Raw genomic sequence first — 41,353 nt, forward strand, 5'->3', positions numbered from 1 at the left:
ATCCCCCGCCGCCAAGGCGCTGGCCGAACGCCGTGCCGCCAAGGGCCTGCCCGTCCTCCCCATTCTGGGAGGCAAGAAGGCCGACGCCGAAGCAGAGGCCGCCGCCGCGGCAGCAATCATCGAGGCCAAGGGCCAGCGCAACCAGCCCCAGCGTAAGAACAGGAAGAAGAAGTAATGTCAGCCGAGAGCACCGAACACGCCCTTTCCGACGAGGTCACCGAAGATCGCGACGAGTCCGTGAGTGATGCCAGTTCCACGAAGGGCTCGGCTGCCAGCCGCCTCGAGGAAGAAGGCGATGTTGCCGCCGACTACCTGGAAGAACTCCTGGACATCGCCGACATCGATGGTGACATTGACATCGAAGTCCGCAACGGACGCACTTACATCTCCATCGTGGCCGAAGAAGAATCGGACAGCCTGGACAGCCTCGTCGGCGAAGACGGCGAGGTGTTGGAGGCACTCCAGGAACTGACCCGGCTTTCCGTCCTCTCCGCAACGGAGAACCGGTCACGGCTGGTGCTGGACATCAACGGCTACCGCCAAGAGCGTGCTGGACACCTCCAGAAAATTGCCGAGGATGCAGCTGCTTCGGTCAAGGAGACCGGCAAGGCAGTGGCCCTGGAACCGATGAGCGCCTACGAACGCAAAATCGTCCACGACGCCGTTGCTGACCTTGGTCTGGTCAGTGAGTCCGAAGGTGAAGGCGCCGGCCGCCACATCGTTGTATCCGCAGACTAGAGAATTGCTGAACGGCTAATCATGGTTGACATCACGGCAGCTGAACTGCTGGCGGCGGAGAAGATCTTCGGTGACCGCCTCGACCTCGCCAAGCGCTATGTTGAGCACCTGGCCACCTCCGGGACCGAACGCGGCCTCATCGGCCCGCGTGAGATTCCCCGGTTGTGGAGCAGGCATGTACTGAACTGTGCGGTCATTGAAAGCGAAATTGCCCACGGAAGCCACGTTGCCGACGTCGGAAGCGGCGCGGGCCTTCCCGGGCTGTGCCTTGCCATCGCGCGCCCCGACTTGGAACTTACCTTGATTGAGCCTCTCGAACGCAGGGTGATCTGGCTCCAGGAGGTAGTGGATGACCTGGGTCTCAGCAACGTGACCGTCATGCGGTCCCGTGCGGAGCTCGCCGTGGGGCATGTGAACGCCGACGTGGTCACGGCCCGCGCTGTGTCAGCGCTGAGTAACCTGGCAGGACTCACCATCCCCTTGCTCGGCGGCAAGGGCGAAGTTGTGGCGATTAAGGGCCGCAGCGCAGGCGAGGAAATTGAAAAAGCTGCCAAGGTCATCAGGAAACTCGGCGGCGTGCAGACGTCCGTCGTCACCGTGGGTGAGCATCTCCTGGAAGAGCCCACCACCGTGGTCCGCATCGTTGTAAATAAGTCCCAAAAGATTGCCTAGCGCCGGGCCCCGGTAACCTTGGTCTACAGGGCGAAGCGGTTAGGCTAGACAACGGCAGCAAAAAGCTGAACGAGAGTGAGTGTGTCCCAGTGACCAGTAGCGAAGCCTCCACACAACGGATCCCCCCGTTTGTGTCTTTGGGGTCAGCACGATCAGTTGCTGGGCCGGGACTTGCACCGGGCCGGGGCGGAATACATCCGAATCCGGTTGCAGATCTGGTGACCATGTCGGCTGTTTCACGTGAAACAGCCGTTTCGGGTAGAACAAACGTTTTCGACTCCATGGACGATTCCAGTCCGATTGCGCGCGAACTTGCGCATGAGACGAAGCGCAGGGAGCGCCTCCTGGGCCGCGAACTGCCCAAGCCCGAGAAGACCCGGATCTTCACCGTGTCGAACCAAAAGGGTGGGGTTGGCAAGACCACCACCACCGTGAACATTGCGGCGGCCCTGGCTGCGGCAGGGCTGAACGTCCTGGTCATCGACATCGATCCGCAGGGCAATGCCTCGACCGCGCTCGGCGTTGAACACCATGCCGACGTGGACAGCATCTATGACGTCCTGATCAACGATTTCCCCCTGGCGGATGTCGTGGCGCCGTGCCCGGATATCAACAACCTGATCTGTGCACCTGCCACCATCCACCTTGCAGGCGCGGAGATTGAGCTTGTCTCCCTGGTGGCCCGCGAGCAGCGCCTCCGCCGGGCGATTGATGTATATTCCAAGGCCCGGGCGAAGAACGGCGAAGAACGCCTGGACTACATCTTCATTGACTGCCCGCCCAGCCTCGGATTGCTCACGGTAAACGCCTTCTGCGCTGCCGGTGAGGTACTGATCCCCATTCAGTGCGAGTACTACGCCCTTGAAGGCCTGAGCCAGCTGCTTAAGAACATCGAAATGATCCAGAAGCACCTGAATGCTGACCTGGAAGTCTCCACCATTCTCCTGACCATGTACGACGGCCGGACCAACCTGGCTGCCCAAGTGGCTGCCGAAGTTCGCCAGCATTTCCCTGACCAGGTACTTGGTGCAGTGGTGCCACGCTCGGTCCGGATTTCGGAAGCGCCAAGCTACCAGCAGACCGTGATGACTTACGATCCTTCCTCCAGTGGAGCCCTGTCTTACCTGGAAGCCGCAGCTGAAATTGCTGAGCGCTAGAATCTTCGAAAACTGCAACAACCGGAGCCGGACTTTGCCCAGCTCTACCACTGGAGGGATTTATCCATGAGCGAAAAGCGACGGGGCTTAGGCCGCGGTCTTGGCGCACTCATTCCAAGTTCCGCCTCTGGCAATGCTGCGGGCAACGGGGCTGCAGTGTCGCGTCCCGTGGATCTCTTCTTTCCGGAGGGCCGCAAGAAGGTCACCTCGGTTGAGGATGAGTCTGACCGGGCCGTGTCTGACAAGCCGTCCGAGGTAGCCGCGCCTGCTGCGGCGGCATCCACGACTGAGCCCTCCTCCGACACCAAGGCGCCGGCTGTTTCCAAGACCGCGCCGAAGACAACGGCGCAAACCTCAGCTAAGACCGAGGACAAGCCTGCAGCTTCGAAGACGCCGGCAAAGCCACGGGCTGCCGCCACGAAGACGTCATCCGCCTCTGAGAAAGTTGCGGCCGAGGAAACACCGGCGGCAGTTGCCGAGGATACGGCCCCGTTCGACAACGGTGTTGACCTTGTAGAAGTACCTGGTGCGCGGTTCGCCGAAATTCCTGTAATGGACATCCACCCGAACCGCAAGCAGCCGCGTTCAGTCTTCGATGAAGACGACATGGCCGAGCTGATCCACTCTGTTCGTGAAATAGGCGTCCTCCAGCCAATTGTGGTTCGGACATCAACCGAATCCGGTGGTGAACCCTACGAGCTCGTCATGGGTGAGCGCAGGTGGAGGGCGGTCCAGGCTGCTGGACTGGAAACCATCCCCGCGATCGTTCGCGACACCACTGATGACGACCTCCTCCGCGACGCTTTGCTGGAAAACCTGCACCGCAGCCAGCTGAATCCGCTGGAAGAGGCGGCGGCCTACCAGCAGCTCCTCGAAGATTTCGGCACCACCCACGAGCAGCTCGCGGACCGCATTGGCCGATCGCGGCCCCAAGTGTCCAATACGTTGCGACTCCTCAAGTTGCCGCCGCTTGTACAGCGACGTGTAGCGGCAAGTGTTTTGTCAGCGGGCCATGCGCGTGCGTTGCTGGCACTGCCCGACGCGGCAGCGATGGAACGCCTTGCTCAGAAGATCGTGGCCGAGGGCATGTCGGTGCGGGCCACTGAAGAAGCAGTCACGCTGTACCAGGATCCGACGAAACCGGCCAAGAACAACATCCCGCGTCCCGGGGCCCGCCATGAACGGCTGGATTACCTGGCTTCGTCGCTCTCCGACCGTCTGGATACAAACGTCAAGATCTCGCTGGGCGTTCGCAAAGGACGGGTCAGCATTGAGTTTGCCAGCGTTGAGGACCTGAACAGGATTATGGAAGTCTTGGCTCCCGGTCAGGATAACTAAAAAGATTCACAAAGAGGGGCCTGTTTCACGTGAAACAGGCCCCTCTTCTTTTTCTGTTTGTCTCCCCCACACGCCGCCCGCGGTGGATCGTAACGAGGGATCAGCAGCCGACCCATACATTGCTGTCCCTTGTGGATGACATACGATTCGGATGCAGTGCCGAAACCAGAAACTGTCGATGTAGACCATTCGTTGATCTGCTGTGTTGAAGGCAGGGTCCCTTCACTACAGCAGTGGGCCGCCCACTGATATTTCTTCGTTGGATGCCTTGGAATCGAGCCCTATGTGCGAGTTCTGTACTTTTTGGCTCTGCACTTTCGGGCCGTACCTACGGTGCTTTTGAAACTTGTTCTGGAGAAATGAGCGAAATGAGCGGACCTACGGCGCCAACCGCTCTGCCAACTCCGCAGCATAAAACGATGATCCGATCCTCGGTCGGCGTAGTAGAGCATCGCGGCAGGTATGATTCCTACAGCAGGAGCGGTTCGGGATACTCCACTTTGCTCCCGGTCTGACTTTCGTAGAGTGCTGGAAACTCAGTCGATGGCGCCAATCCCTCCGCACATTCGCTGTCACCGCCGGCGCGCGTCGAACACTCAGTAGTCAAGATGTCGTTTCACGTGAAACAATCCAGAGCGCCCCCAATAGCGGGACACGCTGTGGACTCCGCATTCGAGTTATTGTGTACTAAGTCCTGGCAGGAGACCGACTTTGGATGGCGGCGGTACGGTCCTCCACTGCCGTCTCATCCCCTGGTCTGCGTGAGAGGTTATTGGCGAAAGACTTTGACGACTGATCGTCCCAGTGGCCGTTTCACGTGAAACACGGCCAGATCCGTGATCGGCGGCGGAGCGCAGCACGGGTCCGTCAACCAGGTTGGTGTGAACTGAAGCGTGGCCAGGAAGTGACTTTGCAGTGGCGGACCGGGCATGCCTTCCGCGACTGGCTTAGTCTCAGCCGCTCTCGTACCAGAACCTCGCGAGATGAAATGCGCCGGCTGCCCTGACAAGTTGTTGGTTTTGGTTGGAAGGATATCCAAGCGTTCATTTACATGCGAATCGAGTGCCAAGAAGTGCGCCAGACCGCAATGAGAACAGGCTCCTTACGGCGTAGACGCACGGGTGTTTCACGTGAAACAAGGCAACCCCGTACGTCGGGGGCGTAAGTCCGGCACGATTCAGCAACGAGGGCAGACAGGCCAACTGGGCATGCCTTGCCGGAAGCCCGAACTCCCCTTCGCCTGTGTAACCACGGCTGCTGTCGGATCCCGCTCGTCATTGATGGCACGGGTGTCCCGAGCCTTCGTCAGCTTCGGTCCTAGGCGTTCATTGGTGCTGAAGCTTTGAGGCGGCTAAGAGGTTGCCAGACCGTTGAGAGGTCCTAGGCCTCCCTAGGGGTGGGGGGTCCATCACCGCCCGCTCCGAGTACCGCCCCGGCCACGCAGAGGCCGCTCTGGAGCCTAGGGAAGGTCCCAGGGGCTCCGCTCCTTGTTGGAGATCCGAAGCTCTGTCTGCCAGATCGGCAGGGAGCGCATCAACGGATGACCAGTGTTCCGAAGTCCCAATCCGGGCCGCGCTGAGGTCTGGACGCAGCTACGATCAGACCACCTTCACCTCAGGTCACCGCCACGTGCATTGCAGTGACAGTTAGCCCCTGTTCGACTGGTGTGTGGCGATGCGCGGACCCGATCTAGTCGATAGCCACGACCCACCACCTAAAGCGGAGTGCCGGTGAAGTGTGGCTGATTCCAGAAAGTCCGGTTCAAAACGCTAGGTCAAGACTCGAGCCGTTGTGAAGAACGAGGGTTCATACTTTGGCTATCGACGCAGATTCGGGTGAGGTGGTCACCCTGCCTGGACTCTGGCGCTCACCCTGCTGGGACGAGGGCCCCGTTACCTCCGTGAGGTCTGTTGAGCGCCAAGACCATGCATCATTAGTAATGGCTCTCCCGGCTCTCCCCCAGGCTGATCGTCGCCGACACACGTAGGTCTTTGGACGGTGCCTGGCAGGCCACGAGGCTTGCTCACGAGAGAGCCACCTCGCTCAAGAGAGAGCCACTCTGGGCCGGGATGAGGGAGCCAGATGCGGGTTCCATGGGGACGACGTAACCGGCGGTATGGTGCTCATCCAGACTGCCTATCGTATCGGACAGGAGGTACGTAGTGGTTTGGGCGAAGCCGGGCTGGTACGGCTGTCCCCCGGCAACGCCTGCTTGTTGGCCGTGTGAAGTCCTGTCCATCAGGTCCTTATGAGCGTTCCGCCACGTCGTCTGGTCCCACCTCAAGCCTTGACACGCACTGTTCAGCAGTCAGGAATGGCCAAGTGGACCGTGGTTCACCTCAATGACCAAGCGTGTCGAATGGTCGGGGACAAAGGCTACGGCGGACAGGTACACCCGGCCTTGCTTTGGATTTGGGCGAGGAATCGATACTCGTCTCGACCTGCTAACTACGAGTTCGGTGGCAGTAGATCTGATAGCGAGCCTGGTTCAGGCTACGTTCCAGCCTGTGTCGATGACAGCTCGGCCTGGCCACAACCTGTGTATTGCCCGGTGGATATCGCTGTGGATAACTTTGTGGACAACGGTCGCGCCTGGGCGCCTGATCGGTCCTAGATCCAACAGTCCACCGCCGCAGTCCGGAGCGCGATGGGATGTGTCCGTGAGCCTGCCGGTGCCGTGTTTCACGTGAAACACATCACGATAGTTACGGTGGAGGCGACATAGCTGAAGATTCCGCTTTTTCAGCTGATTTTCGGCCCTTAGGAACTGTTTTGTCGGCATCAAACTGTGCTGCTGGAACCCTTGGACGGTCTCGACACGATCCGCAACTACGATCCGGCCGACCGGGACCTCGCACCTGATTGGCCTGTGATCTATTTCTCAAAAAAGAGAGTGTGCATAAACCTGTGGATATCAGTGTGGATAACTTCTGGGGATAAGCGGGCTGGCTGTTGACAAACTAAGCCGTTGTCCCGACGAGGGATCTGTGTCGTTCCGTAATTTCAAGGAGAATTGCCGTAGTCCGCACTATCCCACGGTGGCTGTGGGACTGTGGCGCGCATACAGCTCGGGGGCGAACTCGTCGGCTGCTCCGAAGGTTTGCGATGGACTGAAGCCCGACATGGGGCCCAAGAGTGATGCAGAAGGGTGGTGGCCTGTGACAGCAAAGCCGCGTCCTACCAGGCGGTTGGTGTGGAATTAGGGTCCGGCTTTTTATCTGTCTTTGGGAATGTTTGCCACGACCTGCGCTGATTCGCCGCGTTGTTGGGGGCGGCGTGTGCAAGTGTCCCATGACATCTAGCATGGCGGCTGGCGCCATCCGTCGGGCCAGCACCCCGTTCTGGGTCATGAACGAGTGGTCAATCCCACCGAGGAGCGAACCTGCCAGGGTGCGACCTGTTCGTGGCGGCTACGCACAGCTGCATGTGGTTCCCCTTGGTGAATGGCGGCACTATGGATATGCAGTTGGTCGTCGCAGTCGGTGTTTTTCAATGTAGCTGGCTCATCTGCGGTTGTTGCTAACCCGCCCCTGGGCGAGTCTGTTATGTTTCACGTGAAACGTGTCGATGCTCCTGGTACTCCTTGACCATCAGTGGATGACGCTGATAGGTCTGTGGCTGGGTATGAAGACGAGGCTCGAATGTCCGGGGCTGTGCGGCGCTTCCCTATTGTCGTGCAGCGACTCTCTGCGGGGCTTTGGAGATACGCCCAGAGGACGCCGGCATCTCGGCATTCCGACAGTCGCGCACTCCTGAACTCGTCGAGAACGGAATTGCTTGGTACGCGCCCCAACGAGGCGGATAGTCGCTAGCCAACGCCACCTGCCGTGTGTGCGAGCTCATAGGTCGGATGCTAGTCTCCCAGGCCTCATCTCCGCCTTGCACGTTAGGATCTACGGTTGGACGCCTGCTGGTCGTCAGTGTTTCACGTGAAACAAACCAGCCAGAATCTCGTGCTCCCCCATGCTGAACCGCGGGGGTAGAACCAACCGCGCGCCGGCTAGCCGTTCCCGAGGCTGAGCATTGCGAACAGTCCCCCGAGCGATGGAAGGAGATCACGCAACGAACGTGCAGCTCGCCAGGCAGTTCTCCTTGGTTTGGGGAGTCGCATGTCCACCTCATTCGACCCGTGTAGGCTGCAGCTGAAGGCGGATGGATTTGGTCGTCATGTTAGTTGTCGCCATGCCTGGCTTCCGTACCGTGCTTTCGCCCTGAATGCCCGGTACGTCCGGCCGCCCTGGATGGATGCCGTGAGGTGGCATTGGCAGGGCTGCACTCAGCAATGATAGGTAATCGCTAGGTTGAAAACTGTCGATACCGGGTCAGAGTTGAGTCCGGGATGACGGAGTCAGGGAAAACCGTGCGACTCGGTGCAGGCGACCAGAGCCCAGGACTCCGAGTTCACTGTTGTTTCCGGACCGCGCGGGTTACATGTACTCGAGTGCAGTGCGGTGTGGTACGGGTCAGGTTGAGGGGGTGACGTATATTCAGCTGTATTCCCGTGCGAGGGCGGCACTCAGGTTGTTCCGACCCGTATTTTGCACGGAGAAAAGGGACCGGGGCTGCCGTGTTCGCGTTCGGGATCAGGCTCAGGATCGATTCGGACCACCTATTCCGCTCGCGTTCATGAACTCCAGGTAGATCTGCTCCTTCAGGCTGATTTTCATCAGCGATGTATTAGTAACCGCAGAGCCAAAGGCCACGCCGATTGTTCAGCTCCCGGTTCTGGCCATGCTGATCCTTGGTTTCACGTGAAGCATGAGCCAAGGCGCCGTGACAAGCGACCCTACGGCCGTTCTACGAGCAGGTGAGTACATGTTTCACGTGAAACGGAGTAGTGCTGAAGCACCCGGTTTCTCGAAGTCAGCTGTAAATTGTTCGACGGCGCGTACCAGTCCCCTGCCGGGAGTGGACAGTGTGTCTCGGTTCCTCCTGGGCCGTACGCTCTACACGGCGATGATTGAGCGACGTCCTTCCTAGAGAGAGATCGTGACGGAGCATTGTCGGCGGGCAGCTTGTAGCCAGTCCGCATGGGGTATTGGGAGGGTTCGCAGGCAATTAGCGATCAGTAACAGACGCTGGTTCCGTAGATCGAGCCAGCATGAGCTCGAACCAGTTTCCGGAGTCAGACGCTTAGTCCACCAGATTTCGCATCCGACAATATGCACTACAGACAGGCTGACTCGCCAGCAGCACCCTGATGGCGGCGTGCGGAGCCTCTGCTGAAAGAAATCGGTTGACGTGCAACACGGCTGGCACAGTAGGTGAAAGAATGCAGTTTAAGGCGCGGTAGCCTCTTGACGCGTGGGCGTACGTTCCCCATCAACTGCTATCTGCACTTGCTTCAGTTAAAGATGCCTTTGAACTGACGACGGCAAACTATGTTTCACGTGAAACACCGCGTCCCGTGGGAAGACCGCGGGGGCAGAATCAATTCTTGCACCAACGGACCTCACGTAATCACGCTTCCATAGGCCTGGTAGCACTCAGATGGCGTCCGGTAGCAGAGAGAGCTGGTACTGAACCAAAATCGGTCACTTCCGGCCGCACTGCGCCGGCGCGAACCGATCCTATGCAGCCAAATACTGCATTAATCGCTTAAAACACGGATGGCCACCGCTTGAAAGCGGTGGCCATCCGGCAGGCGGCTGAGCACAAGCCCAGTCCTCCAAAAACTACTAGGACAGGACGTCCGCGAATTCCTTTTCGAAGAACTGCTTGGGCTTGGCGCCGATCACCGTGTTCTTGACCTGGCCGTCCTGGAACAGGTAGACCGCGGGAATTGACGTGATGCCATACTCGGCAGCGATTGCCGGGTTGTCGTCCACGTTCACCTTGACGACGTTGACCTTCTCGCTGTATTCAACGGAGATCTCGTCGAGGATCGGACCGAGCTTGCGGCAGGGGCCGCACCACTCTGCCCAGAAGTCCACGATGACCGGCTTGTCCGCCGACAGGACGTCCGTGCCGAAACTTGCGTCAGTTACGTCTTTTGCGTTGCTCATAACCTTGTCTCTCTCTTCGAAGGGTGGGTACGCGGATTACGCGTGAAGATCTGCGAGGTAGTGCTCCACGTCGATGGCGGCTACACAGCCCGAACCGGAGGCCGTGATGGCCTGACGGTACGTGGGGTCCACGACGTCGCCGGCGGCGAACACACCAGCGATGGTTGTCTTGGAGCTGCGGCCCTCAACGGCGATGGTCCCGGCGGGAGTGATCTCCAGGACGTCCTTGACGAGTTCAGTGCGCGGGTCGTTGCCGATTGCCACGAAGACGCCGGTAACCGCGAGGTCCGTTACGGATCCGTCCACGAGGTTCTTGATTTTCAGGCCCGTCACCTTGTTCTCGCCGATCACATCGTCCACCGTGCTGTTCCACACGAAACTGATCTTTTCGTGGGCCAGTGCGCGGTCAGCCATGATCTTCGAGGCCTTGAGCGAATCGCGGCGGTGGACCACCGTAACTGACTTGGCAAACTTGGTCAGGAACAGCGCTTCCTCCATGGCGGAGTCTCCCCCACCGATGACCGCGATGTCCTGGTCCTTGAAAAAGAAACCGTCGCAGGTTGCACACCAGCTCACGCCGTGGCCGGAAAGGCGCTTCTCGTTGGGCAGTCCCAGCTCGCGGTAAGCGGATCCCGTAGAGAGAATGATGGCGCGTGCCTGGAAAGTTTCACCGGTAGCGATGGTGACGGTCTTGACGTCGCCCTCAAGCTGAAGTGCGGTGACATCCTCAAACTGGATTTCCGTACCGAAGCGTGCGGCCTGTTTCTCGAAGTTCTCCATAAGGTCCGGCCCCATGATGCCCTCGGGGAACCCCGGGTAGTTCTCGACGTCGGTGGTGTTCATCAGTTCTCCGCCGGCGGTGACTGAACCCGCCAGCAGCAAGGGCTTGAGGTTGGCACGCGCCGTGTAGACGGCTGCCGTGTAACCAGCCGGGCCCGAGCCGACGATGATGACATCACGTACTTCGGACGCGGTGTTTTCTGCGTTGCTCACTGAACGGTGAACCTCTTCCTATATCGATGGCCCTGCCCGTGGAGGCGGCCACATGGCACAACTGAATCGTGATGCTGAATATTCCGGGCGCCGGCAAACGAAGGGACCGTCCGCGGACAGTATTGGAGCCACCCCAACAACGACGCCTTACCAGATTACCGTCTGGAGACAGCAGAGCCGCGCCTGTTACCCCCCGGAGTGATTCCCCTAAGGTGACGGGCGCGGCTCGATCGCGGCCGCGATGGGCGAACTACTGGATCTTTATCTCTGCCAGCCGGATGCCGTAGCCGTAGCGTGTCTTCGGAGCGGCCAGCTTGGGCAGGGTCTTGATGGACACAATGACGTACTGGGCCTGGACCGGTGCTGCCAGGGGCATGGTCAGATCGGTGGAGGTGAAGCTGTTGCTCCCCACCTGCTTGGCGCCGTCCAGCGACGGGCGGTCGTTGGTGAAGACGCTGATGTTGCCGCCGGAAGCGCCGAGCTGGCTTAGCGTGATGGAGGAAATGGTGGCCTTGCTCTTCAGCTTGATGAACAGCGGAACACCCTCGGGGGCAAGCCCGCCCCATCCTTCCGTGGCGAACTCCATGTCAGACCAGTAGCTGGCTGCGTTGCCGTCAAACGCCTTGACCAGGTCGACGTCGTACGTAGCGGCAAAGTCGAAATCGCCCTGGCGGGTGATGCCTTCGATGGCCGGCGGTGCGGCAGGTGCAGCCGAGGACGCCGTAGGGCTGGCCGTACTGGAATCCGACGGGGCTGTGGTGGATCCGGTGGTTGCGGTGTTTGCCTGCGGATCGGAACGGAACAGGCTGCCAAGGTTTGTCACCGCGAAAACCAGGCCAACGATGAGCACCACCGCGAGCAGACCGCCCACCAGCCAGCGCATGGAGCGGGGCTCTCGCTCGGGCTCATCGTCGTCGTAGTAGTCACTGGGCGCATCCGCGGAGGCCGTGGACGTTGCTGCCTTGGCGGGCGCGGCAGAGCGGGCGGGAGCGGGGAAGTTTCCGGCGGAGCGGTCCGGTTGGCGTGGCGGCGCGGCAGCTTCGACGGGCTCGTCGTAGGCGGCGTCCTGATCGCCTGCCGCGTAGCCGTAGTCCTCTTCGTTCCACAGCGAGACCTTCGGTGAAGCCGAGGTGGCGCTGTCCACGGGACCGGTTGTCCCGGCTGCCGGAACGGCCGGCTTCTGGCCGCGCGGCTGGACGGGCTGGGGGGCCGTGGCTTGCTGGGACGCTGCGCCCGCAGCGGCTGCTCCTGCTGCAGCACCGCCGGCAGCAGCGATACCAGCGCCTGCAGCACCGGCAGAAGGGGGCGACGCCGGCCGGACGGGCGGACGGGGCGGAACCACCGGCTGGTTGGTCCGATAGGGGTCAACCTGGTTCGGGTGGCTATCCGAATAGCTGATGTAGCCGGCGTCGACGTTCTCTTCGTCGTCGTACGGTTCCGGCTCGTGTGACCGTGCCTGACCAAAGATTTCGCTGCCGAGCGTGTCCGTGAAGAACGGCTCCACATACGGCGGATTCGAGGCGACCACAAGGTCCAGCAGGTCGGCGGCCGACGTGTGGTTGGTGATCAGGTAGGTGGCGGCCTCGGTGACGCCCAGGTCAAGGACCTGGACTGTGCCCGGCCGCTCACCGGTGGCAACTTCACGGGCGCTCTGGGCAACCTGCTCGGTATTGTCCGGTCCGGCAACCAGAATGCTGACCGGCCGGTTGAGAACCTGGTCCACCCCGTCCAGCACCAGATCCTGGTCGTGTGAGGTCAATACGGTGGCAGTGACCTTGTACCGGCCGCCGAGTACTGATCCAACATCGATCGGGTGGGACACGTGTTCCTCCTAGACTGTCCGGGAATTGCCGGTGGGTGGATGATGCCACCGCCGTTCGAGCGCCTGCCGGCGGGCCGGCTGACGCTTGAGTGCAACAACCCTTGTTCACTTTCGATCCTAGCCGATGGGCCGTGGCGGCCGGTGGAGACAGGCAGCCAAACACCCTGGCGATATCACTTTTTCCGGGGCCGCCGCGGTTTGAAATGGGGGTTCTTCCCGGCTTGCCCCTGAAAGGTCCGCCGGCCCGGCAGCGGGATCTCATCGCGGAGCAGGCCGCCCCGTGCTGTGCCTGGCACGTCCTCGGCAGGAAGGTAGCCGCCCTCGGACCCGCCAACGGCATCCACAGGAAGCGCGGGATCCGCGGCGCGTTCCGGCGCAGCTTCCGGCACGGGACCGGCCCGGAAGGAGACGGCATCGAACTCGCCGGAAATCCGGGGAATGAGGCCGGTGTCCACCGAGACCGTGGCGCGTTCCGGCGTCGTACGTTCCGTTCCAGAGGCGGCTCCCCCGGAACCGGACGACTGCGGGGTCCCCGGGCCGGTGCCATCGGGACCGGCGGTACGGCCCAGCCGTCCCAGCAGCGGGCGGAGCAGGTCGCGAAGCTCAGATACGTGGAAGACCTTCAGCAGGAAGAGGTAGGCCACCAGCATCACCGGCCCCACAACCATGACCGTCACCAGGGCAGGGAGCCTGTCACTCCAGGCAAAGCCGTCCGGGCTGTAGCTGCCCATGAGCCACAGGGCGCCGGAACCGGCAACAGCCGAACCGAGGCCCGCGTACCCCATGCGGATGTAGGAGTTGGCGATCCGCGGGCCGTCCAGGTGGCCCAGGAGCCGGCGCAGGAAATAGGCGCTGATCACCACCGAGAGGATGTTGCCCACCATGTAGAGGATGGCAATGGCGTAAATGACCTGGCCCACCGGCAGGAACTGGATGGCGAAGGCGCCGGCGACGTAGACCACGGCCAAAAGGAGCTGGATGTAGAACGGCGTCCGCGCATCCTCGTTGGCATAGAACACCCGGGACATCATGAAATTGGCACTCATGAACGGTGTGCTCAGGGCGAGGATGGTCAGCGTTTGCGCCAGCATCACGCCGTCCTGCTTGTCGCCGCCGGAGAAGAACATGCCCAGCGGCCCGGCCAGCGCAAACAGGGCAAGGGCACCAAAGACCGTGGCGACGGCCATCGTGCGGAGCCCGTGGGAGAGGGCATCGCGGAGCTCGGCTTTGTTGCCGTCCTGGGAGGCGCGGGTCATCCGGTTAAAGAGGACGGTCGCCAGGGACAACGCAATGATGGAGTGCGGCAGCAGATACAGCTGGCTGGCCACTTCCAGCACGGCGTTTCCGGGCAGGAAATCGGCCGCAGGATCGCCAGCTTGCTCCAGGCGGAGGCGTTCCGCGCCCGGGATGGTCGCGATCCTCATGACGTACAGGAAGGCAAGCTGCCCGACGGCGGCGGTCAGCAGGGTCCAGACGCTCAGCTTTGCTGCCTGGCCGAGTCCCACTCCGCGCCACCCGAACCGGGGGCGGAGGCCGAGTTTGAGCCGGAACACCGGAATGAGCAGGATGGCCGTCTGGGCCACCACCCCGATGGTGGAGAAGCCGGCCACAAACAGCGTCTGCGAGGGGCCCCAGTTATCCAGTGTGTGCGGGTTGGCCTCGTTGGCGCCGTAGATCCAGATGAACGTTCCCAGGCCGCCGATGGCCACGAGGTTGTTCAGGATGGGCGCCCACATGGCCGGCCCAAAGGCTCCGTTGGCGTTCAGCACCTGCGTCAAAAGGGCGTAGAGGCCGTAGAAGAAGATCTGTGGCAGGCACCAGAACGCGAACGCGATGGCCAGCGCCTTTTGTGGCGGCGAGTATCCCTGGGTGGTCAGGTCGATGATCACGGGCGCCGCCAGGGTGACCAGGGCGGTCAGGCCCAGGAGCAGCAGGACGGCAAGGGTGAGGAGGCGGCTGATGTAGTCCGCTCCCCTGTCCGGCGCCTTGCTGGCCTTGATGATCTGCGGGACCAGCACAGCGTTGAACACACCGCCGGCCACCAGCAGGAAGATCAGGTTGGGCAGGTTGTTGGCGTTGATGAACGTGTCGTTGACTGTGGAGCTCAGCCCCAGGGCAGCCCCCAGCATCCACGTCTTGCCGAAGCCCAGGAAGCGTGAAACGAGCGTTCCGGCGGCCATGATGGCACTGGAGCGGGCTTCGCCGGGCTGGGCAGCGCTCGGCTCGGTTTCACCGGCGGCGCCGCGCGCTTTGTCGGAAGGGAAGTTGGTAGCTGACATCGACTTCATCGTCTCACCCGGGCGCCCTTAATGCCGCAACGCGGCAGGCACTGCAGGCCGTGAGGCGCGCTGCAGGGGCTGCTCAAAGATGTTCGGGCAGGACTTCCCGTGCGAGGTCGGCGATGCGCCGTTCATTGGGAAAGGAAAGCTTCCGTGCGAGCTCCTGGATGGGGACCCAGGCCACGTCCACGGCTTCCTGGTCTGGATCGTTCTCAATGGTGAGCTCGCCGCCGGTGGCACGCAGCAGGTAGTGGTGCACCGTCTTATGCACGCGGTGTCCGCTGACCGTAAACCAGTAGTCGATGCTGCCCAGCGGCGCCAGGATGTCGCCTTCGATGCCTGTTTCCTCGGCAATTTCGCGGACTGCGGCCTGTTCGTTGTTCTCTTTGCCCTCCGGGTGGCCCTTGGGAAGGCACCACTCCAGCCGTCCGCCCCTGTTAAGGCGGGCGATGATCGCAACCTTGAGGTCGCCGTCGGATGTGTCCACCACTACGCCGCCGGCGGAAATTTCCTCGACGGTGGGCAGCGAGGCCGGGGCCGAATGCTGGGCGGGCGCGACATGGGCACCGATTGCCGACGGCAACGGTGGGTTTGTCCTCCTGCCGGGAGCGCTCGGTACGGGATGGGCCATGAAGTCCACTCTAACGACTCTTGCCCGTTCCTGATGACCGGAACATGACATCAAGATGGACTGCGTATGACGCACTTTGCCAGTGCGCGGACGAATAGGCGTGATCTTCACCCGATTTTGGCCTGCCAACGCTCTGGTTTCTGCCAAGCTTAAGTAACTATGGCGCACGCACATCACAAGACTGATTCCCACACCGTCGATTTCCAGGTTGACCCGGTGGTCCTGGAGCTCGGCCAGCGCTTTGTCGACGCCGGCCATGAGCTGTCGCTGGTGGGCGGGCCGGTCCGTGACCTTTTCCTGGGACGGACGTCGCCGGACCTGGACTTCACCACTGATGCCACGCCGGACCAGACCGTGGCGCTCATTAAGAAGTGGGCGGACAACTTCTGGGAAATCGGCCGGGCGTTTGGAACCATCGGCATGCGCAAAGCCGGCTTCCAGATCGAGATCACCACGTACCGGGCCGAGGCCTATGATCCCGAGTCGCGAAAGCCCGTGGTGGCGTTCGGTTCCTCGCTGACCGATGACCTGCTGCGCCGGGACTTCACCATCAACGCCATGGCCCTGCGCCTGCCCTCGCTGGAACTTATCGACCCGTTCGGCGGCGTCCGTGACCTCCACGGCTCTGTCCTGGCGACCCCCGGCTCCCCGGAAGCCTCCTTCTCTGACGATCCGCTCCGGATGATGCGCGCCGCCCGTTTTGCGTCCCAACTGGGCATCTCGGTGCACGACGACGTCCGCGTGGCCATGAGCCAGATGGCCGAGCGGATCACCATCATCTCCGCCGAACGCGTACGCGATGAACTGGTCAAACTGATCTGCGGTGCCCACCCCCGGGTGGGCGTGGACCTGCTGGTGGAGACTGGCCTGGCGGAGTTCGTGCTGCCGGAAGTGTCCGCCCTGCGGCTTGAATCGGACGAGCACCACCGCCACAAAGACGTGTACCAGCATTCGCTGCAGGTACTTGAGCAGGCGGCTGAACTGGAAACCGGGGCCGACGGCGCCGTGCCGGCTCCGGACTTTGTGCTGCGGTTTGCGGCACTGATGCACGACGTCGGCAAGCCGGCTACGCGGCGCTTTGAACCGGGCGGTGCGGTCAGCTTCCGCCACCACGACATGGTGGGGTCCAAGCTCACGGCGAAGCGGATGAAGACCCTGCGGTTCGACAACGACACCATCAAGGCCGTGGCCCGCCTGGTGGAGCTGCACATGCGTTTCTACGGCTACGGGGACGCCGGCTGGAGCGACTCTGCCGTCCGGCGCTACGTGACAGACGCCGGACCCCTCCTGGAGAGGCTGCACCGGCTGACACGTTCGGACGTCACCACCCGCAACCAGCGCAAGGCAGAACGCCTCGCCTTCGCTTACGACGACCTGGAAGCCCGGATCGCCGCCCTGCGTGAGCAGGAATCCCTGGAAGCCGTGCGGCCGGACCTCGACGGCGCCCGGATCATGGCAATCCTTGGCCTCAAACCAGGACCAGTCGTTGGCCGCGCCTACAAGTTCCTCCTGGAGGAACGGATGGAGCACGGTCCGCTGCAGCCGGATGACGCTGAGGCCAGGCTGCTTGCCTGGTGGGCGGAGCAGCCTGAAGCAGCATCTCCCGTTCCGGAGGCCGACGAGCCTCCCGCCGCCGTCGAACTTTCCGCTACCGAGGAGCCCAAGTGACCATCTCTGCCATGACCCCCCGCCCCCAGCTCTGGATCCTGCGCCACGGCGAGACCGAGTGGTCCAAGAGCGGCCAGTACACGGGCCTCACCGACCTTCCCCTTACGGTGGAAGGCGAGCAGCAGGCCGTGGAGGCCCGCAAAGTGCTGGACCAGGTGGACTTCGACCTGGTACTGACCTCCCCCCTGCGCCGCGCCCGGCGCACCGCCGAACTGGCAGGATTCCCGGACGCCCAGCACGAGCCGCTCGCCGTGGAGTGGAACTACGGGGATTATGAGGGCATCAGCTCCGACCTGATCCGCAAGGACAACCCCGACTACCTGATCTGGACCCACGGCGTGCCCAACGGGGAAACCCTGGATGAGGTGGCTGCCCGTGCTGACAAGATCGTGGCGAGGGTCCTCGAATCGGGCCTGGACAACGTGCTGATTGTCGCCCATGGCCATTTTTCGCGGATCCTTACGGCCCGCTGGCTTGAACTGGCCCCCACAGAAGGACGCCACTTCATTCTCGGGACCGCTAAAGTCTGCACTTTGGGCTGGGATAAGAAGACTCCGGCAATTGTCCGCTGGGGCCTCTAAGGCCATTCATAAATTTCCTTGAAAAACTTTTACGAATTAAGTAGTCAGCGGCCGCATTTATAGTGTAATTTTATTTCTAACCCCAGAGCGGTTTGCCGGGGTTACGGCGCGCGTTGCCTGGCCAGTCGGCCTGGGCAGCGGCATAGCAGAAAAGGAGGTTGGGAGAAATGATTACTTTGACTAGCGGATGGAAGATGACCATCACTGCGGCCCCGGCCTCTGTTGCTTTTGCGCGCCATCTTTACGGAGCGTCCGACTCCTAAGCCTTCCTGCTCCTGACTCCGCCCGACGGCGGCATCAGTGGAGTTTGAGGTATTCCTCATGACCGTCCTTCGGGATGGTTCCTGTCGGCACACTGTCAAGGCGGAACCACGCGGTGACGCAGCATCCCCATAATTCGGAACCTGGCTTCTTGTTGGGGTCTGCAGCACTGCTGTTTCAGGGGCCTATTTTCGCATTCGCGAACCACTAATTAACACCGGGCATTCTTATGCCTATTCTGCGCCTTTATTGTCTCGACACTAATTGGCTCTATTTGCCATGCCCAATTTCATTCCTGCGAACGCAAGGAAACATTCAATGACCACTGCAGTGGCAAAACCGCAGTCCAGGCAGTCCACCGTGGCAGCCAGCCGGCATCGAAAGGAGGTGACCACCATGATCAAGAAGATCACGAAGGCTCTGTTCGCCCTGCGCCAGCCAGTCAGCTACGAACACCGCAAATTCAACGGGCAGCTCCTGGAACAGCAACGCGAGGACGTATTCGTCCTGTTGCACCAGCACGTGGGCGGACTGCGCTGACGGCGGGGGACCCTTCGGCCCGGGGCCTGCGCGGCGACGCGTGGGCCCCGGCGCTTACGGACAGGCGAATTCGACGATGTGCATCCGCTCATAGGCTTGGTTTTGCGTCTCCATGCAGCCAGCCGAAGTGAAGGCCGAAAGATCGTCGGGTGCGTCGACTGCGTCTCCGATAAACCATACGGTTCCCTTGCCGGACAGCTCCTCCGGCGTGACAGCTTCGTTTTCGCCCCAGAGTGTTCCTGATTCCGCGGGGCTCTTGGCAAGCGACAGGTCCTGGACATTTTTGAAGTCGTCAGGATAGGCAATGGTCATGTCCCGAAGGTAGTCATGCTCGAAGACCATGGCTGCCGGCGCTTTGGCGTTCGTTGCTACCTGAGCCCCTATCTTTCGCTCGGTATCCGGCGGTTCATTTACCAGGCTCTTGAGGGTGAGTTGTGGAACCAGGCTCACGACAACCACGACGGCGACGGCGGCATAGCGCAGCCATGCCCGCCGGGCAGGAATGCTGACGATTCCCAGGCCCACCAGCAGGGCGAAGGCGGGGGCGGTAAACGTGAGATACCGGGCCACGTATACCGGCTGGGCAACAACGCTCACCAATGCGAGGCCTGCGATGGGGAGGGCAACACCCACGAGGCACAGAACCACCAGGGTGCGTGTCTGAGGTAGCTTCCTGGCGGTCCAGAGACCCCAGACCACCAGGCCGACCTCAAGGATGCCCAGAAGCGCAACGAAAGCCAGGACCCATTGCGGCGGAAGGTTCCCCGTGGGGCGGTCTTCTCCATAGAAGAACTGCTTAACGGCTGCCGTGCTCAGCGTTTGCGCCAGGGACCTGTTTTCGATCCATGCCACCTGGGCCTTCTGGCCCAGGGCGAAGAGAAGGAAAGGCAGGACGCCGGCGCCGACGGTTGCGCAGGCAATGGCCGTCGCGATGGGCCGGCGACGAAGCAGGATGGCCGCGAAGGCGTGGGCCGCTACCGCCAGCACAAAGAACATAAACATCCAGACGCCAATGATCGCGCAGATGCCGTAGAGAACCCAGTCGAGGACCCGGTTGGATTTCCACGCACGCAGCAGCAGGAGGGTCAGGATGACGGCCAGCAGGGCCGTAAGTGCCGATTGCCGGGCTTCGGTCCCCGCCCACACCATGCGGGGCAGCACTGCCAGGACCAGCCCGGAGGTAAGGCCCAGGGCGTTGGACCCCAGTTTTCGTCCAATCACTACCGTCCCGGCGCACGCGAGGCCGACGGCCAGCGCTGATGGTGTCCGCATGGCGATCTCCGAGAAACCGAAGACAGACGTCCAGGCGTGCATCAGGAAGTAATACAGTCCGTGGACTGCGTCGACGGACTGCAGGAGAACCAGGAGTTCGGCAGGGGTCCTGTCGACGGCGGAGATCGTGGCGATCTCGTCATCCCAGAAAGAGGGAATCCACAAGCCAACAAAAGCGACGCAGAAAGCCAACAACCCGACGGCGAGTGGTCCCGTCCAGCGCTGGCTTACATCCGGCAGCCGCCGTTCCATCGGCCGCGCAACGCGGCGCCGCTGCTGTAGTTCCGGCGCGTCCGGCGGCTGATTCAACACAGTGTTCCCTCGAGGTCAGTCGTGTCGTGGAACAGGCCGACCCCAGGCCCGCTCCCCCATGAAGTTCTCGCAAAAGACCGCCGGAACTGTCCTCGGCGTACCGAATCGACGATACACGGGTGCATGGGGGACAACTACGGGTCCGCAACACCCCGGTAAGCTCGAAGGCATGCAGGAGACGAAGCCGCCGGCGCCCCCGCGCCGCGCCCGCCTGGTTGTTCCCAGCCGCAGCGACCTGTTGTTGAGGAACTTCACAGAACTGATTGGCGGGCCTATGGGCTCACGCTCCGCGCCCGGGCTGGTCTCCCCCGGCGTGTTTACCGTTGAGCGGGTGCTGATCATCCTCACGGTGCTGGCGGCCCTTGCAGGCATTCTGATCAAGGGCTACTGCCGCGCCAACGGGTGGGAGTCCCCCAGCCAGTTCTACTCCACGTGCTATTCGGACTTTCCGGAACTCTTCCGCAACCGCGGCCTCGGGGACGGCACCTTCCCCTTCTTCAGCCAGGGAAGCCTGTTCGAATACCCCGTCCTGATGGGACTCATCGCCGGTGCCACGGCCTGGCTTGTTCCCGGCCAGGGAGTCAGCGACGCCAGGATCCTCGGCTACTTCGACGTCAACGCCACGCTGATCGCCGCCGTCTGGATTGTTACCGTGCTGGCCACCGCACGGATGTCACAGCGGCGGCCGTGGGACGCGGCCATGGTGGCGCTGGCGCCCGGCATCATCCTTGCCGGGACCATCAACTGGGACATGTGGGCAGTAGGCTTCCTGGCGCTTGGCATGCTGTGTTTCTCACGGGGACGGCTGGTGCTTGCCGGCATCCTGATCGGCCTGGGCACAGCCACCAAGCTCTACCCCGTCCTCATTTTCGGTGCCATCCTGCTCCTTGCCCTGCGGACGGGCAAGATCCGGACGTTTCTGGTCACGGCCGGCGCAGCGCTCGTTGCGTGGCTGGCCGTCAACGTACCCATCGCAATGATGAACCCTTCTGGCTGGCGGTACTTCTACCAGTTCACGGAGGACCGCCCGGCCGGCTACAGTTCCCCGTGGTTCGCGTACAACCTCGTGGCAGCCAGGCTCCGCTGGCGGGTCCTGGACGCCGAAGTCATCAACGCCCTGGCCCTCAACCTTTTTGTGCTGGCCTGCGTAGGCATCGCAGTCATTGCCCTGACGGCGGCGAGGCGGCCACGGCTTGCGCAGTTGGCCTTCCTGATCGTGGCTGCATTCATCCTGACCAACAAGGTCTATTCCCCGCAGTTCGTGATCTGGTTGATTCCCCTCCTCGCCCTGGCCAGGCCGCGTTGGCGCGACTTCCTTGTGTGGCAGGGCATTGAGGGCCTGCACTGGGCCGCCATCTGGATGTACCTGGGACAGGTGACCAGCGGGGGCTCCTCCCAGCACAACATTGATATGCCGTACTACGTCCTCGCAGTGGCCGGCCATATGCTGGCAACGGCATATCTTATGGCCCGTGTTGTATGGGATATCTACGACCCTGGCTACGATCCTGTCCGCCGGCATGACCTCGACGATCCCCAGGGCGGCCCCTTTGATGGCGCACCGGACCGGGCGAGGCTCAATATCTTCCGCCCGGCTGAATCAGTCCTTCCCTGGCGGGCAAAGAGCCATGCCTGAGGTCGCCGTCGTCGGATCCGGTCCCAACGGCCTGGCAGCGGCGGCCGTAATGGCGCGCGCGGGACTGCAGGTGGAAGTCTTTGAGGCAGCCGGGACCCTCGGGGGCGGCACCCGGACTACCGAGCTGATGCTGCCCGGGCACGTCCACGACATCTGCTCGGCGGTCCATCCGATGGCCCTGGCCTCGCCGTTTTTCCGCGCTTTCGAACTGGCCCGCAGGGTGGAACTGGTGGTTCCGGAACTGTCTTTCGGGTCCCCGCTGGACGGCGGGCGTGCTGCCCTTGCCTACCATTCGCTGGACCGGACCGTTCAGGGTCTTGGGCGGGACGGCGTGGCCTACCGGAACCTGATGGGTCCGATTGTCAGCCGCATCGGAGGCGTGATGGACCTGACCCAGCATCAGCTCCTCCGGATCCCCAAGGACCCCGTCGCGGCCGCGATCTTCGGGCTGCGGACGCTGGAGCAGGGCTCGGGCCTGTGGAATCTGCGGTTCAGGGAAGACCTCGTTCCCGCTTTGCTCAGCGGCGTGGCGGCACATGCGGTGTCGCATTTGCCCTCGCTGGCCGCCGCAGGTGCCGGCCTGATGCTGAATGCCCTGGCCCACGCCCAGGGCTGGCCGATCCCGCTGGGCGGATCGGCGTCGATTGCCGCCGCACTGGCGGACGACATCCGCGCCCACGGCGGCGTGATCCACACGAACCGGCCGGTGGAAAGCCTCAGGGAACTACGCGGAACGCGGGCAACGCTGCTGGACGTGGCCCCACGCGGGTTGCTCGACATGGCCGGCGACGACCTGCCCGGTAAATACCGGAAGTCGCTGGAGTCATTCCGCTACGGGAACGGTTCCTGCAAAGTGGACTACATCCTGTCAGGGCCGGTTCCCTGGGTAGCCAAGGAACTGGCCGACGCCGGAACGGTGCACGTGGGCGGCACCCGCGCCGAGTTGGCCGACGCCGAAAACGAGGTGAGCGCCGGGAAGCATCCGGAGCGCCCTTACGTGCTGGTTGCCCAGCCGTCGCGCTTTGATGCCGGCCGCGCGCCCGCCGGGCACCACGTGCTGTGGGCTTACTGCCACGTGCCGGCCGGATCCACTCGGGATATGGGCGAGGCCGTCACCGCCCAGCTGGAGCGTTTCGCGCCGGGATTCCGCGACCTCGTGGTGCAGGTCCATGTGACCACCGCGGCGGAACTCGCCAACTACAACCGGAACTATGTGGGTGGCGACTTCAGCGCCGGCCTGATGGACGTCCGCGGACTGATCCAGAGGCCAGTTCTTTCGCCGGTCCCCTGGCGTACGCCGCTTCCAGGCGTCTACCTGTGTTCCTCCTCCACGCCCCCCGGCCCGGGAGTAACCGGCATGCCGGGCTTCTATGCAGCGAAATATGCCTTGAAGGACATATTTGGTTTGAAGGTTCCCGCTCTCGGGATTTAGGCGTTCTTGCCGTCCCCTCCCTTTTTCGGCGCGAACTGTACGTTCGCGCTGCTTGATGGCCGAGACGGGGCATAATGGCGCCGTGGGGAACTCAAAAAAACTGTCACTTGCCATGGTTGGAATCATTATCGGCGCCTCGCTGGCCGCCTGCGACGACGGGCGGGGGGACGCGGAAGCCGCGGCGAAGCAGCTTGCCTCGGCCTTTGCCGCCCTCGACGTCGGCCCGGTCGCCTTTGAAGGCCGCGACTCGGCCGCTGTGAATGAGCAGCTCAAGGAAGTGTTCAAGGCACTCGAGCCGGACAAACCTTCCGTGGAAGCCGGCGAGCTCACGCTGGACGGGGACACTGCCACCGTTCCCTTGAACTACACCTGGAACATCGCCTCAGCGGAGTGGAAATACACCGTTTCGGCGGAACTCAAGAAGTCCGGCGGCGACTGGCTGGCAGTGTGGGATCCGGCAGACCTGGCACCCGATCTTGCTGAAGGCGAGATTCTCACTAAGGGCACCCAGTCGCCGCAGCGGGCTGACATCCTCGGCGCCGGCGATGCCCAGCTGGTGACCTACAGGCCCGTAGTGAACGTGGGCATCGATAAGCCGCGCCTCGGTTCTGCCGATGCTGCCGCGTCTGCCACCAAGCTGGCCCAGCTGGTGGGCGTGGACCCGGCCGGGTACGCCCAGCAGGTTGCCGCCTCCGGCGCCGAAGCGTTTGTCCTTGCCATCACCCTCCGCGAGGAGGGACGCACCATCACGGACCAGCAGATTGCCGAGATCCCCGGCGCCCGGGGCATTGCGGCCACCGTGCCGCTGGCACCCAGCCGCACGTTCGCCCGCGCAGTCCTCGGTTCCGTCGGCGAAGCCACCGCTGAACAGATCGAAGCCTCAGCCGGAGCTCTCACCGCCGGTGACGTCACCGGCATCGGCGGACTGCAGCAGGAGTATGACGCCCAGCTGCGCGGCACGGACGCCGTTGTGATCCGCGCCCAGCGGGCCGACCTCACTGTTGACCAGATCAGGGCTGCCGCCACGGATCCCCGGAGGGTCGTCTTTCAGGTGGCGCCCACCCCCGGAACGCCCCTGAAAACAACACTTGACCCGGCCCTCCAGTCTCTGGCCGAGACCACGCTCGCGGGTGTCGGCCCGGCGTCCGCGATCGTGGCGCTTCGCCCCTCGACCGGGGCTGTACTGGCCGCGGCATCAGGGCCGGGAAGCAATGGCTACAACACCGCCATGCTGGGCCAGTACGCTCCCGGTTCAACATTCAAAATGGTTGATTCACTCGCCATGCTGCGGAACGGGCTGACGCCGGACTCCAAGGTCGAATGCACCCCAACGCTCAGCGTGGACGGCCGGACTTTCAAGAACGCCGAAGGCTACCCCGCCGGATCATTGGGATCCGTGACGCTCCGCGATGCCTTTGCCCACTCCTGCAACACGGCCTTCATCGCCGCACGTGACACCGTGTCCCAGTCCCAGCTCGAGGCTGCCGCGATGGCCATGGGAGTGGCAGTGGAAGCGCCGTCCCTTGGCGCTGCGGCTTTCCTCGGCTCGGTTCCCGGTGAGGCCGCCGGGACCGAACATGCGGCCTCGATGATCGGCCAGGGCAAGGTGCTGCTCTCACCGCTGGCAGCGGCCATCATGGCCGGCTCAGTCGCCAAGGGCGCTCCTGTCTCGCCGCAGCTCGTGCTGAACCCCGACGCCGGCGCTGCCGCGGCAGGCGCCACCGGCGAGCCGACCGCGGAGGCCGGTTCGCCGTCGTCGACCGTTACCCCGGAAGCGCCCGCGCAGGCGTCAGACAAGCCGATCACGGCCGCTGAGGCGGCTGCCCTATCCGACATGATGCGGGCGGTGGTCACGTCCGGCCACGCCGGCTTCCTGTCAACCGTTCCGGGCGCGCCCGTCGGTGCCAAAACCGGTACCGCGGAGTTCGGCAACGAGAACCCGCCCAAAACGCACGCCTGGATCGTGGCCGTGCACGGTGACCTCGCCGTGGCAGTCTTTGTGGAGGACGGCGGACTCGGCGCCACCACGTCCGGTCCCCTGCTCAAGCAGTTCCTCACAGCCGCCGGCTGACCCTGCTGCCGGGGGCCGCCGCGTGGGCGTGGGAAGATTGTTCGCGTGGCCCACATAGACGTTTCCGGTATTGACTACTTCCTTTCCGACGGCACCCAGCTGCTGAACAGTGTGACGTTCAAGGTCCCGGACGGCACCAAAACGGCCCTGATCGGCCCCAACGGCACGGGCAAGACCACGCTGTTCCGGATCATTTCGGGCGACCTCGTTCCGGATGAAGGCGTCATCGGGCGCTCCGGGAACATGGGCATCATGCGCCAGTTCGTGGGCCAGGTCCGGGACGACTCAACCGTCCGTGACCTCCTGGTCTCCGCGGCACCGCCCGCGCTGGCGGCAGCTGCCCGCGAAGTGGACGAGGCTGAGCTCGCGATGGTGGAGCACGACGACGAACCCTCCCAGATGCGCTACGCCCAGGCCATCGTGGACTGGGGAGACGCCGGGGGCTACGACGTCGAAACCGTCTGGGACGAGGTCTGCATGGCCGCGCTGGGGCTGCCGTTTGACCGCGCGCAGCACCGCCCGGCGTCGAGCCTCTCCGGCGGCGAGCAGAAGCGCCTGGTCCTGGAAGCCCTCTTCGCCGGACCGGACGAGCTGCTGCTCCTCGACGAGCCGGACAACTACCTGGACGTGCCGGGGAAGCGATGGCTCGAGGACAAGCTCAACGAGTCCAAAAAGACCGTCTTTTTCATCAGCCACGACCGCGAACTGCTCAACAACGCCGCCGGCCGGATCGTGACCCTGGAACCGGGCATCAACGGGGCCGGCGCGTGGATCCACGGCGGCGGCTTCGGCTCCTACGTGGAGGCGCGCGCGGACCGGAACGCCCGGTTCGAGGAACTGCGCAAGCGCTGGGACGAGGAGCACGTGAAGCTCAAGGAACTCGTCAACATGTACAAGAACAAGGCTGCGTTCCGTTCCGATATGGCCAACCGCTACCACGCCGCCCAGACCCGGCTGGCGAAGTTCCTCGAGGCCGGACCGCCGGAGGCGCTGCCGATCGAACAGAACGTGCAGATGCGGCTCAAGGGCGGCCGGACGGCCAAGCGTGCCATCGTGGCGGAGAAGCTCGAACTGACCGGACTCATGAAGCCGTTCTCCACCGAGGTGTGGTTCGGGGACCGGGTCGGCGTGCTCGGCTCGAACGGTTCCGGCAAGAGCCACTTCCTGCGCCTGCTGGCCACCGGCGGCACGGATCCGGAGCGTGAGCACCTGCCGGTGTCCGACGTCGAGATCGCCGAGGTGCCGCACGAGGGCACCGTGAAGCTCGGCGCCCGCATCCGTCCCGGCTTCTTCGCGCAGACCCATGTCCGCCCCGACCTCCTGGGCAAGACGCTGCTGGAGATCCTGCACCGGGGTGACGAGCACCGGTCCGGACTGGGGCGCGAGGCTGCTGCCGGCGCGCTGGACGGCTATGGCCTGGCTTCGCAGTCCGAGCAGAAGTACGAATCCCTGTCCGGCGGGCAGCAGGCACGGTTCCAGATCCTGCTGCTGCAGCTCTCCGGGGCCACGCTGCTGCTCCTTGACGAGCCCACCGACAACCTGGACCTGCACTCGGCCGAGGCGCTGGAACGGGCCATTGACCACTTCGAAGGCACCGTCCTCGCCGTGACCCACGACCGCTGGTTCGCCCGGACGTTTGACCGCTTCCTGGTGTTCGGCTCCGACGGCAAGGTGTACGAATCCGCCGAGCCGGTGTGGGACGAAAAGCGCGTCGAGCGCGTCCGCTAACAGGACCCTCGCTCACTTCCTGCATGTTTTTGGCACATGCTCTCTCACCGGTGAGAGAGCATCGGCGTTTTTCCTGCCGGAAGTGATAGAGCGTTGGTAACTGTGGCTGGGAAGATGCGGCAAGTGATCATGGCGAATGTTTAAATGATCAAAACTTGCTAGCATTTGAGCATGAAGACGGAAGAGCGGCATCGGCTGATCGGTGAGCTGCTGCGCCACCGCGCCGAGGTTTCGGTGGATGAGCTCACCGAGGCCTGCGACGCGTCCGGAGCCACCATCCGCCGCGACCTTGAAGTGCTCGCTACCCATGGTGTCCTGCGCCGGGTCCATGGCGGTGCCAGGAGCCTGATTGTCCGCGGTGAAAACCCCGGCTACGGGCAGCGCGAACTCGAGGACCAGGCCGTCAAAGTCAGGATCGCGGCGGCAGTGGCTGGCCTGATCCGGGACCGGGAACACGTCTGGCTGGACAGCGGAACCACAGCCACGGAAATCGCCAGGACCCTGCGCGGCCGTGAGCTGACCCTGATGCCCATGTCCGTGCGCTCCCTGACCACCGTGACCGACGACGATCCGAACGCCGGCCGGCGGCCCGCCCTGCTCCTTCCCGGAGGCAGCCTGGTCCCCGGGGAGCTGTGCTTCCGTGGCCCGCTCGCGGAGGCCAACATCAGGTCCCTGCGCTTCGACACGGCCGTTGTCACACCCTGCGCGCTGAACCTCAAGGACGGCCTCCTTGCCCACGACCTCGAAGACGCGGCGGTCAAAAGGGCAGGCCTCGAATCGGCCGCCCGCGTGATCGTGGCCTGCGCCGGTTCCAAATGGAACGCCAACGCAGTGGCCCTGGTGGCCGCCCTTGATGCGGTGAATGTGATCGTGACAGACAAAGACCTCAGTGCGGAAGAACTCGCACACCTCAACAAGCTCCCGGTGGAAGTAGTGAAAGCATGAGCACCAACACCCGCACCACGGCCAGTCCCTCCCTCAAGGCGGCGGCGGCCGCCACATTCATCGTTTTCGGAATCAATGGACTGGTCTTCGCCAGCTGGGCTGCCCGCATCCCTGCCGTCACCGAGACGCTGCACCTGACATCCGGCCAGATGGGCACCCTCCTGCTCTGCACCGCTGTCGGCTCGCTCCTCGCGCTTCCGACGGCGGGCCTCGTGGTGGGCAGGATCGGAACCGCCAACACGGTGCGCGCCGCCGGCATGCTGGTGACGCTGGCCGGCGTCGGGATTGCATTGAGCCTGTCGGCCGAATCCGTTCCGGGCACCGCAGTGTGCCTGTTCTTCTTCGGCATCGGCATCGGGCTCTGGGACGTCTCCCAGAACATCGAAGGCGCCGACGTTGAGCACAAGATGCGACGCACCATCATGCCGCAGTTCCACGCCGCCTTCAGCGGCGGAGCCTTCGTGGGCGCCCTGATCGGCGCCGGGCTCTCCACCATCGGAGTCGGGCTGCCGGTCCACCTCCTGGTGGTCGCCGGAGTGGTTGCCGTGGTGGCGCTGGTGACGCCGCGGTACTTCCTGCCGCACATCGCCGCGGCAACACCTGCCGACGGCGAGCCCAAGGCTGCCAAGGGACCCTCCGCCTGGCGGGATGGACGCACGCTGCTGATCGGCGTGGTGGTGCTTGGCGCAACCCTCACCGAGGGGGCAGGAAACGACTGGATCGCCAAGGCCTCCGTGGACGGTCTTGGCACTGCCGAGTCCACCGGTGCCCTGATGTTTGCCCTGTTTGTGCTGGCCATGACAGCGATGCGCTTCGTCGGCGGCAGGGTCATCGACGCCTATGGCCGGGTGGTTGTCCTCCGTGCCAGCATGGCTGCCGCCGCGGCGGGCCTGCTGCTGTTTGTGCTGGCCGGGAACGTCTGGCTGGCCGCCGTCGGTGCCGCGCTGTGGGGTGTGGGGGCTGCCCTGGCTTTCCCGATGGGAATGTCCGCCGCCGCCGACGACCCCAAGCACGCCGCGGCACGCGTTTCGGTTGTATCCACCTTGGGGTATATTTCCTTCCTCGCCGGTCCCCCGCTGCTGGGCTACCTCGGTGACCTGACCGGCATCCACCTGGCGCTGCTGGCCATCCTCGCGCCGATCCTGCTTGCCCTGCTTCTGGCCGGCGCCGCGAAGCCGCTGCCCGCCAAATAGCTGCACTCCACCCTGCCGCGGGGGAATTGCTCCCGGCGGTAGGGTGGGGTCATGCAGAGGAAGCGACGCAGGGGACAGGGCTTGATCAGCCGCATCGACCGGCATCTGGTCCGGGGGGTTTCGGCGTTCCCCGGCGGAAACCATGACGTCTTTTTTCGGCGCCTGTCCGCGTCCGCCAACCACGGAAAGCTGTGGATCGGTGCTGCCGCCATCATGGCGGCCTTCCCCGGAAAACCGCGCCGCGCAGCCCTCCATGGCCTGATCGCCCAGGCCGTTGCGTCCGCCGTGACCAACGTGGGCTTCAAAACCCTTTTGCCCCGCGCCAGGCCCTTGCCGGAACACCTTCCCGTCTTCCGGTTCGTGCATCCGCAGCCCACGAGTTCATCCATGCCATCGGGACACTCGGCATCCGCCATTGCTTTTGCAGTGGGCGCCGGACTGGTCAAGCCGGTGCTGGGCGCTGCCCTGGCGCCTGTGGCCGCTGGCGTTGCTTATTCGCGCGTCCATACCGGGGCGCATTGGCCCTCGGACGTGTTCTTTGGCTCGGCCATCGGTGCGGGCGCCGCCCTGGTCACCCGGAAATGGTGGCCCGTACGCCCGCCTTTCCCTGACGTGAGCCGCACGTCGACCCCTGCCCCGGCACTGCCCGGCGGTGCCGGGCTCAGTATTGTGGTGAACACCCTCGGCGGATCGTTTACGGCCGAAACAGCCGCCGCCCTCCAGGAAGTATTCCCAGAGGCGCATATAAATACGGTGGAGGCCGGCGAGGACCTCGTGGCCGAAATCCAGGCCACCGCCACCTTCCCCGGAACGGTGGCCCTGGGAGTCTGGGGCGGGGACGGGACCGTGGGCACCGCGGCGGCGGCCGCCATTGAACATTCGCTGCCCCTGTTGGTCCTGCCGGGCGGCACGCTCAACCACTTCGCCCGTGACGCAGGGATCGGCAGCCTGAAGGAGGCCGTGGGCGCCGCCAGCCGTGGCGAGGCCGCCATGGCGGATGTAGGCATTGTCACCGTCGAACGGGGCATGGCCGGGAATCCGGAGAAGGCAGAACTGATCATGCTGAACACCGCGAGCATTGGCCTCTATCCCAACCTGGTCCGGCGACGCGAAATGCTGCAGCCCGCGCTGGGCAAACCGCTCGCTGGCGTGGTGGCGATGTTCCGGACCTTCGCGGCGGGAACACCGACCACCCTGATCGTGGACGGAGTGCGGCATAAGCTCTGGATCGCCTACGTCGGCCGCGGCCGCTACTACCCCCGGGACCACGCGCCGCTGGTACGGCCGGTCATGGATGACGGAGTCCTCGACGTCCGCATGATCACGGCCGATGAGTCGTTCGCCCGGCTGCGGCTGCTGTGGTCGGTCCTGACGGGAACCGTGGCCACGTCCCGGATCACGCACCTGACCGAAGCCTCCAGCATCCGTGTCGAATCGGATGGGACACCCATGGTCCTGGCTGTCGACGGCGAGGCCCTGGCCGGGGTGCGGTCGGCGGAATTCCGCGTGGCCGGCCGCGGCCTGACGTACTACTCGCCGCAGTCCTGAGGCCGGCGTCGGAGCCCAATCATCCGTGCGGACTACCCTGATTCAACCCTGAATCATCCCTGAGACCGGCGAAATCCGGGTTCCCCGTCGGTAGCGTGGAGGGTGCACACCACATTTCCCCGCAGCCCGCAGCCCCCGGCTGCTGTTCGAAGGAACATTCCATGATTGAGGCAAAAGGCCTGAGCAAGGTCTACGGCAGCAAGACCGCCGTCGACGGCGTCAGCTTTACCGTCCGGGCCGGGCAGGTCACGGGCTTCCTTGGCCCCAACGGTGCCGGCAAATCCACCACGATGCGCATGATTATGGGCCTGGACCGGCCGACGTCGGGCACTGTGACCGTCAACGGACTCCCCTACGCCGCACACAAGGCACCCCTGCACGAGGTGGGTGCGCTGCTGGACGCCAAGGCGGTCCACACCAGCCGCAGCGCCTACAACCACCTGCGGGCCATGGCCGCAACGCACAACATTCCCACCGCGCGCGTGCACGAAGTCATTGAAATGACCGGCCTGGACGCGGTGGCCAAAAAGAAGGCCGGCGGATTCTCGCTGGGCATGGGCCAGCGCCTTGGCATCGCGGCCGCCCTCCTGGGTGACCCGCAGACCTTGATCCTGGACGAGCCCGTCAACGGCCTCGATCCTGAAGGCGTTCTCTGGGTCCGGAACCTGGTCCGCTACCTCTCCAACCAGGGCAAGACCGTCTTCCTGTCCTCGCACCTCATGAGCGAAATGGCCCAGACGGCTGACCACCTGATCGTGATCGGCCGCGGTAAGATCATCGCCGATGCCACCATGCAGGAGGTCATCGCCGGCACACGCCAGGTCCGGACACTCGTCCGCACCTCGGCCGCCACACAGCTGTCCGCCCTGCTCGCCGGCAACGGCGTGACAGTGGACCAGAACGAGCCGGAAACCCTGGAAGTGACCGGCATGGATTCGCGGCAGATCGCCCAGGTGGCGTTGGACAACAGCGTGCTGGTCTACGAACTCACTCCGCAGCTGTCCTCCCTTGAAGACGCCTACTTCGACCTCACCAAGGACGAAGTGGAATACCACTCACACCTGACCGGCGGACCTGCTGGCGCGTTTGCCCCGGCTGGGGCCCCGGCAGCGGCAGGAAAGTAAGGACGATGACCACCATGACTGAGACCCAAACTTCCCCGCTCCCGCCGCGCGCCCGCTCCACGGCCGGAACCCGCGGCGTGACCTTCGGCGGTGTCCTGCGCTCCGAATGGATCAAGCTCTGGTCCTTGATGTCCACCCGGATCCTGCTCCTGCTGACCCTCGCGGCCATTGTCGGCGTCGGCGCCCTCGCCGTCCTGATCCGATACAGCTTCCTGGAACAAATGGTTAACACTGCCAAGGAGCAGGGCCAGACCATGACCCCGGAAATGCTTGAGCAGTCATTTCCGCCCGGTTCAGGCTTTGATCTCTATAACCTCCCCAACGCCGGCCTGCAGATCGGCATCCTGGTGCTGGGCTCCCTGGCCGTCCTGTTCATCTCCTCCGAGTACGCCACCGGCATGATCCGTTCCACCATGAACGCCGTACCGCGCCGGACCCCGGCCTTTGTGGCCAAGGCGATCATTCTCGCCGTGATCTCCTACGTCATCACCACAGTGGCCGCGGCGGCAACGTTCCTGATCGCCATGCCGGTGTTCCAGGGACTGGGATTCGACCTCGACTGGTCCACCGACGGAGTCATATACAGCATCTTCACCGGCGGGCTCTATGTTGCCGGCGTGGCCCTGATCGGTCTTTCACTGGGCGCGCTGCTCCGCAACTCCGCGGGCGGAATCACTGTGCTGGTGGGCATGTTCTTCGTCCTGTCCATCGCTGCGAGCTTCATGACCTTCATCCCCGGTGACTTCTGGAAGTACGTGCCGCAGTACATCCCCAGCGAAGCCGGCGGACGGTTCCTGTCCATTGGCCACACCGACGGCATCATCGATCCCTGGCACGGCGGCCTGATCTTCCTGGGCTACGTTCTCCTGTTCCTGATCCCGGCCATGATCGTCCTGAAGAAACGCGACGTCTAGGCTGGAGCTAGGCTCAGACCATGAACGAAGCGGCAACACTTAAGGACGCGCCGGCCGGACAGGCCGACGCGTCCTTCGCCGAAATCACGGCCAAGCGCCGGGGCCTGCTCCGCCGCTACCTGTACCACCATCCCCGGGTGATGGACGGTGTGGTGGTCCTGAGCTACGCCGTGCTGGTGGCTCCCACCGTGGCGGACGCCGTCACGTCGGGCTCGTGGCTCGCCGCGGCGCTTCTCTTTGCCGTGGCCGGAGCCCTCTTTTTCCGGCGCCCGTACCCCGTGGCGCTGGTGGCTTTCATCGCGGTGGTCGAAGTGGCGGTCACGCTGCTTCACCCCTGGGGGTCCAACGTCTCGGCCGGCCTGTGGTTTTCGCTGTACGCGGTGGCCGTGGTTCACACGCGCCGGTTCGCGCTGGTGACGATGGCTGTGGCCACTGCTCCGCTGGCGCTCCTGTACCTGCTGGCCGCCGTGGGGCCCATGGAGAACTCCTTTGTCCACGACGCCGGCGGCAACCCGGGTGCTTTCCACCTCCTGACCAGTATCGCTACCGGGGCAACCATTGCCCTGTCCAACGTCATCGCCACGGGAATCGGCATCTCCGTGCGGCAACGGCGCGAGCATGAGCAGGAAATCGCCGCCTGGGCGGCCCGGACCGCGAGCCTCGCCTCCGTCAACGAACGGAACCGGATCGCCCGGGAAATGCACGACGTCGTGGCGCACTCGCTGACGGTGATGATCAGCCTGTCGGACGGCGCCGCCGTCGTGGTTCGGAGAAGCCCCGACCGCGCCGGTGATGTGCTGGGTGAACTGTCCCGGACGGGCAGGAACGCCCTGGCGGACATGCGGCGCGTGCTTGGCGTCCTGCGGGACGACGCAGCGGGGACTGCGCCGCGGCAACCCCTCGCGTCCGGTGACAGCCTTGGCAAACTCCTCGAAGGATTCCGCACCGCGGGCCTGCCGCTGCACTACTCCCACACCGGCCCTGCGCTGCCCGACGATGCAGCGTTCCAGCTGACCGTCTACCGGATCGTGCAGGAGTCGCTCACGAACGTCCTGCGCTACGGGAGGTCGCTGGGGCGCGTGGATGTGGGAATTGTCCGGGCTGGCGCAAAGGTCACCATTGACGTGCTCGACGACGGCACCGGGCTCACGGGCCCTGGAACCTCCGACGGCGGCGGGCCGGGTTCCAGCTCCGGCCCGGGCTTTCCCGGGTCAGGCCAGGGGCTGGCAGGAATGGCGGAGCGGGCCCGGATCTACTCCGGCACCGTGGAGGCCGGGCGGAGCGGCCGGGGCTGGCGGGTGCATGCCGTGCTCACCTGTCCCGATGACGAGCCCGCGGATCCGCCCAACCGTCCACGCCAACTGCAAGGCAAAAAGTGACCGAGAACCAACCGATAACCGTCCTGCTGGTGGATGACCAGCCGCTGCTGCGGATGGGCTTCCGCCTCATCCTTGAGGGCGAGGACGACCTCCACATCGTGGGGGAAGCCTCCGACGGGGCGGAGGCCGTCAGGCAGGTCCGCGAGCTCAACCCCGATGTGGTGCTGATGGATGTCAGGATGCCCGTGCTTGACGGCATCGAGGCCACCCGCGCCATCACCGCATCCGGATCCTGTGCCCGGATCATCATCCTCACCACCTTTGACGTGGACGAATATGCCTTTGCGGGGCTCCAGGCCGGCGCGTCCGCATTCCTGCTGAAGGACGTGGCGCCGTCGGAGCTGATCCACGCCGTGCATGTTGTTGCCAGCGGGGACGCGGTGGTGGCCCCGCGGGTCACGCAGCGGCTGCTGGAGACCTACGTCCGCGGCGCTGCCCGGCCCGCCCCTGCCACAGCACCGCGTGATCCGTTGCTTGAGGACCTGACGCCCCGCGAAACCGAGATGCTGGAGGCCATGGCCGAGGGCCTGTCCAACGCTGAAATCGCGCACCGTTACTTCCTGTCCGAAGCCACCGTGAAGACCCATGTCCGGCGCATCCTCACCAAGCTGCACCTGCGCGACCGCGTCCAGGCCGTCGTGTACGCCTATGAGACCGGCCTGGTAGTGCCGAGCAACCCGGATTACTGACGCGGGCGGGACCTACCTGACGCACAGGTTACGCACAGGACCGCCCTATGCAGGCGATAGGCGGGTGTCGTTTTATGGACCCATGACCAACCATCTTCCCCACCCGAATCATGACCGAGGCCTCGAATTCGACTTGTCCACCCTGATGAGCCGCCGCTCGCTGGGCATGTTCTTCGGCGCGGGCGGCGCCGTGGCGGCACTGGCTGCCTGCACGCCCGGCGGATCGACCTCCACAGCCGGCACGTCGGCGTCGACCGCCACCGCCACGGCAACGTCCAGCGCGACCGCGACGGCCACCGCCTCACCGTCGGCGACGCCCACCCTGACCCGGGCGATCGCCGAATGCACGGCGGAAATCCCGCAGGAAACCGCCGGTCCATACCCCGGGGACGGCTCCAACGGGCCCAACGTCCTGGAAGCCTCCGGCGTGGTCCGGCAGGACATCACGTCCAGCTTCGGGACGGGGTCCGCCAAGGCCGAAGGCGTGCCGCTGACCGTCACGCTGACGCTGCTCGACAACTCCAACGGCTGTGTTCCCCTGGCCGGAGCGGCGGTCTATGCCTGGCACTGCGACCGGGACGGAAAATACTCCATGTACGATTCGGGCCTGGCCAGTGAAAACTACCTCCGCGGCGTCCAGGAAGCCGATTCGAACGGGCAGGTCACCTTCAAATCCATTTTTCCGGGCGCCTACTCCGGCCGCTGGCCGCACATCCATTTTGAGGTGTTCGAGTCCATGAGCAACGCGACGGCGGCGGGGCAGGTGCTGGCGGTATCCCAGGTCGCCCTGACCCAGTCCGCCTGTGACGACGTCTACGCCACCGCCGGCTACGGGACGAGCGCCCGGAACTTTCCGCGGACCACGCTGAAGTCGGACAACGTCTTTGGTGACGACGGCGGCATCTACCAGCTGGCCACCATGACCGGATCGGCCGCCGCCGGGTACACGGCCGGTCTGAATGTGACCGTCTGACCGTAGGGGCCGGCTGCCGGGCCCTGTCCGGGCCCGGCGTTAGACTCGAGACCATGCCTTCGAATTCCAGCGCCGCAGACCACATCCAGGACCTTGGCACATACGTCAGCGCGTCGCCGTCGAGCTTTCACGCCGTCCACGAGGCCGCACGCCGGCTGGACGAGGCGGGTTTCACGGGCCTGGATGAGCTGGAACCGTGGGAAGGCGGCGCGGGCTCGTTCTACATTGTCCGCGACGGCGCGCTGATCGCTTGGGTGGTGCCGGAAGGCGCCGGACCCACCACCGGGTTCAACATCCTGGGGGCGCACACGGACTCTCCATCCTTCAAACTCAAGCCCAAGCCCACCACCGGTGCCCACGGCTGGCTGCAGGCCGGCGTCGAGATTTACGGCGGGCCGCTGCTGAACTCCTGGCTGGACCGGGAGCTGCAGCTGGCCGGCCGGCTGGTCATGCTGGACGGCACGCAGCACCTCACAGCCACCGGCCCGATGCTGCGGTTCCCGCAGCTGGCCATCCACCTGGACCGCGCAGTGAACGACGGGCTCACGCTGGACAAGCAGCGGCACATGAATCCTGTGTGGGGGCTGGGCAACCCGGCTGACGTGGACCTGCTGGCGGTACTGGCGTCGCATGTGCCCGGCGGCACCTCGGTTGATCCTGCCCGGATTGGCGGGTACGACGTCGTTATTGCGGACACGCAGCCGCCTGCGGTTTTCGGGGTCAACGGGGAGTTCTTCGCCTCCGGGCGCCTGGACAACCTTTCGGCGACGCACGCGGGGCTGGCAGCGCTGATTGCGCATGGTTCTTTTTCCGGCGGGGCAGCCGGTGCGCCCATCGCGGTCCTGGCTGCGTTCGACCACGAGGAGATCGGCTCCAACTCCCGTTCCGGTGCCTGCGGACCGATCCTGGAGGACGTCCTGGTGCGGATCTCCGACGGCCTCGGCGCAACGGTGAGCCAGCGGCGGCAGGCGCTGGCGGCGTCGTTCTGTGTGTCCGCCGATGCAGGCCACGCAGTCCACCCCAACTACTCCGAGCGGCACGATCCCGCCAACCATCCGGTGCTCAACGGCGGTCCGCTGCTGAAGATCAACGCGAACCAGCGGTACGCCACCGACGCCAACGGGGCTGCCTTCTGGGCCCGGCTCTGTGGGGAGGCGAAGGTGCCGTACCAGGAATTCGTGTCCAACAACGTGATGCCGTGCGGTTCAACCATCGGTCCGCTGACCGCCACCCGGCTGGGGATCCGGACTGTCGACGTCGGGGTTCCGCTGCTGTCGATGCACTCCGCGCGCGAGCTCTGCGGCGTGGAGGACCCGCAGCGGCTGGCTGCGGTCACGGAGCTGTTTTTCCGGACCGCTTCCTAGGCCGGGATCACTGGGGGAATAACCCCTATACCTAACAGTTCAGCCTTCGCGTAACCCCTGTACTTACCTAGGGGCGCAATTAGGGGCGGATAAAAAGTGAGTACCCACTACTCGTGACATCTTCTTTGGCCAAAACATAAGCTCGACCCACGATCAGAGTCAAAGGCAATGAGCGCTGGGCCAGAGACCAGACCATGACCGGAACGTGTTTGAAAGTCCGTTTACTGTCATGAAGTGGTGAGGCAATTGTCTATTTCCACCCAGCTTCCAATTTCGTTCTCTGAGCCGGGGCCGCTATTGCCGAGGGCGTCGATAAGCGTGGTTATTCCCACCCTGAATGAGGCCATGAATCTCCCGTGGGTCCTGCGTCGCATGCCATCGTATGTGGACGAGGTGGTGATCGTGGATGGGCGCTCCGAGGATCACACTGTCGACGTTGCCCGCGCACTCCGTGTGGATGTCGTCGTCGTGGCGGAGCACCGCAAGGGAAAAGGAGTTGCGGTCCGTGCGGGATTCGCCGCAGCCTCAGGCGACATCATCGTCATGCTTGACGCGGACGGAAGTATGGACCCCCAGGAGATTGGCTGGTTCGTCTCCCCGCTCCAGCATGACTACGACTTCGTGAAGGGGTCACGGTATGTCACTGGGGGCGGGTCAGAAGACCTGACGTTCTTACGGAATGCCGGCAACCGGGCACTCACCGTGCTGGCCAATACCGTGCTACACAGCAACTACTCTGATCTTTGCTACGGATACATAGCCTTCCGGAGGGAATGCCTGGAGGTTTTGCAGCTGGAATCGGACGGGTTCGAAATCGAAACCGAGCTGATTGTCCGCGCGGCCAGGGCCGGCCTTCGCATTGCCGAGGTGCCCAGCAATGAGCTGGACCGCATCTCGGGGGCCTCCCATCTGCAAACGTTTCGTGACGGGTGGCGGGTCCTTGGTACGCTCGCCCGGGAATGTACGTTGTGGGAGGCGCCCACAGCGGGGGCCCGGCCCGAGGCTCTCCGGCGAGTGAAGTACGCATACGCGAACGTCAGGTTTCCGCGCACGCCCACGGATCCGCAGAGCGTCCTCTCACTGGCCCAGGGACTGTAGCATGTCCACGCCCATCGACCGTCCGACCGTCTCGGTCATCATTTGCTGCTACACGATGGCGCGCTGGGAAATTTTGCTGGACGTCATAGAATCCGTCCGGAATCAAACGATGCTCCCGCTGGAGGTCATCGTCGTTGTCGACCACAATGAGGACCTGTATGAGCGTCTCCTCGCGGTAGTGGATGATGTGACCATCGTGGAGAGCACCGGTCCCCGTGGACTCTCCGGGGCGCGCAACGTAGGGGTTGAGCTGGCGGACTCCGATATCGTCGCCTTCCTGGACGATGACGCCCAAGCGGCCCACGACTGGCTCGAGCGGCTGGTCGTTTTTTATGACGATCCCGATGTGTTGGCAGTGGGTGGGCGCGTTGAACCCGTATGGGAATCCGGCCGGCCGGCCTACTTCGGCGAGGAGCTGGATTGGATTGTGGGTTGCAGTCACCGCGGCATGCCCAAGGTGGCATCCGAGGTCCGGAACGTCATCGGCGCGAACATGTCCTTTCGGCTTGAGGTTCTTCGGCGGGTCGGAGGCTTCAACATCGCTCTTGGCCGCCAGGGGACCATACCCCTTGGCTGCGAGGAGACAGAGATCTGCATTCGTTCCAAGATGGGCTCGCCCGGGTCCCGCATCGTCTATGAACCCGCGGCAGTGGTGCGTCACCATGTGCCAGCCAGCAGGGGAACAGTGCGCTATATGCTGGCGCGTTCCTGGTCGGAAGGGCTTTCCAAGGCCCAGGTCAGCGAAATCGTGGGCCACAAGCGCGCTTTGGGGCCGGAACGCCGCTACGTACGCAGCATTCTGCCACGGGCTGTTGCCTCTGGAATCCACGACTGGAGCAGGGATGGAAACCTTGGCGGGCTAGGCCGTGCCGGGGCCATCATCGCGGTTTTGTCGTTCACAGCGGCTGGGTATCTGCGGGGCCGCCGGCTTAGCCACATTTCGCCCCATCCCGTGCCCGCCCCGGTTCTCCCCGACACACGGTGGAGGGACGTCCAATGAACGAATTCGATCGTCGACCTGAGGTCACTCTCCCAACACACGCGCATAAAACTGCAGAAACACACAGGATCAGCGAGGAACGCAACGTCATGCCAACTTACAACGAACGCAGGACTCCCGGGCTTGGCGCAAGGTGGGGAAGTGGTGGCTCTGCTGGTCTTCGGCGACGCGGGTTTCGGAATATGCGGTTCCATGCATTGCTTACAGCCGTGCTGCTTGCCTTGGCCGCTCTGATGGTGCCGGGTGCGGCGTCGGCCGCTCCGGGTGATGTGGGCGTCGAGGGTCCGTCGCATTCGGGGACAGGGACGCCGACGGGTACGAAGCGGGCGACGAGCGCGTTGTGGTTCAACGACGGAAGCTGGTGGGGGAATCTGTGGGACACCGCCAGCTCTGATTTCCATATCTTCAGGTTCAATGCCGCGACGAGCTCGTGGGTCAATACCGGTGTGGCGACGGATACGCGCGCGAACACCCATCATGACGTGCTGTGGGACGGGACGACGTTGTTCGTGGCGAGCTATCGGTTCGTCAATGACGGTCTGCCGGCTCAACCGAACTTCCCGACCACGATGCGGCGCTACAGCTACGACTCGAGTAAGAAGACTTATTCGTTGCTGCCTCAGAGTTCTACAAACATCAATAACTACCGCGTTGAGGCCCTGACCATCGATAAGGACTCGACGGGTCGGGTGTGGGCCACGTGGCAGCAGGGGAACCGGATTTATCTGAATGCCACTGGCACAGATGGCAAGACGTGGGGGACGCCGTTCGCGCATCCTGCGTCGTTGAGCAACGTGTCTGTGGACGACACGTCGGCTGTGATCGCGTTCGGACCCGGCAAGATGGGTGTGATGTGGAGCCGCCAGGTCGGTGATGCCACCGACGGCATGTACTGGAGCTACCGTGCCGACAGCGGCGGAGCCCCGAACACCGGATGGACCGCTCCTGTGGCGGCGGTGTCGGGGCAGCGCAGCGGTGATGACCACATGAACCTGAAGTGGCTGGACTCATCGGGTGGTCAGGTTTTCGCCGCCGTCAAGACGTCGTTTACGTCCGCGCCTCAGCCGCTGATCCAGCTGTTGGCATTGAATGCTACGACGTCGACGTGGTCGGCGCACCCGATCGCGCCTGTGTCGGAGTGCCCGAACCGGGTGATCGTCCTGATTGATGAGAGCACGACCCCGAAGACGTTGCGTACCTTCGCTACCTATCCGAAGCCGAGTGGCACAACGAACGCTGGCGTCTGCACCAGCTCGGGGGGTGCGATCTACGAGAAGTCCTCGCCGCTGGACAACATCAACTTCACCACCGCGACGAAGACCGCTTGTATCGTGGACGCCGACCAGTATGTCCACAACGTGACGTCAACGAAGCAGAACCTCAACAGTGCGGCGTCGGGCACGACCAACAGCGGTCTGCTGTTGCTTGCCGATGTGAACGCCACAAACCGGTACTGGCACTCCTACCGCCCCAGCGGTGGTTGTGCGGCTGATACGACGGCTCCGACGGTGACGGTCACGTCTCCGACGGCTGGTGCGACTGGTGTTGCGGTGACGGCGGATGTGACGGGGACGTTCTCGGAGGCGATGAATCCGTCTACGGTCACGTCGACCACGTTCACGTTGACGGGGCCGGGGGCGACCCCGGTGGGGGCTGCTGTGTCGTACAACAGCACGGGCAACGTTGCGACGTTGAACCCGAATGCTGACCTGGCCGCAAGCACGACGTACACGGCCACGATCAAGAGCGGCTCCGCTGGGGTGAAGGATGTTGCCGGCAACGCGCTGGCGACGGACAAGACCTGGACATTCACCACGGCTCCCGCGGGTGATACGACGCCTCCGACGGTGACGGTCACGTCTCCGGTGGCTGGTGCGACTGGTGTTGCGGTGACGGCGGATGTGACGGGGACGTTCTCGGAGGCGATGAATCCGTCTACGGTCACGTCGACCACGTTCACGTTGACGGGGCCGGGGGCGACCCCGGTGGG

General features: G+C 63.9%; 30 protein-coding genes (1 of these 30 only partly in view). 24 read left to right on the forward strand and 6 right to left on the reverse strand.

Going from position 1 to position 41,353, the window contains the following annotated elements:
• From yidC to ABV518_RS05960, 5 genes are all read left to right on the forward strand, one after another.
• Positions 1–175, forward strand: partial view of a membrane protein insertase YidC gene (gene yidC / locus ABV518_RS05940; protein ID WP_367765918.1) — the final stretch only. It extends 803 nt beyond the left edge of the window; 175 of the gene's 978 nt are visible here — the last part of the coding sequence; its start codon lies beyond the left edge, outside the window; its stop codon occupies positions 173–175.
• Positions 175–738 (forward strand): protein jag, encoded by a 564-nt coding sequence (locus tag ABV518_RS05945; protein WP_367765919.1) that lies wholly within the window; start codon positions 175–177, stop codon positions 736–738. The genes yidC and ABV518_RS05945 overlap by 1 nt, the downstream gene beginning before the upstream one ends.
• 21 nt (positions 739–759) lie before the next feature.
• On the forward strand, positions 760–1,410 hold the full coding sequence (gene rsmG, locus ABV518_RS05950; RefSeq protein WP_131132029.1) for a 16S rRNA (guanine(527)-N(7))-methyltransferase RsmG: 651 nt from the start codon (positions 760–762) through the stop codon (positions 1,408–1,410).
• 89 nt (positions 1,411–1,499) lie between these two features.
• Positions 1,500–2,567 (forward strand): ParA family protein, encoded by a 1,068-nt coding sequence (locus tag ABV518_RS05955; protein ID WP_367765920.1) that lies wholly within the window; start codon positions 1,500–1,502, stop codon positions 2,565–2,567.
• Positions 2,568–2,633: 66 nt separating this feature from the next.
• Positions 2,634–3,905, forward strand: a complete 1,272-nt coding sequence (locus tag ABV518_RS05960) for a ParB/RepB/Spo0J family partition protein (protein ID WP_367765922.1) — start codon at positions 2,634–2,636, stop codon at positions 3,903–3,905.
• A 5,678-nt stretch (positions 3,906–9,583) separates the two neighbouring features.
• On the opposite strand, the gene trxA is transcribed toward ABV518_RS05960, so the two are convergent.
• From trxA to ABV518_RS05985, 5 genes are all read right to left on the reverse strand, one after another.
• Entirely contained in the window at positions 9,584–9,910 is a 327-nt protein-coding gene (gene trxA, locus ABV518_RS05965; protein WP_131132027.1) for a thioredoxin, read from the reverse strand.
• A 36-nt stretch (positions 9,911–9,946) separates the two neighbouring features.
• The gene (gene trxB / locus ABV518_RS05970) at positions 9,947–10,903 is read right to left on the reverse strand and encodes a thioredoxin-disulfide reductase (RefSeq protein ID WP_367765923.1); all 957 of its coding nucleotides are present in this window, start codon (positions 10,901–10,903) and stop codon (positions 9,947–9,949) included.
• A 250-nt stretch (positions 10,904–11,153) separates the two neighbouring features.
• Positions 11,154–12,725, reverse strand: a complete 1,572-nt coding sequence (locus ABV518_RS05975) for an ABC transporter substrate-binding protein (RefSeq protein ID WP_367765925.1) — start codon at positions 12,723–12,725, stop codon at positions 11,154–11,156.
• Positions 12,726–12,898: 173 nt separating this feature from the next.
• Positions 12,899–15,004, reverse strand: a complete 2,106-nt coding sequence (gene murJ / locus ABV518_RS05980; protein WP_367765926.1) for a murein biosynthesis integral membrane protein MurJ — start codon at positions 15,002–15,004, stop codon at positions 12,899–12,901.
• Positions 15,005–15,086: 82 nt separating this feature from the next.
• A complete protein-coding gene (locus ABV518_RS05985) occupies positions 15,087–15,635 on the reverse strand; it encodes an NUDIX hydrolase (protein ID WP_242633288.1) in 549 nt (182 codons plus the stop codon).
• A gap of 159 nt (positions 15,636–15,794) precedes the next feature.
• On the opposite strand from ABV518_RS05985, the gene ABV518_RS05990 reads away from it, so the two are divergent.
• The 3 genes from ABV518_RS05990 to ABV518_RS06000 all read left to right on the forward strand — a co-directional run bounded on the left by ABV518_RS05990 (position 15,795) and on the right by ABV518_RS06000 (position 18,685).
• Positions 15,795–17,303 (forward strand): CCA tRNA nucleotidyltransferase, encoded by a 1,509-nt coding sequence (locus ABV518_RS05990; protein WP_367765927.1) that lies wholly within the window; start codon positions 15,795–15,797, stop codon positions 17,301–17,303.
• 11 nt (positions 17,304–17,314) lie between these two features.
• Complete coding sequence (locus ABV518_RS05995; protein WP_131132377.1) at positions 17,315–17,884, forward strand: histidine phosphatase family protein; 570 nt, start codon at positions 17,315–17,317, stop codon at positions 17,882–17,884.
• A 579-nt stretch (positions 17,885–18,463) separates the two neighbouring features.
• A complete protein-coding gene (locus ABV518_RS06000; protein WP_367765928.1) occupies positions 18,464–18,685 on the forward strand; it encodes a hypothetical protein in 222 nt (73 codons plus the stop codon).
• A 54-nt stretch (positions 18,686–18,739) separates the two neighbouring features.
• Here ABV518_RS06000 and ABV518_RS06005 read toward each other — a convergent pair whose 3' ends face one another.
• Positions 18,740–20,266 carry a glycosyltransferase family 39 protein gene (locus tag ABV518_RS06005; RefSeq protein ID WP_367765930.1) on the reverse strand — a complete coding sequence of 509 codons (1,527 nt, stop codon included), beginning with the start codon at positions 20,264–20,266 and terminating at the stop codon, positions 18,740–18,742.
• A 172-nt stretch (positions 20,267–20,438) separates the two neighbouring features.
• Here ABV518_RS06005 and ABV518_RS06010 point away from each other — a divergent pair, with 172 nt between their 5' ends.
• The 16 genes from ABV518_RS06010 to ABV518_RS06085 form a co-directional block, all read left to right on the forward strand.
• Positions 20,439–21,905, forward strand: coding sequence for a glycosyltransferase family 87 protein (locus tag ABV518_RS06010; RefSeq protein ID WP_367765931.1), 1,467 nt, complete (start codon positions 20,439–20,441; stop codon positions 21,903–21,905).
• Positions 21,898–23,337, forward strand: a complete 1,440-nt coding sequence (locus ABV518_RS06015; RefSeq protein WP_367765932.1) for a phytoene desaturase family protein — start codon at positions 21,898–21,900, stop codon at positions 23,335–23,337. Before ABV518_RS06010 ends, ABV518_RS06015 begins: the two co-directional genes overlap by 8 nt.
• An 82-nt stretch (positions 23,338–23,419) precedes the next feature.
• Positions 23,420–25,408 carry a penicillin-binding transpeptidase domain-containing protein gene (locus ABV518_RS06020; RefSeq protein WP_367765933.1) on the forward strand — a complete coding sequence of 663 codons (1,989 nt, stop codon included), beginning with the start codon at positions 23,420–23,422 and terminating at the stop codon, positions 25,406–25,408.
• Between the two features lie 45 nt (positions 25,409–25,453).
• On the forward strand, positions 25,454–27,136 hold the full coding sequence (locus ABV518_RS06025; protein ID WP_367765934.1) for an ABC-F family ATP-binding cassette domain-containing protein: 1,683 nt from the start codon (positions 25,454–25,456) through the stop codon (positions 27,134–27,136).
• Between the two features lie 171 nt (positions 27,137–27,307).
• Positions 27,308–28,081: a DeoR/GlpR family DNA-binding transcription regulator gene (locus ABV518_RS06030; protein ID WP_367765935.1), complete on the forward strand. Its 774-nt coding sequence runs from the start codon at positions 27,308–27,310 to the stop codon at positions 28,079–28,081.
• On the forward strand, positions 28,078–29,274 hold the full coding sequence (locus ABV518_RS06035) for an MFS transporter (protein WP_367765936.1): 1,197 nt from the start codon (positions 28,078–28,080) through the stop codon (positions 29,272–29,274). Before ABV518_RS06030 ends, ABV518_RS06035 begins: the two co-directional genes overlap by 4 nt.
• A 51-nt stretch (positions 29,275–29,325) precedes the next feature.
• The gene (locus ABV518_RS06040) at positions 29,326–30,822 is read left to right on the forward strand and encodes a bifunctional phosphatase PAP2/diacylglycerol kinase family protein (RefSeq protein WP_367765937.1); all 1,497 of its coding nucleotides are present in this window, start codon (positions 29,326–29,328) and stop codon (positions 30,820–30,822) included.
• Between the two features lie 161 nt (positions 30,823–30,983).
• Entirely contained in the window at positions 30,984–31,946 is a 963-nt protein-coding gene (locus ABV518_RS06045) for an ABC transporter ATP-binding protein (protein WP_367765938.1), read from the forward strand.
• 14 nt (positions 31,947–31,960) lie between these two features.
• Positions 31,961–32,860, forward strand: a complete 900-nt coding sequence (locus ABV518_RS06050) for an ABC transporter permease (RefSeq protein ID WP_367765939.1) — start codon at positions 31,961–31,963, stop codon at positions 32,858–32,860.
• A 20-nt stretch (positions 32,861–32,880) separates the two neighbouring features.
• A complete protein-coding gene (locus tag ABV518_RS06055; RefSeq protein WP_367765940.1) occupies positions 32,881–34,239 on the forward strand; it encodes a sensor histidine kinase in 1,359 nt (452 codons plus the stop codon).
• A complete protein-coding gene (locus ABV518_RS06060; RefSeq protein WP_367765941.1) occupies positions 34,236–34,928 on the forward strand; it encodes a response regulator in 693 nt (230 codons plus the stop codon). The genes ABV518_RS06055 and ABV518_RS06060 overlap by 4 nt, the downstream gene beginning before the upstream one ends.
• Positions 34,929–35,010: 82 nt before the next feature.
• Positions 35,011–35,901 carry an intradiol ring-cleavage dioxygenase gene (locus ABV518_RS06065; protein ID WP_367765942.1) on the forward strand — a complete coding sequence of 297 codons (891 nt, stop codon included), beginning with the start codon at positions 35,011–35,013 and terminating at the stop codon, positions 35,899–35,901.
• A gap of 53 nt (positions 35,902–35,954) precedes the next feature.
• Complete coding sequence (locus tag ABV518_RS06070; RefSeq protein WP_367765943.1) at positions 35,955–37,265, forward strand: M18 family aminopeptidase; 1,311 nt, start codon at positions 35,955–35,957, stop codon at positions 37,263–37,265.
• Positions 37,266–37,502: 237 nt separating this feature from the next.
• Entirely contained in the window at positions 37,503–38,363 is an 861-nt protein-coding gene (locus ABV518_RS06075; RefSeq protein WP_367765944.1) for a glycosyltransferase family 2 protein, read from the forward strand.
• A gap of 1 nt (position 38,364) precedes the next feature.
• Positions 38,365–39,363, forward strand: coding sequence for a glycosyltransferase family 2 protein (locus ABV518_RS06080; RefSeq protein WP_367765945.1), 999 nt, complete (start codon positions 38,365–38,367; stop codon positions 39,361–39,363).
• The coding region (locus ABV518_RS06085) for an Ig-like domain-containing protein (protein ID WP_367765946.1) at positions 39,360–41,353 on the forward strand (1,994 nt) is incomplete at its 3' end. The genes ABV518_RS06080 and ABV518_RS06085, both read left to right, overlap by 4 nt.

Source organism: Arthrobacter sp. HS15c, from assembly GCF_040812005.1.
In the GTDB taxonomy this organism is placed as follows: Bacteria; Actinomycetota; Actinomycetes; order Actinomycetales; family Micrococcaceae; genus Arthrobacter.

Coding starts and splice junctions, on each gene's coding strand:
- ABV518_RS05945 (WP_367765919.1), top strand. CDS start 175: ATGTCAGCCGAGAGCACCGAACACGCCCTTTCCGACGAGGTCACCGAA.
- rsmG (WP_131132029.1), top strand. CDS start 760: ATGGTTGACATCACGGCAGCTGAACTGCTGGCGGCGGAGAAGATCTTC.
- ABV518_RS05960 (WP_367765922.1), top strand. CDS start 2,634: ATGAGCGAAAAGCGACGGGGCTTAGGCCGCGGTCTTGGCGCACTCATT.
- trxA (WP_131132027.1), bottom strand. CDS start 9,910: ATGAGCAACGCAAAAGACGTAACTGACGCAAGTTTCGGCACGGACGTC.
- murJ (WP_367765926.1), bottom strand. CDS start 15,004: ATGTCAGCTACCAACTTCCCTTCCGACAAAGCGCGCGGCGCCGCCGGT.
- ABV518_RS05985 (WP_242633288.1), bottom strand. CDS start 15,635: ATGGCCCATCCCGTACCGAGCGCTCCCGGCAGGAGGACAAACCCACCG.
- ABV518_RS05990 (WP_367765927.1), top strand. CDS start 15,795: ATGGCGCACGCACATCACAAGACTGATTCCCACACCGTCGATTTCCAG.
- ABV518_RS05995 (WP_131132377.1), top strand. CDS start 17,315: ATGACCCCCCGCCCCCAGCTCTGGATCCTGCGCCACGGCGAGACCGAG.
- ABV518_RS06000 (WP_367765928.1), top strand. CDS start 18,464: ATGACCACTGCAGTGGCAAAACCGCAGTCCAGGCAGTCCACCGTGGCA.
- ABV518_RS06010 (WP_367765931.1), top strand. CDS start 20,439: ATGCAGGAGACGAAGCCGCCGGCGCCCCCGCGCCGCGCCCGCCTGGTT.
- ABV518_RS06015 (WP_367765932.1), top strand. CDS start 21,898: ATGCCTGAGGTCGCCGTCGTCGGATCCGGTCCCAACGGCCTGGCAGCG.
- ABV518_RS06030 (WP_367765935.1), top strand. CDS start 27,308: ATGAAGACGGAAGAGCGGCATCGGCTGATCGGTGAGCTGCTGCGCCAC.
- ABV518_RS06035 (WP_367765936.1), top strand. CDS start 28,078: ATGAGCACCAACACCCGCACCACGGCCAGTCCCTCCCTCAAGGCGGCG.
- ABV518_RS06040 (WP_367765937.1), top strand. CDS start 29,326: ATGCAGAGGAAGCGACGCAGGGGACAGGGCTTGATCAGCCGCATCGAC.
- ABV518_RS06045 (WP_367765938.1), top strand. CDS start 30,984: ATGATTGAGGCAAAAGGCCTGAGCAAGGTCTACGGCAGCAAGACCGCC.
- ABV518_RS06050 (WP_367765939.1), top strand. CDS start 31,961: ATGACTGAGACCCAAACTTCCCCGCTCCCGCCGCGCGCCCGCTCCACG.
- ABV518_RS06055 (WP_367765940.1), top strand. CDS start 32,881: ATGAACGAAGCGGCAACACTTAAGGACGCGCCGGCCGGACAGGCCGAC.
- ABV518_RS06065 (WP_367765942.1), top strand. CDS start 35,011: ATGACCAACCATCTTCCCCACCCGAATCATGACCGAGGCCTCGAATTC.
- ABV518_RS06070 (WP_367765943.1), top strand. CDS start 35,955: ATGCCTTCGAATTCCAGCGCCGCAGACCACATCCAGGACCTTGGCACA.
- ABV518_RS06080 (WP_367765945.1), top strand. CDS start 38,365: ATGTCCACGCCCATCGACCGTCCGACCGTCTCGGTCATCATTTGCTGC.